This is a genomic window from Streptomyces sp. NPDC047880 (assembly GCF_040706515.1).
Lineage (GTDB): Bacteria > Actinomycetota > Actinomycetes > Streptomycetales > Streptomycetaceae > Streptomyces.
In genome coordinates this window covers 112,001-168,334 of the sequence record NZ_JBEZOK010000015.1, presented here as the reverse complement: position 1 = coordinate 168,334, position 56,334 = coordinate 112,001, and the positions used below count along the sequence as shown (strand labels likewise).

Here is a 56,334-nt window from a genome sequence, read left to right as displayed (position 1 = left end):
CCGGATCCTGTCCGCACGCGGCCTGGACCTGGCAGTGCGGGCGCTGCGGAGCGCCGAGGCCGCGATGGCCGACGGCACGGAGCGGTCGATGAACGCCTACGTGCGGGCCGAGGCCGAGTTCCAGGCCCGCGGGGGTTACGCGGCCGAGGCGGAGGCGGCCCGGGTCGCGGCCGGTCTCGGCCTGCCGGCGGAGCTGATGGAACGGCGGCTCAGCGCACTGTCGGGCGGTCAGCGCCGGCGCGTGGAACTGGCCCGCATCCTGTTCGCGGGACACGGCACACTGCTGCTGGACGAGCCCACGAACCACCTCGACGCGGCCTCGATCGCCTGGCTGCGCACCTTCCTGACGAACCATCAGGGCGGCTTGGTGCTGATCAGCCACGACACCTCCCTGCTGGCCGGCACCGTGAACCGGGTCTTCCACCTGGACCCGGGGCGGGCCGCGCTCGACGTCCACAACACCTCCTGGGACGCCTACCTGGCGCAGCGGGAGGCCGACGAGCGGCGCCGGGCACGGGAGCGGTCGAACGCCGAGCGGAAGGCGGCGGCGCTGCACGCCCAGGCCGACAGGATGCGGGCACGGGTCTCGACGGCGGTGGCCGCGCGGAACATGGCCCGCCGCGCCGACCGGCTGCTCGCCGACCTCGAACCCGCCCGCCGCCCCGCGAAGACTGCCAGGATCCGGCTGCCGGAGCCGGCGCCCTGCGGCCGCATCCCGCTCGGCGCGGTGAGCCTGACCAGGTCGTACGGCGGTCGGCACGTCCTGCGCGGCGTCGACCTGGCCGTCGACCGGGGCAGCCGCCTGGTGGTGCTCGGTCCCAACGGCGCCGGCAAGACCACCCTGTTGCGCCTGCTCGCCGGGCAGGACACGCCGGACGGCGGCCGGGTGGTGCACGGGCACGGTCTGCGCCTCGGCTACTTCGCGCAGGAACACGACACCCTTGACCCGGAGTCGACGGTCCGCGAACACCTGGCCGGTGCCGCACCGCACCTCAGCGACGGTGAAGTCCGCCAGGTGCTGGGTGCGTTCCTGTTCACCGGCGACGACACCGGCAAGCCGGCCGGTGTCCTGTCGGGCGGTGAGAAGACCCGGCTGGCCCTGGCGGGTCTGGTGCACTCCGGCGCCAACGTCCTGCTCCTCGACGAGCCCACCAACAACCTGGACCCGGCCTCGCGCGCCGAGGTCCTGGCAGCGGTCGGCACCTACCCGGGCGCGATCGTCATGGTCACGCACGACGAGGGCGCCGTGGACGCGCTGCGGCCGGACCGGGTGCTGCTGCTGCCGGAGGCGGAGGAGGACCTGTGGGACGACGACTACCGGGAGTTGGTGGTGCCCGCGCACGCGTAACCTGGTTTCCTCACAGGGGAGGGGCGTTGGGCGAGGCCGGGGGCGGTTCGATGCGCTATGTCGTCGCGGCGGGCACACGGCGCTACCGCGAGGGCCCTGAACTGCACCTGGCGCACGAGGACGCCGACCGTGCGGCTGCCCTCTTCGCGTCCATGGGCTACGAGCGGGTCCTGACCGGCGTGTCGTACGACCCTCGGCCGGATGCGTTCGAGGACGCCCTGGCAGAGTGGTGCCGCACCGCGGACCTGACAGCCGACGACATCGTGGTCCTGTACTACGCGGGGCACGGGGACCGCTCCTCCACCGGCCAGTACCGTCTCGCCTGCGCGGACAGCGAGCAGGGCCGGCCACGCTCGTGGCTGTCGCTGGCGAACCTGGCGGAGATCCTGGCCGACTCCCCCGTGCGGAACGTGCTGTTCGTGGTGGACGCCTGCCACGCGGCCGCGGCCGGCGCGGACATCGGCAGGGTCACCGACGCGATCGTGGCGGCCCGCGGACGAGCGGACTCCTTCGGCGCCGGCACGTGGCTGCTGGCGTCCGCACGCCATCGGGACCTGGCGGACGACGGCGCCTTCGTGGCCGAGTTGGCGAAGGCGTGCGAGCGGGGGGACGGGCCGTCGCAGCGCTACCTCGCGCCCGACACCCTGGCCGATCGTGTCAATCAGCGGTTCATCGCCGCCGGTTCGCAGCAGCGGGCGGCATGCTCGTCGGTCGACCACTCCGAGCGGCCGCCGTTCTTCGTGAACCCCTGCTTCGACCCGTATGCCGAGATCACGGGCGAGGGGCTGCGAGGGGACGCCTCGGATCTGTCGTCCCACTTCGAGCCGCGCGGGCGGGGGGTGGAGCATGTGCACGATCCCGGGTCGTACTTCACGGGGCGTGTGCGGGCCTTGGAGGAGGTGCGCGCGCATCTCGCGGGAAAGACAGCGGGCCGTCTCCTCGTCGTGACCGCCGACCCGGGCTCCGGCAAGTCCGCCGTGCTGGGGCGGTTGGTCCTGGAGGGCCACGCCGACGCCTCCGTCAACGCCCACCATCAGACACTGGAGGCGCTCGTCGGGCGTTTCGCCGCGGCGGCCGACGTACGAGCGGCCACATCCGTGGCCCTGTTCACCGCACTGACGGGCCGCGAGCGACCCCTTCGGATCGTGGTCGACTCGCTCGATGAGGCGGGCGTCGGCGGAGGCAAGGCGGAGGCTCGCCGCATCGCCTGGGACCTGCTGCGTCCGCTGGCCGCCCTGCCGTGCATCCGGCTCGTTGTCGGCTCGCGGCGCGAACTGCTGCCGCACCTGGGGGACGGCGTGCCGGTCGTCGACCTGGACGAAGACGCCTATACCGACGACACGGACACGGCCGAGTACGTGGCGAAGGTCCTCAGCGACACCGGCGCTCCGTACGCGGACTGCCCCGGCACGGCACGCCGGGTCGCGCGGGAAGTCGCCCGCCGGGCCGGTCGCTGCTTCCTGGTGGCCCGTATGACGGCGAGCGCGCTGCTGCGGGGGCCGGTGGTGGACACCTCGGTGCCGGGCTGGTCCGGGCAGCTGCCGTCGGACGTGGGCGGGGCCTTCGAGGCATACCTCCAGCGGATGCCGCCCGAGCGGCACACCACGACCATGGCCCTCCTCATGGCCCTCGCGTTCGGGGAAGGCTACGGGCTGCCCCGGAGGATGTGGATCCGCGCGGCCGAACGGCTGGCGGGGATCCCCCTGGCAGAGGCCGATGCCGACCTGCTGCTGGACGAGGACGCCTCGTATCTGGCCCACGCCCGGGTGGACGGGACGACCTACTTCCGCCTGTACCACCAGGAGTTGACGGACCACATCAAGAGCCGGGTGCTGCGCCGTCGGGACCTCGGGGACGTCCAGGAGTGCTTCGTCGAGACCCTGCTCGAGTTCGTCCCCGACCGGGACTGGTCGCGGGCCCACCCGTATGTGTGTGCCCATCTGGCCACGCACGCGGCCGGAGCGGGTGCCCTGGACGACCTCATCGAGGACGCCGGGTTCCTGGTCGCCGCTGACCCTTCGACTTTGCTGCCCGCGGTACGGGAAGCCGTCCGGCGCCCGATGCTGACGATGGCCGTCGAGCGGTTCGCCTACCTCCTCGTGGACGCGGACGCGCCGAGTGCCGACCCGGCGGCGTTGCTGGCGTACGTGGCGGGCGCCTACGGCGAGGACGGGCTGCGGCGGGGGGCGGAGAGGCTGGCGCGGTCGCTGGAACGCGTCGATGCGGAGCGGCGGCGGATCACCCCCCACCGGGTGGTGGGCCGGCACGCGGGAGACGCGTACGCCTCACGGCACCTGGCCTCCGGCTGGCGGCTGAAGGACTGCACCCTGCCCTGGGGCGGCCGCGTCGTTCTCGCCGTGCCACCCGGCGCCGCTCATGTGCACGTGTGGATGCTCGACAATCCGTCCCAGTCCACCGTCCTGCCCCATCCCACCGAGGTGGACGGGCTCGTGCTGCTCCGCGACGAGAGCGGCCGTGCCGAGGCCGCCACGCTGGACGCCAGGGGCACGCTCCGGGTGTGGAACGTCGTCGACCAGACCCTCACCCGGACACTCGCCGGCACCGGCTGGACGTTTCTGTACGACGCCGGGGTCCTGCACGGGGACACTGACGTGGTCGTCTGCGGCACCGAGAGCGCCGTACTGGCGGTCGCTCTGCCAGGGCCCGCCACGCTCGTCGAGGTTCCCTGCCGGACCCGCGCGGAGTACACCGTGTCGGCCACGCCCTCGGACACCGCGTACACACCCGGTGGCTCCGCCTGCCTGTTTCACGACGCCGAAGGGCTCACCCGTCTCCTGGTGTGCGACGGCACGCAAGGGCACGTCACCCTGTACGACCTGGACGGGACAGGACATTCCCGGAGAGCTCTGGAGGGCTTGGTACGGCCCCGGCTCGTGGACCATGTCCACCGGCCCGACACCCTCGCAGCGGTGATCGAGCACCGGACCGGGCTGGTCCTCCTCGATGCCGCTACCGGCCCTGTCGTCAGGGTGACATCTTCGGACGTCACCGAGGACCACGCATGCTTCGCGCGCAGCGGTAAGGCTTCTTCTGCTGTCTTCGTCGCGAAGGCGGGCGCAGGGTTTCTGGTGGTGCCCGCCGACGGATCGCCCGTACAGACGGTGGACCACCTGCCCAGGCCGACCTTCAGGATGGCGGCTGCCCTGGTCGACGGGAGGGTGCAGGTGGTCACCTCCTTCTTCTCCCATCCCCTCGTCGTGGTCGACGGAGTCTCGGGCACCTCGGTCGGCTTCCCTCTGACGGGCCATGAGAGCGCGGTGGGCGCGGTCCATCTGCTGGAAGGTCCGGAATCCGGGGCCGGCCCCGACATCCTCGCGATCGCCAACGACGGAACGGTCCGGCTCTGGGCCTGGAACGCACACCGACAGCCCGTCCCCGGCACGGAGGAGTCCGACGCCCCGGAGGATTCCCGGCAGGAAGTGGACATGGTCTGTGCCTGGTCCGGGGACCCCACGGCCGTTCTGACCTTGCGCGATCGGCAGCTCGTCCGGACGGAACGGCCCTGCTGGGACGAGCAGGACCGCGACGCGCGGCGCACCGCGAGCCCGATCGAGGTACCTGTGGACTTCGGGCAGATCTCCGAGGATCCGGACGGCACGTTCAACCTGCTGCAGCCGGAAAATCAGTCGCTGGTATGGACGCGCCTCGGTTCGGACGGCCAGAGCAGCCGGGCCGTCGTCGGTTCAGTGGCAACTCTGAACGCCTTCGTGCTCGCCATTCCGGCGACGGCCGGTCACGAAGGAGTGCGATGGCTCGCGTTCGACCGGGGCGACAACGCCATCTGTCTGCTCGACTCTCCCGAGGCTCCCTTGCGGTGGGTGCCCCTTCCGGACCTTCCCCACGCCGAGCGGGAGCGGGAGCTGGTGGAGGCCTTCACGACGCCGGAGGGCGCGACCATGCTGTTCGTCTACGGCAACGCGAAGCACCCGGACGCGTCGCGCGCTCACGGGCAGCTCTTCGACATCACGTCCGGGGCACCTGTAGCCGAGGACGCGTTCGAGCTTCCCGGCGGGATCCAGTTCCTCCTGCCGCACCACGGTAGAGCCGGGACGCGCTGGGTCGCCCAGGAGTGCCGGGGCGGTGCGCTCTCGGTGCTCGACGTGACGACTCGGCGGCAGTCCACCGTGCCGCGGGTTGCGGGCGGCTCGCTGCGCTATGCCGCCACCCGCCGTCCCGGAAGAGACCGGCTCCGCTACTTGCGCTGGGCGGACCTGCCGACGGGCGGCCCCCTCCTCCTGTCCCTCTCCCGTCACGCGTCGAGCGACGCCAGCCCCGGACCCGTCACCGTCTGGAACCCGGACACGCCCGACGTGGTCGACCGTCTCGCTGTCCCCGCCTGCCGGCTCCTGTGGACCGGTGCCTCCCCGAACGGCGAAGCGCTCGTGGCCGTCAGTGACGAACACGGCATCGCCCTGTGCCACCTGCCGAGCCTCGAGAAGGTCTGGTCGGCGCCGCTGCCCGCTCTCGTGACCTGTATGGCCGCCCTCCCCTGCAGCCCCCACCTCGACCTCGCCGTCGGCACCCAGCAGGGTGTCGTCTTCATGCGGCCCAGGCTGTCCCGCGTGTGGCGGGACCGCCTCGGGACCGGGTGAAGGGGCCTCACGCGTCCCGGTACGCCTCCAGCAGTCGCAGCCAGACCTCGCTGATCGTCGGGTAGGACGGGACGGCGTGCCACAGGCGGCTGATCGGGACGCGCCCGGCGACGGCGACGGTCGCGGAGTGGATGAGTTCGCCGACGCCGGGGCCGACGAGGGTGACGCCGCGAAGGATCTCTTCCTCGAGGTCGACGACCATGCGGGCACGGCCCTGGTAGCCGTCGGCGTACAGGCCCGCCCCGGCGACGGTGGACAGGTCCACGTCGACGGCCTTCACCCGGTGACCCGCCTGTTCCGCCTCGGCCAGGGACAGGCCCACGGCCGCGGCCTCCGGGTCGGTGAAGACGACCTGGGGGACGGCCGCGTGGTCCGCGGTCGCGGCATGGGCGCCCCAGGGCTCGGCGAGGAGGGTCTTGCCGGTGGCCCGCGCGGCGATGGCGGCGCCCGCGATGCGGGCCTGGTACTTGCCCTGGTGGGTGAGGAGGGCCCGGTGGTTCACGTCCCCGACCGCGTACAGCCAGTCGTGGCCGGTCACGCGGAGACTGTCGTCGACCGGCAGCCAGGAGCCGGGGTCGAGGCCGATCGATTCCAGGCCGATGTCGTCGGTGCGCGGAGCGCGGCCGGTGGCGAAGAGGATCTCGTCGGCCTCGATGCGCTCACCCGCGTCGGTCACGGCGATGACGGTGCCGTTCTCCCGGGTCACCAACTTCACCGAGGTGCCCGTACGGACGTCCGCTCCGGCCTCGGTGAGTGCCTCGGCGATCAGTTCTCCCGCGAAAGGCTCCATCCGCGGGAGCAGGCCCTTGCCGCGGACCAGCAGGGTGACCCGCGAGCCCAGAGCCTGCCAGACGGTGGCCATCTCGGTGGCGACCACTCCGCCGCCGACGACGATCAGCCGGCCGGGCACCGACTTCGAGCTGGTGGCCTCCCGGCTGGTCCAGGGCTTGACGGTGTCCAGTCCCGGCAGGCCGGGCAGGGCGGCGCGGCTGCCGGTGCAGACGGCGACGGCGTGCCGTGCGGTCAGGAGGCGGTCACCGCCGTCCGGGCCGGTGACCGTCACCTCGCGGGGGCCGGTGAGGCGTCCGTGGCCCCGGTACAGGTCGGCGCCGACGGAGTCGAGCCACCCGACCTGGCCGTCGTCCTTCCAGTTCGAGGTGTAGTAGTCCCGGTGGGCGAGGACCGCGGAGGCGTCGAGGGGGCCCTGCACGGACTGGAGCAGGCCCGGTACGCGGCGGGCGTCCGCGCGGGCGATCACCGGCCGCAGCAGGGCCTTGCTGGGCATGCATGCCCAGTAGGAGCACTCGCCGCCGACCAGTTCGCTCTCCACGACCGCGGTGGTCAGTCCCGCCGCGCGGGTGCGGTCGGCGACGTTCTCCCCCACGGGCCCGGCCCCGAGCACCACGACGTCGTACGTGTTGGTTTCCGTTTCCGTCATGGGGGTCAGTCTGGTGGGTGGTGTGCGCCCTGGCCACATGGGTAGGGGCGCGGAATACGTGTCCGGTCGGCCGTGTTGTGCCGACGGCTTGACCCCACACCAGGAAGAGGGATTTACGCCATGAGCAGCACCGTGGAGCTCACCAAGGAGAACTTCGACCAGACGGTCACGGACAACGAGTTCGTCCTGATCGACTTCTGGGCGTCCTGGTGCGGGCCGTGCAAGCAGTTCGCACCGGTCTACGAGAAGGCGGCGGAGGAGAACCCGGACCTCGTGTTCGGCAAGGTGGACACCGAGGCGCAGCCCGAGCTGGCCGCGGCCTTCGGCATCCAGTCCATCCCGACGCTGATGATCGTCCGTGACCAGGTCGCCGTGTTCGCGCAGCCGGGCGCCCTGCCCGAGGCCGCGCTGACGGACGTCATCGGTCAGGCCCGCAACCTGGACATGGACGAGGTCCGCAAGGCGGTCGCCGAGCAGCAGGCCCAGCAGCCGGCCGAGTGACCCGGCCCGGGGCCCGGACGGCCGGGCCCTCGGGCAGGGGGCGAAGCTCCTAGAAGGGGTAGGGAGCGACGTCTCCGCGTACCGTCGTCCAGCGCAGTTCGGTGAAGGCCTCCAGATTGGCCTCACCGCCGAAGCGGGCGCCGGTGCCGGAGGCGGCGACCCCGCCGAAGGGCGCCACGGCCTCGTCGTTCACGGTCTGGTCGTTGATGTGGACGATGCCGGTCGGGATGCGCTCGGCGAGGTCGAGGCCGCGGGCCGGGTCCCTGGTGACGATGCCCAGGGAGAGGCCGTACGGGCTCTGCGCGGCCAGCGCCGCCGCCTCGTCGGCGGTGGTGAACGGGCGGACGGGCGCCACCGGGCCGAAGACCTCCTCCGTGTAGGCGGGGGTGCGGTCGTCGACGTGAGCGAGGACGGTCGGCCGGTAGAAGAGCCTGTCGTGGGTGCCGCCGGCGGCGAGCTTCGCGCCCGCGGCCGTGCTGGCGTCGACCAGGCCGCTGATCTTGGTGAGCTGACCCGAGTCGATGATGGGGCCGAGGTGGACCTGGTCCCGGTACGGGTCGCCGACGGCGAGTGAGTCCGCCTTGGCGGCCAGCCGCTCGACGTACTCGTCGTAGAGGGACGCGTGCACCAGATGGCGTCCGGTGGTCATGCAGATCTGGCCCTGGTGGAAGAACGAGCCCCAGGCGGCCGTGGAGATCACCGCGTCGAGGTCGGCGTCCTCCAGCACGATCATGGCCGAGTTGCCGCCCAGTTCCAGGTGGGCCCGCTTGAGGTGACGGCCGGCGGCCTCGCCCACGGCCCGTCCGGCGGCGGTGGAACCGGTGAAGGAGATGACCGGCACGCGCGGGTCGGCGACCAGGGCCTGCCCGGCGTCCGGGCCGCCGGGCAGCACGTGCAGCAGGTCCTCCGGCAGGCCCGCGGCGGCGAAGACCGCGGCGAGGGTCAGCCCTCCGCAGACGGCCGTGCGCGGGTCCGGCTTCAGCAGGACCGCGTTGCCCAGCGCCAGAGCCGGGGCGACGGAGCGGATGGACAGGATCAGCGGCGCGTTGAACGGCGAGATCACGCCGACCACACCGGCCGGGACGCGGCGCGTGTACGACAGGCGCGGCGCCTCGCTGGGCAGGACCTGCCCGGCCGGGCGGGAGGCGAGAGCGGCGGCCTCGTAGCACTCCTGGGCGGCGACGTGCAGCTCGAAGTCGGCCTTGCCGGGGACGGATCCCGATTCGCGGACCAGCCATTCGCGCAGTTCGGCGGCGTGTGCGGTGAACAGGTCGCCGGCCTTGCGGAGGACGGCGGCGCGGGCGAAGTGCGGGGTGCGTGCCCACGCGGTCTGGGCGGCGGATGCCCGCCCGGCGGCGGCCTCGACGTCCTGGGGGCCGGCGAGGGCGAGGGTGCCGAGGGCTTGGCCGGTGGCTGGCTCGGTGACGGTGTACCCGGGCCCCGAGAGACTGCGGGGCTGCCAGGTCCTCGTGTCGAGCAACGGCATGACGGCTCTCCGATCGATCGGTCACCGGCTGACGGGCGACGCGGAACTCCCGTACGTGCGCGGCCGGTTCGGCGGTCACATGGCGGAACGCACCGAGCGGGCGCAGCGGTGTGCGCCGCCGCCCGCGCGGGAACGCGTCCCCGTTTTGTTGAGCATGCAACATCCTAGCCGTGCCGCGCCCCGCGGACCGGGCCGTCCGCCCCATATCCACCGTGGGCCGCGGCGTCGCGCACCTCCGCGGGTCAACTGGATTCGCGATGCAGCACCGTCGCCCCCAGCAACTTGTGCGCCTCGGGCTCGGTGGCGGGCCTGCGCACCGCGCGGTCGACCAGTTCGGCCAGTTCACGACCGGAGGGCAGCCGCAGCCGGACCGTGCTGAGCCGGGGCCGCAGCAGCCGCCCGAGCATCAGGTCGTCGGCGCCGATCACGGCCGTCTCCTCGGGGATGCGGATGCCCTCGTCCAGCAGGGCCCGCATCAGCAGCATCGCGTACTCGTCGTTGTAGGTGAACACGGCGTCCAGGCCCAAAGTCCGCCAGCGGGCGGCGAGGTGTGCCGCCGCCTGTTCGTCGTAGGCGAGGGGCAGTTCGGTCACCGTGGCGTCCGTGCCGCACACCGACTGGCGCACGCCGTCGAGGCGTGGTGCGGAGAACGCCTCCAGTCCGGGCTCCTGCGGGACGACGACCCCGATCCGGCGCCGGCCGCGGTCGTAGAGGTGGGCGCCCGCGCTGTGGCCGACGACGTCGTGGTCCATGAGCAGCGCGTGCGCGCCCTCGATGGTCTCCGGCCCGAGGGTGACCACGGCCCGCGCCCCGGAACGCTTGAGCACCGCCACCCCGCGCGGGCCGAGCCCGGAGCCGGGTACGAGCACGGCCACCGGCCGCAACTCGGCCCAGGCGCAGGCCGCTTCGTCACCGTGCGGTCCGCCGGTGCCGTGCTGCACGACGGTGTAGTCCAGGGTGGCGAGCGAGGCCTGGAGGTCGGTGAGGAACCGGCTGTAGAGGGGGCCGACGGGGAAGGTCGGCGCGGGGATCAGCACCATGCGGCTGTGCCCGGCGCGCAGACTGCGGGCCGCCGCGTGGGGGACGTAACCGAGTTCCCTCGCGGCCTCGCGCACGCGGCGACGGGTGGGCTCGCTGATCCGTACGGCGCTGGTGTTGTTGAGGACGTAGGAGACGGTCGCGCGCGAGACGCCGGCCAGGCGGGCCACATCGGCGCTCGTGGGCACGGAGCGCGACGGTGCGGGGGACGGGGGCGCGGGCGTTTTCGGTATCTGCACCATGACGTACGGCATCTTGGCAGAAGCCCCAAGGCCCCCTCGCGGCGGGGGAGTTGTGAGAAACCCGTGAGCGCTCACGGAGTACGGTGGCGCTCAGGGGCAGGCGGTACCCGCACCCGTCACCCGGTCGACCAGGTCGATCCACGCGGCCTCCAGACGGGCCAGGGGGGTCCCGCACTGCCTGGTCAGATGGTGGATCAGGGCCGGGTCGAGCTGGCCCATCAGCGCGTGGGAGAGGAGATCGCAGTCCGCCTCGGGGACGGCCTGCCGCAGCAGCATCTCGATGTGGTGCCGCAGGACGCGGCGGGCGGGGGTGACGAAGCGGCGACCGGCACCGGGCTCGGCCGCCAGCTGGAGCTCCAGGTCGTCGGCGGAGCGGCGCAGCATGGCGCAGCCGAACGCCCGCAGTCGCTCCACGGGCGGCGCTCCGGGTCCGAGCGGGGGCGGGCCGGTGAGGAAGGCGGCCTGGAACTTCTTCTCGGAGTGGTCGAGCAGGGCCGTCAGCAGGCCGGTGCGGTCGCCGAACCTGCGGAAGACGGTGCCCTTGCCGACGCAGGCCTCGGCGGCCACGGCCTCCATGGTGACGGCCTCCGCGCCGCGCTCCGCCACCAGGCGCCCGGCGGCCTCCAGCAGCCGGGCACGGTTGCGCGCGGCGTCGGCCCGCAGGCACGGCTCGTCGCCTTCCAGGGAGGCGTCGAGCTGCAGCAGCTCGGGGCGGTCGACGGGCTCCTGGGGCGTCGGGAAGGGGGGCGGGGCGGCGGACATGAAGCCAGCGTAAAGCATCGGGAACAAAACTGGACCACGGTCCGGTTAGGATGCTAGAACCTTAAACGGACCCCGGTCCGGATCGTCAGTGTCCTCAGCAGCCCCTCAGATGTGGGAGTCAGCATGTCCGTTCGTATCCTCGCCCTCGTCGGCAGCCTCCGCGCCGGTTCGCACAACCGCCAGCTGGCCGAGGCGGCCGTGAAGCTCGCCCCCGAGGGTGCCGAGGTGAACCTGTTCGAAGGCCTGGCCGAGATCCCCTTCTACAACGAGGACATCGACGTGGAGGGCAGCGTCCCGGCCGCCGCCGAGCGGCTGCGCGAGGCCGCGAACGCCGCCGACGGCCTGATCCTGTTCACCCCCGAGTACAACGGCACCATCCCGGCCGTGCTGAAGAACGCCATCGACTGGCTGTCCCGCCCGTACGGCGCCGGCGCCCTCAGCGGCAAGCCCGTCGCCGTGGTCGGCACCGCGTTCGGCCAGTACGGCGGTGTCTGGGCGCACGACGAGACCCGCAAGTCCGTGGGTGTGGCCGGCGGCAAGGTCCTGGAGGACGTCAAGCTGTCCATCCCCGGCTCGATGACCCGTTTCGCCGAGACGCACCCGGCCGACGACGCAGAGGTCGCCGAGCAGCTGACCGAGGTCATCGCCCGTCTGCACGGTCACGCCTCGGAGCCCGCCGCGGCCTGACGGCACACCTCGCCCCGGAGGGGGCCGGGACCAGGAAACGGCCCCGGCCCCCTCCGGCGCGTCGGCGGCAGCCGCTCAGACCGGCTGCGGCTCGCGGTCGCGCCGGTGGATCGGCCTGGCCGAGCCGGTGAGGGGGGCGCCCGTGCCGCCGTGCCGTGCCGCGACGATCTCCGCGGCGATCGACACGGCGGTCTCCTCGGGCGTACGGGCGCCCAGGTCGAGGCCGATCGGAGACCTGAGCCGGGCCAGCTCGTGCTCGCTCAGACCCGCCTCCCGCAGCCGCCGTTCGCGGTCCGCGTGGGTGCGTCGGGAGCCCATCGCGCCGATGTAGGCCACGGGCAGCCGCAGCGCCTCCGTGAGCAGCGGGATGTCGAACTTCGCGTCGTGGGTGAGCACGCACAGCACCGTGCGCCCGTCGGTCACCGTGCGCCGGAGGTAGCGGTCGGGCCAGTCGACGACGACCTCGTCGGCCTCCGGGAAGCGGGCCCGGGTCGCGAAGACGGGGCGTGCGTCGCACACGGTGACGTGGTGGCCGAGGAACTTCCCCGCCCGCACCAGGGCCGCCGCGAAGTCGATGGCACCGAAGACGATCATGCGCGGCGGCGAGGCGGCCGACTCGACGAGCAGCGTGATTCCGCCGGGGCAGTGCGCCCCGTCCTCGGTGAGGTCCACGGTGCCGGTGCGTCCGCCGGCGAGCAGGGCACCGGCCCGGTCGAGCGCGGTGCGGTCCAGGCCCGGGGCGCCGCCGAGACCGCCTTCGCAGGAGCCGTCGGGGCGGACCAGCAGGGCCCGGCCGAGGAGGCCGGACGGGCCCCGGACCACCCGGGCCAGGGCCACGGGTTCCTGCCGGGCGGCGGCCGCCAGGGCGGCCGCCTCGGCCGCACGACCGCCCGTGAACGGGGTGACCATGACGTCGATCGTCCCGCCGCAGGTCAGCCCCACCGCGAACGCGTCCTCGTCGCTGTAGCCGAACCGCTCGACCACCGTCTCGCCGTCCTGGAGGGCCTGGAGGCACAGGTCGTACACCGCTCCCTCCACGCACCCCCCGGAGACCGAGCCGACGGCCGTGCCGTCGGCCCGGACGGCGAGTGCGGCGCCGGGAGGGCGCGGGGCGCTGCCGCCCACGGTGACCACCGTGGCGACGGCGAAGTCCCGGCCCTCCTCGATCCACTCGTGCAGGGTGCCCGCGAGATCAAGCACCGGCGCCCGCCAGCAGCACCCGGTCGGGCCGGATCGGCAGGTTCCGGTGGCGGACGCCGGTGGCGTGCCACACCGCGTTGGCGACCGCAGCGGCCGCGCCCACGATGCCGACCTCGCCGATGCCCTTGATGCCCACGGGGTCGTCCGGGTCATGGTCGTCGACCCAGTCGGCCTCGATGTGCGGTACGTCGGCGTGCGCGGCGACGTGGTAGCCGGCGAGGTCGGCGCCGTACAGGCCGCCGCTCGTGCGGTCCCGGACGGCTTCCTCGTGCAGGGCCATGGAGATGCCCCAGGCCATGCCGCCGACGAGCTGGTTGCGGGCGGTGAGCGGGTTCACGATCCGGCCGGCCGCGAAGACGCCCAGCATCCGGCGTACGCGGACCTCCCCGGTGGCGGGGTCGACGGCGACCTCGGCGAACTGCGCGCCGAAGGAGTGCCGCTCCTTCTGGGCGAGGGCGCCGACGGCCCGGGCCGTGTCCGACCGTACGGTGACGCCCTCCGCCGGGATATCGGCGCCGGGCGCGAGGCTGCGGCGCAGTTCCCCGGCCGCCTCCATGACGGCCCAGCCCCAGGAGCGGGTGCCCGCCGAACCGCCGGCGATCATCGCGGGGCCGAGGTCGCTGTCCCCGATGCGCACCCGGACCCGGTCCGCGGGCACCTCCAGGGCGTCCGCGGCGACCAGGGTGAGCGCGGTCCTGGCGCCGGTGCCGATGTCCGCGGCGTTGATCCGCACCGTGAAGGTGCCGTCCGCCTGCGCCGTCACGGAGGCCGTGGACGGCATGGCCATCACGGGGAAGGAGGCCGCCGCCATGCCCGTGCCGAGCAGCCAGCGGCCCTCCCGGCGCAGCCCGGGCCGCGGGTCCCGCCCGGCCCAGCCGAACCGTCGGGCGCCCTCGCGGAAGCAGGCGATCAGGTTGCGGCCGCCGAACGGCAGCCCGGAGACCGGGCCCACCGCGGGTTCGTTGCGGATCCGCAGTTCGATGGGATCGACGCCGCACCGCTCGGCGAGTTCGTCGAGCGCCGACTCCAGGGCGAACGAGCCCGGCGCCTCGCCCGGGGCACGCATCCAGGTCGGGGTGGGGACGTCGAGTTTCACGACCCTGCTGGTGGTGTGGTGGGCGTCGGCGGCGTACATCGAGCGGCTCGCCGCCGCGCTCGGCTCGACGAAGTCGTGCACGGTCGAGGTCTGGTTCAGCGACCGGTGCTCCAGGGCGCGCAGCCGCCCGTTCGCGTCGGCGCCGAGCCTGACCCGCTGGGCGGTGGGGCTGCGGTGGCCGGCGAGGGAGAACATCTGCCGGCGGGTCAGGACGACCCGGACGGGGCGTTGCAGCACGGTCGCGGCCATCACGGCGGCCACCTGGTGCGCCCGGGTGCCCTTGCTGCCGAAGCCGCCGCCGACGTGCTCGGAGCGGACCCGCACGGAGGCCGGGTCGAGGGAGAAGAGCTTCGCGAGCTCGTCGGCGACCCAGCCGGTGCCCTGGTTGGAGTCGACGACCTCCAGCCGGCCGCCCTCCCAGCGGGCCGCCGCCGCGTGCGGCTCCATCGGGTTGTGGTGCTCCTCGGGGGTGGTGTACTCCGCGTCCACCACGACGGCGGACGCCGCGAGCTGCGCCTCCAGGTCGCCCTTCTCCGCCACGGCCGGAGTGTGCCCGTCGAGCGGGTACGCCTCGGACGCGCGCCGCGCGGAGAACGCGACGTCGTGCGGCTCCTGCTCGTAGTGCACCACGAGGGCCTCCGCGGCCTCCCGGGCCTGCTCGGACGTCTCGGCGACGACCAGGGCCACCGGCCAGCCCATGTGGGGCACCCGGTCGTGCTGGAAGAGGCCGGTGCTCGGGTCCGGCGGGACGCCCATCATGCCGGTGAAGCCGGTCTCGACGCGCGGGGCGTTGCCGTGGTGGAGCACGGTGAGGACACCGGGCATGCCGAGCACGGCCCCGGCGTCCAGGGCGCGGACACGGCCGCGGGCCACGGCCGACAGCACCAGCCAGCCGTGGGCGAGGTCCGCGAAGGGGATCTCGCCGGCGTAGCGGGCCGCGCCGGTGACCTTGTCGCGGCCCTCCACGCGGGTGTGCGCGGTGCCGGCGCCGCCCCTGGTGGCGGTGGTCATCGGGCGGCCTCCTCGGCGAGTTCGCTGAGCACGGCCACGACGAGGTTGCGCATCAGGGTCACCTTGTATCCGTTGTGGGGCAGGGGCCGGGCGGCCGCCAGTTCGGCGTCGGCGGCGGCCGCGAAGTTCCCGGCGTCGGCCGGGGCGCCGGTCAGGACGCGTTCGGCCGTGCGGGCGCGCCAGGGGCGGGAGGCGACCGCGCCGAACGCCAGGCGCACGTCGTGGACGCGGCCGTCCCGTACGTCGAGCGCGGCGGCGACGGAGCCGATGGCGAAGGCGTACGAGGCCCGCTCACGCACCTTGCGGTAGCGGGAGTTGGCGGCTGTGGCGGTGGCCGGGAGGGTGACGCCGGTGATGAGGGCACCCGGCGGCAGGGCGGTCTCCAGGTGCGGGGTCTCCCCCACCGGCAGGTACAGGTCGGCGAGCGGCAACTCCCCCGGCCCGGCCGCCGTTTCGTAGCCGACGAGCGCGTCGAACGCGGCCAGGGCCACGCCCATGTCGGACGGATGGGTGGCCACGCAGTGATCCGAGGCGCCCAGGACGGCGTGATGGTGGTGCTCGCCCTCGATCGCGGGGCAGCCGCTGCCGGGGACGCGTTTGTTGCAAGGGGAGTTGATGTCGGTGAAGTAGCCGCAGCGGGTGCGCTGGAGCAGATTGCCGCCGACGGTGGCCATGTTGCGCAGTTGCCCGGAGGCGCCGGCCAGCACCGCTTGTGCCAGGGCCGGGTAGCGGCGTCTGACCTCGGGGTCGGCGGCCAGGTCGCTGTTGGTGACGGTCGCGCCGATGCGCAGCCCGCCGTCCTCGGCCGGTTCGACGCGGTTCAGGGGCAGTTCGGTGACGTCGACGAGCCGGGCGGGCCGTTCGACGCCGGTCTTCATGAGGTCGACGAGGTTGGTGCCGCCGCCGAGGAACCGGGCTTCCCCGTCGCCGTCGAGCAGTGCCACGGCGCCGGAGACGTCGTACGCCCGCTGGTAGCCGAACTCCCTCATGCCGCGGCTCCGTTCGTCTGCTGGGCGGCCCGGGCGACGGCCTGGACGATCGACACGTACGCACCGCAGCGGCACAGGTTGCCGCTCATCCGTTCGCGGATCTCCTCCGGGGTCAGCGGCGGGGGGCCCGCCTCGGGCCGGACGTCGCCGGTGACCGCGCTCGGCCAGCCGGCCGCGTGTTCCTCGATCAGGGCGATGGCCGAGCAGATCTGACCCGGGGTGCAGTAGCCGCACTGGAAGCCGTCCAGGTCGAGGAACGCCTGCTGCACCGGGTGCAGTCGATCGCCCTCGGCCACGCCTTCGATGGTGGTGATCTCGCGTCCTTCGGCCGCGACCGCCAGGTGCAGACAGGCCACCTTGCGGCGGCCGTCGACCAGGACGGTGCAGGCGCCGCACTGCCCCAGGTCGCAGCCCTTCTTGGTGCCGGTCAGGTCCAGGCGCTCACGGAGGGCGTCGAGCAGGGTGGTGCGGTGGTCGACGGTCAGCGTGTACTTCTCGCCGTTGACGGACAGGGTGAGGTCGCTGGACGTCGATGGGGGCATGGAAGCCTTCTCTCTCACATCGCGAGGTCTGGGGCGGGGCCGCTGCCGGCGGTGGTGCCGGTCCGCAGCCGTGCGGATGCGAAGCGCGCCTGCGCGCAGCGCGCCGGACGCGGGGTGTCCGCACGGGTGGCCCGCCGATACGATGGAACAAGCGGACAGTTGTCCGCTACTCGGGAAACGTAACGGACAGCTGTCCGGTTAGCAAGGTCCGGTTTTGGCCGCGGACCGCGAGGAGTACGAGTGCGGCAGAACAAGGACGCCCCCCTGCGCTCGGACGCGCAGCGCAACCGCGAGCGCATCCTGGCGGTGGCGCTGGAGGAACTGACACGTGCGGCGGACGTCCCGCTGAGCGCGATCGCCAAGAAGGCGGGCGTCGGACAGGGCACCTTCTACCGCCACTTCCCCACCCGCGAGGCACTCGTCATGGAGATCTACCGGCACGAGATGCAGCAGGTCGCCGACACCGCGGCGCCGCTGCTGGAGAGCCGGGAGCCCGACCGGGCGCTGCGCGAGTGGATGGACCGGCTGGCACGGTTCGCCATGGCCAAGGCGGGCCTCGCCGACGCGATCCGCCAGGCCACGAGCGCACCGGGGCAGCCGGCGAAGCCCGGGCACGCCCCGGTGACCGAGGCGGCCGAACTGCTGCTCCGGGCCGCGGAGGAGGCCGGCACCATCCGCCCGGGGGTCACCGCGGACGACCTCTTCCTGGTCATCGGCGGGCTGTGGACGATCGACCCCGGTACCGACTGGCAGCCGCGCGCCACCCGCCTGCTGGACTTCGTCATGGACGGGCTGCGCGTGGGGGCACCCCGGGGGTGAGGCGCTCGGGCCCCGGCCCGGCGGCGCCTGCGAGCGGTCCGGCCGTCTCCCGTCAGGCGACCGCCGTGGGCGCCAGGGCCCGGAGTTCCGCCAGCGCGGCCGTCACCGCCGGCCGGGCGTGACCCCCGCTCCTGGTACAGGCCAGGAGCTTGCGGTGGGGGTTGCCGGTGCAGCGGACCCGGGTGATCGGCAGCTGCGGGGACAGCTGGGCCAGGCGCGGGACGAGGGCGACGCCGAGCCCATGGGCCACGAGGTGGGCGCAGACGTTCCAGTCGAGGGCGTGATGGACGACCTCGGGGGTGAATCCGGCCGCGCCGCAGGCGGACAGGACGTGCGGACGGCAGGGGCTGTCCTGCACGGGCGCGATCCACGCCTCCCGCGCGGCCTCGGCGAGATCGACGCGGGCCCGCCCCGCCAGCCGGTGCCCTTCGGGCACGACGAGGTCGAACGGGTCGTCGAGCAGCGGCTGCTGGACGAACCGCGTGTCGCTCAACGGAGGGTTGTACGGGGTCACCTCGACGACGGCCAGGTCGGTCTCGCCCTCGAAGAGCAGGTCGAAACTCTCCGGCACACCCGCCTCGGTGATCCGGACGGACAGGCGCGGATACAGGTCCCGCAGCCGGGCCGTCATGGGCGCCAGCAGCACCGAGACGGCCACCGGGAAACCGGTCACCCGCAGCACCCCGGAGGGCGCCCCGTGATCGGCCCGCAGATCCAGTTCCGCCTGGTCCCACCGGGCCTGGATGGCGTCGGCGTGCGCGAGCAGGCTCTCGGCGGCGGCGGTGAGACGCACCCCGCGCCCCTGCGGCTCCAGCAGGTCGACGCCCAGGTCCCGGGCGAGCTGCCGGACCTGCTGGGAGGCGGCGGAGGGCGTGAAGTGCAGGGCCCGGGCGGCCGCGGTGACCGTGCCGTAGTGGGCGACCGCCCTCAGGACGTGCAGCCTGCGCAGGTCAATCATGAAGCCCAGGCTTCACAATGATGTCCGCAAAGTCAACCTGGACGTACACGGATCCGGAGCCGCACGCTGGCTGTGTCGCGACGATTCGACCAGCCACGACGGACGAGGAGCCCGCCATGACCAGCACCGACATCACCTCCTGCCCGCACTGCGGCCGGCCGGACGGCGCCGGGCCGTTCCGGGTGCTGTCCCGCCACAGCACCGCGGCGGGCCACACGGAGTGGGCACGCTGCCGATGCGGCTCGCTGCAGGTACGGGTCGCCGACGGTCGCGGGACGCGCGTCGTCTCGCGCAGCAGGCCCGCGGCGCCGGCGGGTGCAGCGATCACCTGAACCCGCGGAGAGGTCCCGTTTCGGCGCGGTCTCCGGCCGGGGCAGTCATGCGCGAAGGCGGCGGGCCGTCAGGGGCAGTCGTACACGAAGCCGGGGGCGGGCCGTCAGGGGCAGTCGTACACGAAGCCGGCGGTGGCCGTGCGCGGAGTTCCCGAGAGGATGCGCAGTTCGGCCCGTGCCGTGCGGTGGCCCGGGCCCTGGAAGGTCCAGCGCAGGTGAAGGCGGGTCCGCGTCTGGCCCCGGGCCAGCACCTCCTTCAGGACCTCCGAGGCAGTGCCGTCGCTTCGGACCCAGCGGTAGGACAGCGTGCCCGGGCGGCCGTTGGTGGTGACGACGGCGACGAGGTCCGCGGTCGCGTCACAGCCCAGGGACGTCGGCCGGGCCGTGACCGTCACCGTGCTCACCTTCAGCGGCGGCCCGAGGCGCTGCCAGGCGAGGAACGCGAGGACGCAGACCAGGACCAGCGCGGGCAGGGCGTGTCTGCGCAGCCGCCGGAACCGGGGTGCCGCCGCTGGCGGCGGGACGGCGGAGAGCGTCCGCCGGGTGCGCTGGTGCGCGGCGGTCACGCCCGGCCCGAAGCGCAGCACGGTTCCTTCGACCCGGTCGGGGAGCGTCGGCCCCGCCTCCGCCCGCTCCACGAGGGTCTCGCCGGCTCCGGGCCGCTGGATCCAGTGGCTGGCGAGCACCGTGGCGCTGTACTCCGCGTCGGCGCCGGGTCCGCGCTCGTCGTCGTGTGCGGTCATCGGAGGTCGCACCGCCGGGTCAGGAGCTGCTGCGAGGCGCCGCCGTCGGCGGCGGCCGGATTCGTGGTGGCCTGCACCGTCCAGTAGCAGCCGGGGTTCAGGAAGGTGTGGTCGACGCTGATCGTGTACTGGGTGGCGCCGCTGCGCTCGAAGGTCTGCGACGCGCCGTCCGCGGTGCCGGGCTGCCCCGCCGTGTCGCCCGCGAACCAGGAGACGGTGATGGTGACCGGGCCGGTGCCGTCCGTGGTGACGCCGAGGGTCGCCGTGGCGGTCGTGGGGCCCGTCTGCCGGAAGCCGGACACGGTGACGTCCTTGACCGCGGGACCGGTGGGCGGGGCCGGGGCGGTCGTCGTGGCCGTCGACGGCGTCACCGTGTCCGTCACCGCGGGAGCGGCCGTCCCCGCGCCACCGGAGGTGCCCGAGCCGCCGGAGCTGCCGGGCGGGGTGGCGGAGGCCGGGGGCGCACCGGTGCCGGTGGCCTCGGAGGCGGAGCCCGAAGGCGTGGGGGACGGTGACCCGCCGTCCGAGGCGGTGGGGGTGGCCTGCGGGGAATCGGGGGCCGGTGCGCCGGAGGCCGCGGGCCCCGCACCGGATCCGGCACCGGTGGTGGCCAGGGCCTGCGCCGCCCGCTGAGCCGCAGTGCCCGGGTCGTACGGCAGCCCGTACGTCAGGAGGGCGCCGAGGAGCACGGCCGCGGCGGACATGAGCAGTCCGGCGCGGCCGGGCAGCCACGGGTGCGCCCGGCCGGGGCGCGGCGCCTGGTTCAGCACCGTGCGAGCGGTGTCCGTGGTGCTGCGGGGGGCGGTGCGGGCCGACGGCAGCAGCAGCGGCAGCAGGGCCACCAGCGCGGCGAGCCTGCCCCGGCCGCGTTCCTCCCAGTCGGGACCGCAGGCGATGCCGGCGGCCGTCTCCAGTTCGGCGACGAACACCTCGGCCTGTGCGGGCCGTTCCGCCGGGTCCTTGGCGAGACCGCGCCGCACCAGCTCCCGCACCGCCTCGGGGACCTCCTCGGCGGGGACGGGCGCGTCGAGGTGCCGTAGCGCGAGCTCCGCGACGTTGTCCCCCGCGTACGGCTTGTGACCTGTCAGGCACTCGAAGAAGGTGGCCGTGGCGGCGTACACGTCGGCGGCGGGCGAGGCGGGTGCGCCGGTCCACTGCTCGGGGGCCATGTAGGAGGGCGTTCCCGCCACACCGCCGCTGGTGCCCGCGTCCACCGCGATGCCGAAGTCGACGAGCTTGGAGGACCCGTCGGGTACGACCAGGACGTTCTCCGGCTTGTAGTCGCGGTGGACGACGCCGAGCCGGTGCGCGTCGGCCAGGCCGAGCAGGGACCCCTTGAGGACGACGAGCGCGGCCTCCGGTGCCAGGGGGCCCTCCTGCCTGAGCAGCGTGCGCAGCGGGACGCCGTCGACCAGCTCCATCACGATGGCGGCGCCGTCCGGGCTCTCCACGTACTCGTACAGCCCGGCGACATGGGGGCTCTCCATGCCGCCGAGCAGCCGGGCCTCAGCCCGGAAGTCGTGCACGAACCCCGGCCGGGTGCGCAGCGATTCGCTCAGGTACTTCACGGCGACCGGCACGCCGGTCTCCTCGTGCACGGCGAGGACGACACGGCCGCTGGCCCCTGACCCGAGCTCGAGCGACTCGGTGTATCCGGGTACCGCCCATGCGTTCATTTCCAACCCCCCGAGGCGGCCGCTCCCCAGCGGCAGGCCACACGCTCGGAGACACATCTTTCGGCCACCGCGGTTCCATGGCCAGAAAGACGCGCGAGGCGTGCCCGGACCGTGACAAAGACCCCGTCGTGCCACGGCGGGCCCGGAGCCCGGGACGCGTCCTCGGGCCCGAGCCGGGACGCCCGCTCCGGCCGGGGCCCGTGCGCCTGCTCAGGCCCGAGCCGGTGCGCCTGCTCAGTCCCGGGGCCCGTTCGCTGCCGGGCCCGGCACACCGAGCAGGAGCAGCGTCACGTCGTCGTCGGAGGTGTCCGTGTCCGCGATGAGGACCTTGAGCAGGTGGTCCGCCGCCTCCTCCAGGGTGCCGGGGTCGTCGACGGGGGCGCCCCTCAGCGCGACGTCGACGGTGCGGGTCAGGATGTCGACCTGGGCCTCGATGTCGGTGCCGGGTCTCTCGACCAGCCCGTCGGTGTAGAGCACCACGGCACTCCCGGCCCGGAGCGGCTCGGTCGCTTCCTCGAACGGCACCGCGCCTCCGGCGTCGTTGACGCCCAGCGGCACGCCGACCGGTGCCCTCAGCCTGCGGGCCGGCCCGTCGGGCGGCAGGGCGATGACGGGCAGGTGCCCCGCCGAGCACAGGGTGACCTCGTGCCGGTCCTGGTCCAGGACCAGGTAGACACAGGTGACCAGCTGGTCCCCCAAGTCGCCGACGAATGTGTCGAGGGCCTGCATCAGGCCGCTGGGCGTGGCACCCGTGCGGGCCAGGGCGTGGGATGCTGCGCGCAACTGCCCCATGACGGCCGCGGCCTCCAGGCCCCGGCCCATCACGTCGCCGATGAGGACGCCCGTGCGGCGCCCGCCGAGCGGGATCACGTCGAACCAGTCCCCGCCGACGCCCGGGTCCTGGACGGAGGCCAGGTACCGGTAGGCGCTCGGCAGGTACGACAGACGAGGCGGCTCCCCCATGAGGCTGTGCTGCAGGGTGTAGGCGATGTGGCGCTGCTGCTCGTAACGCTCGGCGCGTTCGGCTTCCAGGCGTCTGCGCTCGGTGATGTCCCGGACGGTCAGCAGCACCAGGGTCTCCTGCTCGGACCGCAGGCTGCTGACGCTCACCTCGACGGGGAACTCGGAGCCGTCGTCGCGCAGCCCGAACAGGTCGGTGTCCAGGACCGTCGGCTTCGGATCGGGCAGGCGGAGATAGGCCTCAAGGAGGGCACCGTGCCGTCGGCGCCGGGCGGCGGGCACCAGGCCGGTCACCCCGGTGCCGACGAGGTCGCCGGGCTCACGCCCGAACAAGCGCTTGACCTGCGGGTTGGCCATGACGACGGTGCCGTCGCCGTCCGTGATCAGGGTGGCGTCGGGAGCGGACTCCAGCAGCGCGACGAACCGCCGGTGCGACCGCTGGACCTCGCGCTGCGCCGCGACCCGCTCGGTGATGTCGGTGACGACGCCGCACAAGGCGTAGGGCGTGCCGGAGGCGTCCTTGAGCGGGAAGAGGGTGGAGAGAACCTCACGCGGGCCGCGCGGCAGGACGAGCTGTTCTTCTCGCTGCACGGGTTTGCCCTCCGCCAGCATCGCCAGGTCGGCGGCTCGCGCCTGCCGTGCCAGGTCGGACGGCATGACGTCGTCGTCCCTGCGGCCGAGGACCCGGTGCCGGGGCAGGTTCAGGTTCTGCTCGAACGTCGTGTTGACGGCCAGGAAACGGCCGTCCAGGTCCTTGATGAACACCACGGCGGGCGTGTGGTCCATGAAGGCCTGCAGCAGTTCGTTCTGGCGCACCTGCCACTCCAGACGGCCGTGCGCCACCTCGACTCGACGGCCCACGGCCAGGGTCGTGAAGATCACCGCGGTGAACACGGCCACGTGACCGCAGACGAGCAGCGCGGTGCCCAGCCGCGCCCCGAACACCCTCTCGTCCTCTCCCTTCAGAACCGCCCAGCCCAGCAGCGGCGGCACGATCACGACGGTGACGAACAGCCATCTGCCCAGCGCCCCCGTCGTGCCCGCGTTCAGCAGCAGCCCCGCGGGGCCCTCGCCCGGACGGGCCAGGAGGAGCGCCGTCCCCATCAGCACCAGCGCCACCGCGGTGTGCAGGGCCATCCCCGAGTACGGGCCGAACTGCTCCAGTTCGGGCACCGCGTAGGCGGCCCCGTACAGCCTCAGCATGCCGAGAGCGCCGACGGTCAGGCCCAGGAGCTGGCTCACCCAGGCGGGAACCCGGCTCATGCCGGCACACAGCGAACCCGCTCCCGCGGCCATCAGCGCCGCGGTCGTGTTCGGCGCCATCCGCCCCGGCGGGCCCGTTCCCTGGTAGGCGGTGTCGTCCTCGAAGAGGAGCTCGTCGATCCCCAGGCCACCTCCGGTGGCGTACTCGGCGAAGGTGAGCGCGCCGAGCACGGCGACCAGGACCGCCGCCGCCCGGGACACGGCGAGCGTCGCCGGGCGGGACCGCCCTCGTACGATCACGAACAGGGAGAGGCCGAGCGCCACCAGAGCCACCGCGGTGTTGGCCTTCATGGCCACCGAGACGCCGGGCAGCACTTCCTTCAGGGCGTCGGCCCCGGAGATCCATCCGACGAGACTCACGAGCCCCAGCAGACCGGCCGCCAGGGCCGCGCCTTCGGCCACCCGCCGGGCGGTGGTGAGAACGTGCGGGTGGAACGGCAGCACGTCGGTCTGCACCACGCCGTGTGCGCCGGGCAGCCCGGGCGTCCGCTGCTCCCTCGTCACCGCATTCTCGTCCCTGCCGGATGACTACCAATCCGCATCAATCAGCCTAAGCAATAGGAAAGGGTATAGCCGGGGCGGTCGGCGGGCCCTGGGCGGCCGGGCCCCTGCGACTGCAGCCGGTGCCCGCCGGGCGGGATCGGGGGCCGCTACCCTGACCGGCGAGCCCGGCGGCGGTCACCGCGTGCCTCGCCGCGGGGCCCTCACATGCTCGCCGTGCGGTCACCGCGTGGTCGTCACCGCGTGCCTCGCCGCGGGGCCCTCACATGCTCGCCGCGTGGTCGCCGCCGCATGGTCGTCACCGCGTGCGCCGCCGCGGGGCCCTCACATGCTCGCCGTGCGGTCACCGCGTGGTCGTCACCGCGTGCCTCGCCGCGGGGCCCTCACATGGTCGCCGCGTGGTCGCCGCCGCATGGTCGTCACCGCGTGCGCCGCTGCGGGGCCCTCACATGCTCGCCGTGCGGTCGCCGCGTGGTCGCCGCCGCGTTCGCACCGGCGCCGTCGCGGGCCTCCGCGGCGCCGCCCGCCGTACGGTGGCGCCGGCGCAGGCCCCGTGGCACCACCCGCCGTACGGCGGGCAGCTTCCGCCGCCCGGCGGCGTCCCCGGGCGGGGGCTGGGCCCGACCATGGCTGCACGAGCCGCCGTGATCTCGTACGAGGAGACGCCATGACACACGTTCCGCCCCCCGTTCGACCCCGAACTCGCCGCAGCCCTGGAGCTGATCAAGGACATGATCAGCCCGGGGCTGACCCCCGACGAGATCGCGGAGGTGCGTCAGGGCCCGGGCATCCGCATGCTGGCCGATCTGGACCTGACCGTGGGCGGGGCGTTCGAGGTGGAGGACCGGCAGGTGCCGGGGCCGGAGGGCGAGCCGGACATCTCGCTGCTGATCTGCCGCCCGGCCTCGGCGGAGTCCGCCGGGCCGCGGCCCGTGATCTACCACGTGCACGGCGGCGGCATGGTCATCGGGAACAACCGGGTCGGGGTGGACGTCCCGCTGACGTGGGCGCGCGAGCTGGACGCGGTCGTGGTGTCCGTGGAGTACCGGCTGGCGCCGGAGCATCCGCATCCCGCGCCCGTCGAGGACGTCTACGCCGGGCTCGTGTGGACGGCGGACCACGCCGCCGAACTGGGCGCGGCCCCCGAGCGGATCGTCGTCGCGGGCGCGAGCGCGGGGGGCGGCCTCTGCGCCGCCCTGGCCCTGCTCACGCGGGACCGCAAGGGACCGCAGCCGATCGGGCAGGTGCTGATGTGCCCGATGCTCGACGACCGCAACGACACACCCTCGGCCCACCAGATGGCGGGCCTCGGAGTGTGGGACCGCACCGCCAACGAGACCGGCTGGAGCGCGCTGCTGGGCTCGCGGCGCGGCGGCCCGGACGTGCCGCAGTACGCGGCGCCGGCCCGCGCCGAGGACCTGACGGGGCTGCCTCCCGCCTTCCTCGACGTCGGCTCGGCGGAGACCTTCCGGGACGAGGTCGTCGCCTACGCCTCGCGCATCTGGCAGGCCGGTGGGGTGGCCGAACTGCACGTGTGGCCGGGCGGCTTCCACGGCTTCGACGGTTTCGCGCCCCAGGCGGCGCTCTCTCAGGCGGCCCGGGCGGCCCAGGTCGCCTGGCTGGAAAGACTGCTGGGGGTCTGAGGGACGGGCGACGGGGTTCTGAGGGGCGACGGGCTGCTGGGGGGGTGAGGAGCGGGGCGTCCGCCCCCGTCGAAGCCCGTGCTCGCCGCCCTCCCGCGAGAAGGGCCGCATGCCGCACCATGGGCCCATGAAAGAGCTGGCCGGGCGGCTGACCGCCCTCGACCCGGACGCCGGTGCGGCGGTCCGGGTCATCGCCTACTTCGACCGCCTGGCCGAGTCGCGGGCCGGGCTGGAGGCGCTGGTGCGCGGCGCCGCGGTGCTGGCCGGCTGCCCTGCGCGCCTGGTGGATCCGGAGCGGCGCGTGCACGTGCGGGTCGAGCCCGACGGCACCCGGCGTGACGGAGCGGCCGCACCGGACCCGGCATGGCCCTGCGCGCGAGTGAGCCCCGGCGGCGCGGCGCTGTTGTGGCTGGAGCGGGGAGCGGACGGCGGCCCAGCAGGAGGTCCGGCGGCGAAGGGGCTCGGTGTGCGGGGCGACCGGGACGTGGCCCAGGAGAACGCCGCCGCGCGCAAGGTGACGGCCGCCCCCGGCGTCGTCGACGCCGTGATCCTGGAACGGGCCGCCGGTGCCGTACGGCTCGTTCTCGACCGCACGCGGGGGCGGGCTCCGGCCGACGATCCGGCGCTGGTCGAGACCCTCCTCGACGCCACGGCCCCCGAACCGGCCCGTCTGCACGCCGCACGCCGTCTCGGGCTGGACCTCGCCGCCCCGGCCCGGGCCCTCGCCCCGCTGAACGGCCTGCCCCGGGTGATACCCGCGGGCGTCCGGCCCGCCACCCCCGGCCCCGGCCTCGGGCGTCTCGGTGTCGGACCCGCCGTGCCCGTGCCGGAGTTGCCCCGGTCCTGGGCCGGGGCCCGCACCGCGCTGCGGTTCACCGCCGAGGGCACGCCGCAGGACCCCGGGCCTTCGGTCGTCCATGCCGACCAGTTGGGCGGCATCGCCCTGCTCGCCGATCTCGTCGCGCCGGGGTCCGAGCCGCCGGCCGACGTCCGTGCACTCGAGGCCGCCGCCGCGACCGCCCCGTGGCTGCCGGCCACGCTGTACGCGGTGGCGTCCACGCCGAGCCTGCGGGCGGCCGCAGCTGCCATCAACGTCCATCACTCGACCCTCCAGGACCGCCTGGCGCAGGCCGAGCACCTCCTCGGCTGGCCGGTACGCACACCCGAGGGACGCCTCCGGCTGCATCTGGCCCTCACGATGCGCCGACTGGCCCGGCCCTGACGGCCGCGGCCGTCACCGGCCCTGACCGCCGCGGCCACCACCGCCTGTCATGCCGCAGCTACCATCGGCCGCCGCCTGCCAAGGAGGGGCTGCACGGCAGCCACACCACGCGTCGGTGAAAGCCGCACGTCAGCGATCTCACCGCCGGTGAAACCGCCTGACGGCGTGATCCGGATCGCGTCGGCGGGCCGCCTTCTCGGCGGTGCGCTGCGGCAGACTGTCCGAGCGCCCTCCGTACGCGATTCGGGAGCTTGAGGCATGAGTGTGCAGCGGTACCCCCTGGCCGGGGTGACGGTGGTCAGTCTGGAGCAGGCCGTGGCCGCGCCCTACGCCACCCGGCAGCTCGCCGACCTCGGAGCGAGGGTGATCAAGGTCGAGCGGCCGGGCGACGGCGACTTCGCCCGCCGGTACGACACGAGCGTGCACGGGCACTCCAGCTACTTCGTCTGGCTCAACCGCTCCAAGGAGTCCCTCACCCTCGACCTGAAGGACCCCCGCGGCCACGAGATCCTGCACGACCTGCTCGACGGCGCCGACGTCTTCGTGCAGAACCTCGCCCCGGGCGCCGCCGCCCGGCTCGGTCTCGACGCCGCCACGGTCACCAGCCGCCGGCCGGGCCTGATCCCGTGCACGATCTCCGGCTACGGCACGACCGGCCCCTGGTCCGACCGCAAGGCCTACGACCTGCTCGTGCAGTGCCAGACCGGGCTGGTTTCGCTGACCGGGACCCCCGAGGGGACCGCGCGGACCGGGATCTCCGTGGCCGACATCGCCGCCGGGATGTACGCCTACAGCGGCATCCTCACCGCCCTGTACACGCGGGCCACCACCGGCGAGGCCCACCCGGTGGAGGTGTCCCTGTTCGAGGCGCTCGCGGAGTGGATGGGCCAGCCCGCCTACTACACCCGGTACGGCGGCACCCAGCCCCCGCGGCTCGGCACCCAGCACGCCACCATCGCGCCGTACGGGACGTACGCCGCCGCCGACGGCAAGGAGGTGCTGTTCTCCATCCAGAACGAGCGGGAATGGGTGGCGCTGTGCGCCGAGTTCCTCGGCCGGCCGGAGCTGGCCGACGATCCGCGTTTCGCCACCGGGTCCGACCGCGTCGCCCACCGCGAGGAGCTCAACGCCCTCGTCGCCGAGCGTTTCGCCCGCTCCGGCTCCGACGAGATCCTGAAGGACCTGGACCGCATCGGCATCGCCTGCGCCGGGGTCAACGACGTGGCCGCCTTCCTGGACCACCCCGTGCTGGCCGCGCGGGGCCGCTGGAGCGAGGTCGACGTGCCGGGCGCCACCGTGGAGGCGCTGCTGCCGCCCGCCGATCTGGCCGGTCTGCCCGCGCGCATGGACCCCGTACCGGCGGTGGGCGAGCACACCGGGGCGATCCTCGCCGAACTGGGCCGCACCGAGGAGGAGGTGGCGGCCCTGCGCGCGGAGGGGGTCGTCTGAACGCAGCCCCGCCCGCGAACGCCTGGCGCGACTCCGCGGCCGGGTCTCCCGTCGCCACCGTGGCCTCAGCCGTCACCGCGGTTGCCCGGTGTGGCTTGTTTCCACCACTCCTGTCAGGTGAACAACAGGTCAAAGCTGGACGTGCAGGGCCTCCAGGACGTCCTGGTCCGTCAGTTGGTCGAAGTTCTCGTACCACAGGCCCACGGCCATGAACGCGGCCGGCCGGTGCAGGCAGATCACCTCGTCGGCCTCGGCGCTCAGCGCATCGGCCCCTTCCGGTGAGCAGACGGGCGCGGCCAGCAGTACCCGCGCGGGTGCCTGACGGCGTACGTGACGCACCGCGGCACGGGCGGTGGAACCGGTCGCCAGGCCGTCGTCGACGACGATCACGGTCCGCCCCCGCAGGTCAGGGGCCGGTCGGCCCTGCCGGTACAGCCGTTCGCGGCGCCGCAGTTCGGTGCGCTCCCGCTCGATGACGGGGGCGAGGGCGGCCTCACCGATCCCGAGGTGGCGCAGGGCGTCCGCGTCGAGGAGCGGCACCTCGTCCCCCGCCATCGCGCCGACGCCGAGTTCCTCGTGGTGGGGCGCCCCGATCTTCCGTACGACGAGCACGTCGAGCGGAGCGTCCAGCGCGGCGGCGACCTCGCGCGCCACGGCGACCCCGCCGCGGGGCAGGGCGAGCACGAGCGGATCGGGCAGGTCTCCCGCACGCTGCCGGGTGCGCAGTGTTTCGGCCAGTTCCTCACCGGCCTGCCGGCGATCACGGAACCGCATGGCGGTCACCTCCGCTTCGTGTCAGCTGCTCGTCGCACCACTGCCGGGCCGTGCCGGTGACCTGGTCCAGTGCGCCGGGTTCCTCGAACAGGTGGGTGGCGCCGGGCACCACATGGAGCCGGTGCGGGCCGGCCAGCCGCCGGGCCGCCTCCTCGTTGAGCCGCAGCACGTGCGTGTCCCGGCCGCCCACGATCAGCAGCACCGGGACCCGGACGGCGTCCAGGGCCTCGCCCGCCAGGTCGGGCCGTCCGCCGCGCGAGACGACCCCACGCACCCGGCCGGGGCGTTGCGCGGCGGCGACCAGGGCCGCACCGGCGCCGGTGCTGGCGCCGAACAGGACGACGGGCAGGCCCATGGTGTCCGGGTCCTGCGCCAGCCAGTCGAGGGCGGCCACCAGCCGGCGGCCCAGCAGGGGGATGTCGAAACGGAGCTCGGCGGTGACGGCGTCCTCGCGTTCCTCCTCCTCGGTCAGCAGGTCGATCAGCAGGGTGCCGAGCCGGGCGGCGCGCAGCCCGGCGGCGACCTCACGGTTGCGGGGGCTGTGCCGGGAGCTGCCGCTGCCGTGCGCGAAGAGCACGACCGCACGGGTGTCCGGCGGCAGCATCAGATCGCCGGTGATTCCGGCACCGCCGACGGGCAGGGTGACAGTCCGGGAGATCATCGTCAGCCTCCTCTCCCCCGCTTCGGCCTCCCTCCCCCCGGGGTACCCACGCCCGGCCGGACGTCCCATGGCGCGATCCGCGAGATGCGTGGCGTTGACGCCGCACCGCGCGCCGGTGGAGCGTGAGGAACAGCCCGCCCGGGGGCGCCGAGTCGCCACGCACTGGAGTCAGGAGGACGCCTTGCAGGCGCGAGGGGACGTGACCGTGGTCCGGGACGCCCGCTGTGCGGTCGACGGCCACCTGGTCCCCAGCCAGGGCGCTCGCCCGGGATCGACAGTGCGTTGTGGCCGGTCGGGCGGCTGCACGGGCGGGAGCACGCGCGGGCGGCGCGGCGCTGCATCCCGTACGGCCCGGCGCCGCCGTACCTCGCGGACGAGCCCGTTCGAGTGACGTGCCGGTGTCGGGGCCGCATGGGTGGGCGAGCCTCGGGCAGGCGATGTTCATGGGTGGTGACACGGGCGACGGAGGGCAAGGGCGGCAGCCGGGCGAGTGGGGGCACCGGGCGGTGCCGCATCCCGACGACATCCGGATCGAGGCATGGGCGGCGTGCAGAGAGCACTGTCTGGCGGAGGCCGTCCTGGCGGTGGTCGAGTGTTTCGCGGACGTCTCCCGCACCCGGCCCACCGCGGTGGACCGGGTGCGGCTGCCGGAGGCCTGCGACGACGACCTGCTCGCCGCGCTGCTGGACGAGGTCTTCTTCCGGCTGGAGGTCTACGGTCAGGTGCCCGTCGACGTGGAGGCGGACGAGGCCGACGGCGGCCTGGACGTACGGCTGGCGGTCGCCGGCCTCGCGGACGTGGAGGTCACGGGCGCGGTCCCGACGGCGGTGGCCTGGGACGATCTGCGGATGGGGCCGGATCCGTACGGCTGGTCGTGTGCGGTGAGGGTCGAGGCCTGACCTGGGCGGGCGGGGCACGCCTACCGTGGAGTGGTGGGCGGCGATGTCGTGACGCTGTTCCTGTGCGGTGACGTGATGCTCGGGCGCGGCGTCGACCAGATCCTCGCGCACCCCGGTGACCCGGCACTGCGGGAGGCGTACGTGACGGACGCGCGCTCGTACGTCCGGCTGGCGGAGTCGGCGCACGGCCCGGTGCCCGCCCCCGCGCCCGCGTCGTGGCCGTGGGGTGCGGCGCTCGGCGCTCTGGACGAGGCCGCCCCGGACGCGCGGATCGTGAATCTCGAGACGTCGGTGACGCGCGCGGGCACTTTCGCGCCCGGCAAGGAGATCCACTACCGCATGCACCCGGCGAACCTGCCCGCCCTCGCCGTGGTCCGGCCGGACGTGACCGTCCTCGCCAACAACCACGTCCTGGACTTCGGCCGCGGGGGCCTGCTGGAGACCTTGGACGCCCTGGCCCGGGCGGGCCTGCGGACGGCGGGCGCGGGACGCGACACTGAGGAGGCGTACGCGCCCGCGTTCGTCCCGCTGCCCGAAGGCCGGCGGCTGCGGGTGTTCGCCCTCGGAGCGCACTCCAGCGGCATCCCGTCCGGCTGGGCGGCGACACCGGACCGGCCGGGCGTCGCCTACCTGCCCGATCTCTCGCCGGCCGCGGCCGAAGCCGTGGTGCGGCGGCTCGGCCTTTCCGGTGACCTGACCGTGGTGTCCGTGCACTGGGGCTCGAACTGGGGGTACCGCGTGCCCCGCGAGCAGGTCCGTTTCGCGCACGCGCTGATCGACGGCGGGGCCGACGTCGTCCACGGGCACTCCTCGCACCACCCCCGTCCGCTGGAGGTGTACCGGGACCGGCTCGTCCTCTACGGCTGTGGCGACTTCGTCGACGACTACGAGGGCATCTCCGGCTACGAGGAGTACCGCGACGACCTGCGTCTGGCCTTCCTCGTGTCGGTCGAGGCGGACAGCGGGCGCCTGGCGGGGCTGCGCATGGTGCCGTTCCGGGTCCGGCGGATGCGGCTGGAGCCCGCGTCGGGGGCGGACCGTGCCTGGCTGCGCGACACGCTGGACCGGATCAGCGGTGGGGTGGCGGTTCGGCAGGCGGCCGACGGCTCGCTGGTCGTCGCGGCGCCGGCCGCGTGCGGTGGGACGTGCTGAAGGTCAGCCGGCCCACGCCACGAGCCGTTCGCGGCTCGCCGGCTCCCGCAGCCGGGCGAGTGACTCCTTCTCGAGCTGGCGCACCCGCTCCCGGGTCAGGCCGACGCGCCCGGCGACCTCGTTCAGCGTGCGGGTGTGACCGTCGTGCAGCCCGTACCGCAGGCTGAGGATCATGGCCTCGCGGGGTGCGAGCGTCCCGACGGCCTCACGGAGTTCCTCGGCGAGCGCCCGGAACTCGGCCACCTCCGGGGCCTGGAGCACCTCGGTGTCGGCGATGAGGTCGCCGACGACCGTCTCGCCCTTCTCGTCGACCGGCGTGTCCAGGCTGACCGCGTCCCGTCCCACATGGCGCAGCCAGGCGATCCGGTCCTCGGCGAAGCCGCTCTCACGGGCCACCTCCTCGACGGTCGGCTCACGCTCCAGTTCGAGCCTGAGCCGCCGCTCGACCTTGGCGATCTTCTGCAGCTGCTCCACGACGTGCATCGGCAGCCGCACGGAACGCGCGTGCGCGGCCAGGCCCCGTTCGATGGCCTGGCGGATCCACCAGGTCGCGTACGTGGAGAACTTGAAGCCCTTGGTGTGGTCGAACTTCTCCACGGCCCGGATCAGCCCCAGGTTGCCCTCCTGGATGACGTCCAGCAGGGGCAGACCGCGGTGGGCGTGCCGTTTGGCCATCGACACCACGAGCCGGAGGTTCGCCCTGACCATGTGGTCCTTGGCGGCCTGCCCGTCGCGGACGGCCTCCTCGAGTTCCCGGCGCCGGCTCGCCGCGGGGCGGTGCTCCCCGGCGTCGGCCCGCTCGAGCTCCTCCATCGCCCCCACGCCGGTCTCCATCCGCCGGGCCAGCCGCACCTCGTCCTCCGCGGTGAGCAGCGGGGTCGCCGAGATCTGGGCGAGGTACTGGCCGAGGAGGTCGGGCTCCTCGTCGGGCTCGGGGATACGGCTGCGCAGCCGGGCGGTGCGGGCGGGGGCGCGCCGGTCCTCCCGGGCGTCCGTCTCGAAATGGTCTGCCAGAGGAGACATCGTCGGGTTCCTCTCTCCCCCGCCTTGATCCGGCCCGACCTGGCGGGTACCCGGGGGATCGGTGCCGAACCGTGTGCCCCGCAGCCCCCGGGGGTACCCCGGGGCACATGACCGGCATCGAACTCAGCAGCAACGCGTTCAACGACCACTCGTTCATCGCGCGCCGGTACGCGTACGAGGGACCCAACGTCTCTCCGCCGCTGTCCTGGAGCGGTGTACCGGACGAGGCGACCGAACTGGTCCTGCTGTGCGAGGACCCCGACGCCCCGTCGGGCACCTTCGCGCACTGGGTCGTGGTCGGCATCGACCCGCACAGCGACGGCGTCGAGGCCGGGCAGAGCCCACCGGGTGGCACGGAACTCGTCAACGGCTACGGCCAGCACGGCTGGGGCGGCCCGCATCCGCCGCCGGGTGACGACGCCCACCACTACGTCTTCCGGCTCTACGCCCTGTCCGAACCGTGTGTCCTGCCCGACGCGCCGCGTGCCGAGCAGGTGCACGAGGAGGTCGACAAGCGCCGCATCGCGGACGGCACTCTGGTGGGGCTGTACCAGCGCTGAGCCGCCACCCGTGCCACCGTCGCGTCACAACGTTCGGTTGTGACGCAGGGGCCGGACGGTTGTTTGCCCGGTGCGGCCGCTCCTGGTTTGGATGACTCCCGGACAACGCCGGGTTGTCCACGGGAGCGGGGAGGGCGCCGGGTATGGCGGGCAGACGGTCGCTGGGGCGGCGGTTTCGGTGGCTGTGGGGCGCCTACGCGGTCAGCACCGCCGGCACATGGCTCGCGTTCGACGCGTTCGCCCTGATCGCGGTTCTGGCGCTGGATGCCGGGCCGGCGCAGGTGTCGTTGCTGGCCGCGGTGGGGCCGGCGGTGGGCGCGGCGGTGTCCGTGCCTCTCGGGCCGTGGGTGGAGATCCGCCGCAAACGACCGGTGATGATGGCGACGGACCTGGTCCGGTGCGTCGTCCTGCTGAGCGTTCCCGTGGCGTTCGCGCTCGGCCGGCTCACCTTCGCCCAGTTGCTGCTGGTGTCGGTGGCCGTCGCAGCGGCCGACATCACCTTCAACGCGGCGGCCGGGGCGTTCCTGAAGCATCTGTTGCCGCGCCAGGACCTGCTCGTGGCGAACGGCCGGTTCGAGGCGACGACCTGGACCGCCGGCGTGGTCGGCCCGCCGCTGGGCGGAGCCGCGATCGGCCTGTTCGGCCCGGTGGCGACGGTGGTGGCCGACGCGGTGAGCCATCTGCTGTCGGCGCTCGGACTGCGCGCGATCGGCGACGCGGAGAAGCAGCCCGTACGGCCCCGGGCGACCGCCGTCCGGCCCGGCGACCTGCTGGAGGGGTGGCGGCACATCCTGGCCGATCCGGCGCTGCGTCCGCTCTTCCTCAACACGCTCCTGGTGAACTCCCTGATCATGGCGTCATCCCCGCCGCTGCTGGTCCTGATGGTGGACGACCTGCGCTTCGCCGCTTGGCAGTACGCGCTCGCCTTCGCGGTGCCCTGCACCGGCGGTCTGCTCGGTTCCCGCCTGGCCCCGCGCCTCGTCGCGCGCCAGGGCCGGCACCGGGTCCTGGTCACGGCGGGGGTGTTGCGGGCCTGCTGGCCGATCGGCCTGGCCTGCACCGGCCCCGGCGTGCCCGGCCTGGTCCTGGTCATGCTGCTCGAGTTCGGCCTGATCACCTGCTGCGGCGTGTTCAACCCGGTCCTCGCCACCCACCGTCTCGACCGCACCCCGGCCGGCCGGGTCACCCGCACCCTGTCCGCCTGGTCGGCCACCGGCAAGGCGACCACCGCGGCGGCCACCGCGCTGTGGGGTGTCCTGGCCGCCCGGACCGGCCCCCGCTCGGCCATCGCACTGGCCGGTGCCCTGCTCCTGCTCTCGCCGCTGCTCCTGCCCCGCCGGGATGCCGCCACGGGGGCCGGTGCCGAACCGGCCCCCGTGGCGGTGGAGTCGGACGGCGGCTGACCGTCGTCGCCGGGACAGCGGGGTCGGCCCGGGGCGCGAGCGGCGGCGCCCCGCCCCGGGCCGGCCGGGTGCGGCTCACACCGCCCCGGGCACGTCCTCCGTGACGCCGTTCAACGCGGAGGCCGGATCGGCCCCGTAGGGGCGGGTGAGGATCTCCAGTCCGTGGCCCGCCGGGTCGAGGAAGTAGACGCCCCGGCCGCCGTCGTTGCGGTTGATCCGGCGGGGGTGGTTGCCGTGCGGGTCGGCCTGGATGGGGATCCGGGCCTTCACCAGGCGGGCCAGTGCCTGGTCGAACTCGTCCTCGGAGACGAGGAACGCGTAGTGCTGCATGGGGATGTCGGCGTCGAGGGTGAGGAAGTCCAGCGTGACGCCGTTGGCGGTCGTCACCGGCAGGAACACCCCCGTCGGTGCCCCGACCTCCAGTCCCAGGATCTCGGCGAGGAACCGGGCCGACTTCTCCCGGTCCCGGGACAGAATGATGGTGTGATTGAACTCCACTGACACGGTTGAATGCCTCCACGGGCATCTCCGCGGCGCCTCCATGCCTCACCCGGCCGGTGACCGGCACGCGATGCCGCGCGGTGGATCGTAGACAGGGGCGGTCGGGGCCGTCGAGTTGTTTTCGGCCGTGTTCGAATCGGCCGACCCCTTTCGCCCGTCCCAGACGGCCCGGCCGCTCCTGACAGTTGTCAGGACCGCGCGGCCCACGCTCTCCCTACAGTTCTGCACGTCGGCAGGCAGCCGGTCCCGGCGCACCGCCGAAGCGGAACGAGACCAGTTCCGACCACACCATCCTCGCCTTTCGTCCTTCGGGGGACAGACACATGAAGCGACTGATCAGCCGTACCGCCTTGGGCCTCGCCGTGGCCGCGCTCGCCGTCGGCGGCCTCGCCACCACGGCCCAGGCGGCCCCGGCCACCGCCAACGGCGGCGACCCGGCGCTCACCGACGTCTACATCTGGGCCACCGACGTCAACCTGCGCCAGCAGCCGACCACCGACTCCCCGCGACTCGCGGTCCGTTCGCAGTGGTGGGCGGACGCGCTGTGCCAGAAGCAGGGCCAGACCGTGCACGACCCGGCCGTCGGCACCAACAACTGGTGGACCGCCGTGATGGAGTTCTCGGGCAGCGACATCGCCTGGGTGAACAACCTGTACATCCGGGGCGGCGAGAAGATCGCCGGGGTTCCGGACTGCTGACGTCCCTCTCCCCCCACATGCCTGCGGCGGGCCACCGGTGTCACGGTGGCCCGCCGCGGGTGTGTACGGGGTCAGCAGGAACACATCGAGCCCCATGTGGCTGCGGATGTTGACGCCGTCACCGAGGAAGTCCCGCCCCGGGACTTCCTCTCGTCGTGCTGCGAGGCGCGGTGCGGCTCAGTACCAGCCGGTGTTCACCAGGTCATGGCCGTCGCAGGCGAGCAGGGCGCGCGAGACCCGGCCGTTGAGGTTGTTGCCGATCTGCGTGTAGGCGTAGTCGATGCCGGAGTCGACGGTCTCGGAGACCCAGCCGTCGTTGCGGCCCGCGCCGTTGTCGGAACGCTGCAGGACGGCCGCGCAGCCGGGCCGGGAGTTCTCGATCCGGGCGAACGAACCGCACTTGTCGGAGTAGAAGTACTTCAGGGCCATGCCCTCGGCGTACTTGGTGGCCCCGATCTGACGGAACGTGCCCGAGCAGAACGAGGTGGTGGGGTACTGCCCCTCCATGCCGTAGAGGCCGTAGTTGCCGCCCAAGAACGGCTGGGCCTGGGCGGAGGGCGCGGCGCCGCGCGCGTAGGTCTGCGCCGCGAGCGAGCGCGCCCGGGCCGTCGCGCCGGGGAACGGGTGGAGCCCGCCGGTGAGGACCTGGTGGGCGAGCACGCCGAAGGCCCAGATGTCGGCGGTGGGCCGGACGACGGCGCCCTGGGTGCCGGTGCGCTGGGACCACCACTCGGGCGGCAGGTGGTCGAGGGTGCCGAGCGGCGGCAAGTGGGCGTGGGTGCCGTCGAGTTCGGCGGCCAGGCCGAAGTCCGCCAGCCGCACCCGGCCGCCCGGCCCCAGCAGGACGTTGGCGGGTTTGAGGTCGCCGTGCACCCAACCCGCGTCGTGCATGTGGGCGAGTCCGGCGGCCACCCCGCGCAGGACGCGGTCGGCGTCCGCGATCGGCCCGCCCGTCCCGGCGGCGTCCAGCACGTCCTTCAGGCTGGCCTCGGCCCGGTCCATGACCAGCGCGACGGCGCCGTCCAGGGCGGGCAGTTCCGGTGCCTCGACGGTGCACACGGCGTGGGTGCGGACGAGGTGGGGGTGGTCGGCCCCGGAGCTGAACCGCACCTCGCGGGGGACGAGTTCGCCGAGGGCCGCGCGCTGGCCGGGCCCGAGGGCGCCGGTCGGGAGCACCTTCACGGCGACGGGCGTGCCGTCGGCGACCGTGCGGGCCTCGTACACGGTTCCCCAGCCGCCGGAGCCGATGACCGCGCCCACCTCCCAGTCCTCGATGCGGAAGCCCTCGGGAAGGCCGGGCGGGCGGGGTGCCCGCAGCTCGTCGTCCTGTTCCTCCGGTGTGGTCATGCGCCGGCCTCCTGCGGAGCACCGAGGCGGCCGGCGCCGCGCGGCGGCAGCAACCCCAGGTGCTCCTCGCGGACCAGGCCGAAGCGCAGGGCGACGGAGGCGAGCCGGGTGCGCTTGGCGCCGGTGCGGCCGCCTTCGGCCGCGGCCGTGGCCTCTTCGCCGAGGTCCAGGCGGAGTTTGGCGAAGGCGAGGTAGTCGATGTGGTAGTTGACCGCGGAACGGGTCAGGTCCCGGCAGGACTCCAGCGGTCGCAGCCGCTCCACGATCTGCCCGACGCCGGGCAGCGCCGAGTCGGAGGGGTCGCGCAGCCGCGGTTCGCACAGGGCTACCAGGACGAGGAAGTATTTCGACGTCGGGTCCAGGGCGAAGGGGTGGACGGTCTGTTCGCCACCGCCGGGCACGGACTGCTCGCCGAGGTAGGCGTGCTGGGGTGCGAACACCTTGAACATGGCGGTGCCGGACAGGGCGGGCAGCACCACACGGGAGAACTCGAACGGCACGGGCGCCCCGAGCCGCCCGGGCGCGACGGTGAGGTACTCGCCGGCGCCCTCCAGGTTCTCCACCACGTACGACACGCTGCGGCTGAAGTTGGACAGCCGCCAGTAGTCCCCGGCGGCTTCCAGTTGCCCGGCGCGGCGGGAGATCCCGGGGTCGGCCAGGACGATGCGGACCCCCGCCCCGCCACGTCCGAAGTCCGCGATGTCCCCCGGCCCCAGATGGATCAGTTCGGGACTGCCCGTCTCCTCCCCGCCCCACTGGGCGGTGCCGGGCAACTGCACGATGATCGTTTCCACGCGGACTCCCCCGCTGATGTCGCCCCCGATTTGGTCGCGAGGATTGTACGGTCGGCTTCCGCTTGCCGCGGAGGCGGCGGGGCCGCCTCGGGGGAGCGGTTTCCGGGGATCACGCGACGTGCTCGGAGACGGTCGTGGGGGGCCTCGCGGTTCCGGCCCGGCAAGGCGGGCGCGCGGCCGCCGGTTCTCGGCGGCCGCATGCCGTCAGCTGAGGCAGATGACGAGCAGACAGAGTTCCTTCGGCTTCGAGTCGGAGGGAGACGTCTCGGGTGGTGTGGTCGCCGCGGGCGGGGGTGTGGAGGTGGACTCCGGCTGCTGTGCGTCCGAGCCGGAGGCGGCGGCCGGGGGTGCCGTCGGTTCAGTGGTCCTCGACGCCGACGAACCGGCGTTGTCCGGGGCCGATTCGACGCTGTCCGTGACGCTCTTGCGCCGGGACGGGGTGGTCAGCGGCAGTTCGCGGGGCGTGACGGCGGCGTCCGTCCGGGGGTCCGTGGGCGCGGTGCGGGGGTCCGCGGGCCGGGACTGCCGGCGGCCCGGGGCGCGGTCGGTGTGCGAGGGCGTGGTCGGGGTGGAGGCCGGGGTGCCGGCCTCGCTCGGCGTCGGTTCGGTGAGCGTCGGCGCCTCCTCCAGGGCACCGCCCATGGGGGTGTCACCCGGCGTCGCGGCCGCCTGGACGCCGGGTTTGGCGTTCCCGTTCATCGCGGCGACGGTCAGGCCGCCGCCGACGAGCGCGACCGCCGTCGCCACCACGGCGCGGCGCTGGTTCTTCTTCCAGCGGGCCATCTGACGTCGCCGGGCCGCGCGCCCCTGCGGCCGGGCTTCGAAGCCCTCGACCGGGTCGGTGTCCGGGGCGTCGTGCTCGCCGGACGAACCGGAGCCGGGGTTCTCCTGCGGGGGCGCGGGGGCCTCGTCCCGCACGGTGCCGTCGTGCCAGGTGCCGGGGGCGGCCGGGTACTCCCACGAGGCCGGTCCGCCCGGGGTGGTGCCGGGCGCGACGGCCGGGCCGCCACGGCCTGCGATGACGGCGGGGTCGATGTCCGGGGCGTAGGCGCCGCAGCCCGGACAGACCAGGGCGCCGTTGAGGTGCCGACGGCACGACGAGCAGTAGTCCATGTGTAGTGTTCCCGATCTGGCTGTTCCGGCGGCTCGCCGGCCGCGGCCTGGTCACGTTCGCACGTGGGATCGAGCCGTAACGCTAACGAGACTTTGGAAGGGGGGTGTGCAGCCTGTGTGACACCCCTGCACAGATCCTCTGGATCTCGCGTGTGCCATGACTGACTGACGAGTAGAACGGCCGGCGGAGGGGAACGCTCGGGCGCCCACGATCCCCGAACGCGGCCGACGCCGGCTCCACCCTCAACTCCCCCGATTTGCCTCGCAACTGACGCACAACCCTTTGGACGCCCGGCGGGTCACACCATGCAGGAGCAACCACCTCGAAGAGTTGCATGGGGGAAATATGCGATTCACCCGTTCCGTTCTGGCCGCGTCCGCCGTGGCGGCGCTGTCCGTGGGAACCATGACCGCCCTGGCGTCGCCGGCCTCGGCCGCGCCCAACACCACACCGCAGAAGGTCTGCGGCAGCGGCTACAAGACGGTCAACTCCGCGACCGTCGGCTCGTTGGGGACCGTCTATCTGACCTACAACGCCTCCAACGGCCAGAACTGCGTCACGACCATCCGCAACAACCCGGGCAAGGCCGTGAGCATGTCGGCCTGGGTCTCCGTCCCGGACACCGAGGAAAGCCACTACGACGAGGGCCTGTTCACGTCGTACGCCGGACCGACGTACGTCCACGGCAAGGGCCACTGCGTGGACTGGGGCGGCGGCATCGCCAACACGTACGTGCAGGTGTACGGCTCCAACTGCGGCTCCCTGAAGGAGCACCGGGTCACCTTCACCCGCTGACCCCCCTCCGGCCGGGCTCCACGGGCGACCGTGGGGCCCGGCTTCTCCGTGCCAGCCACGCGCGACGGAGCCGAAAGGCCCGCGAGATCCCGGAAGGCCGCCGTGACCGGCACCATGACGCGAACTGCGATGCGGCATCAAGCCAAAGTTGCGCGGGCCGTCTTCCGGGATGCTTGTGCCACCCATATCCTCGTGCGCCGGTGTTACCGACGGTAAGGGGTGGCGATGAGCGGCACGACGCGCAGAACTTTCCTGGGCACCGCCGCGGCCGCCGGCGGTGGCGGGGTCGCCCTCGGCATGCCCCGGCGGGCTTCGGCCCGGAACGGCCCGGCGGCGCAGACCGTGGCCGTACTGGGCGGGGGCGTCGCCGGGCTCACGGCCGCGCACGAACTCGCCGAGCGCGGCTTCCGGGTCACGGTCTACGAACGCAAGGCGCTGGGCGGCAAGGCCCGCAGCATGGACGTACCGGACAGCGGCACGGGCGGCCGCCGCCCCCTGCCGGGGGAGCACGGCTTCCGCTTCATCCCCGGCATCTACCACAACCTGCCCGACACCATGCGGCGCATCCCGTTCCCCGGCAACCCCCATGGCGTCCACGACAACCTCGTCGCCCCCAAGGAGATGCTGTTCGCCCGGTCGGGCGGCCGCGAGGACATCCGGATCCCGCTGCCCTGGCCCGGCGGCACCCCGGCCGAACTCACCCCCGACGAGATCCGCCGCGCCTTCACCTCGGTCCTGGACACGGCCTTCCACCTGCCCCTGCACGAGGCCCTCTACTTCGCCAACCGCTTCCTGGTCTTCCTCACCAGCTGCGACGAGCGCCGCGACGACACATGGGAGCGGACGCCGTGGTGGGAGTTCGTACGGGCCGGGCGGATGTCCTACGACTACCAGCGGATCCTCGCCATCGGCATCACCCGCAACATCGTGGCCACCAAGGCGGAGGAGGCCAGCACCCGTACGGTCGCCACCCTGCTGGAGGCCTTCGCCTTCAACCTCCTCGGGCGGGGCGCGGACGGACCCCTGGACCGGATCCTCAACGCGCCCACCAACGAGGCCTGGATCGACCCCTGGGTGACGCACCTGAGGTCACTCGGCGTCGAGTTCCGCGTCGGCTGGACCGTACGGGACCTGACCCTGGGCTCGGGTGTGATCACCGGGGCCGTCGTGGAGGACCCCGAAGGCGCGCGCCGGACCGTCACTGCCGACCACTACATCTCGGCGATGCCGGTCGAGCACGCCCGCCGCACATGGAACTCCGCCGTGCGCGCGGCCGACCCTCAACTGGCGGAGTGTGACCGGCTGCAGACGGACTGGATGACCGGCATTCAGTTCTATCTGACCGAGCGCACGCCGATCCTGCACGGCCACCTCGACCTCATCGACTCCCCGTGGTCGCTGACCGCGATCGCCCAGGCCCAGCACTGGCCGGGCCACGACTTCCCCGCCGACTTCGGCGACGGCACGGTCGCGGACTGTCTGTCCGTGGACGTCTCCGAGTGGGACCGGCCGGGCATCCTGTACGGCAAGACGGCCAAGCAGTGCACCCGTACCGAAGTCGCCCGCGAGGTGTGGGCGCAGTTGAAGGCGTCGCTCAACGACAGCGGCCGTACGGTCCTGAAGGACTCCGTGCTGCACTCCTGGTTCCTCGATCCGGCCGTGGACGGACTCGGCACTCCGCATCCCGTCAACGAGGAACAGCTGCTCATTCATCCGGTGGGGACCTTCCACCACCGCCCGCGGTCGGCGACGAAGATCCCCAACCTCTTCCTGGCCGGCGACTACGTGGCCGTGCCCATCGATCTCGCCACCATGGAGGGCGCCAACTCCTCGGCCCGGCAGGCCGTCAACGCCCTGCTGGAACGGACCGGCTCGACCGCCGAACGGTGCACCGTGACCCCCTTGTACCGCGCCCCCGAGCTGGAGGCGCTCAAGCGGCACGACCGCACCCGATACCTCCTCCGGCTGCCGAACGTCTTCGACGTCGGCTGAACGCCGTCCGGACAGGTGCGGGTCAGGCCCACGGTGTCACGGGCGTGAACGAACTGTCCTGGCGGAACTGATCCGTTCCGTCGGAGCGCTCCACACGGAGCTGGTAGGCGTAGTGGCGCAGGTAGTACCCCGGATAGTTGTACGACTCGAAGCGGACGGAGCCCGAGGACGTCCCGGCGCGAAGGAAGAACGTGGCGTCCTCGGCGAAGGTGCTCGTGCCGTTGTCGGCGTCGAAGCGGGCGCGGAAGTCCCAGTGGCGCAGGTACTCGCCGGCCGCGTCCCGGAAGGAACAGCCGTTGCCGTCGGCGAGGCCGGCGACGACCGTGAAGGTGGCGGCCTGCTTCTCGGCGGTGGTGCTGGAGGTGGTGACCACGGGCAGGTCGAGGAGCGAGGACCGCTGCTCCCAGTAGCGGGTCGGGTAGTTGACCGAGCGGAAGGAGCTGGTGATGTTCCGGGCCAGGCTCGGGCCGCCCGTGACCGCCTCCTTGACCACCGTGAAGTGCCGGGCCGTACCCGAGATCGCGGGCAGTGCGGCCGGGGCCGACCAGGTGGCGAAGGTGTCGTGGCTGTCGCTGTAGTAGTAGTTCCCGTCGCCGTACCCGTCGAAGAACATCCGCCAGCCGCCGTTGTCGAGCTGAACCAGGGCCGGTCCCTCGCGGTAACTGCCCCAGCCCGCCCAGTCACCCGTCCGGCGGATCGTGTAGGGGCCGGTGAGGTTCGAGGCGGTGGCGTACTCGATGTACTTCGTCGTCTCGTTCTTCGGGAAGGCGTGGTACGTCGCGCCGGTCTTCACGATGAACGTGTCGATGTGGTTGGCGCCGATACCGGAGAGGGCGACCGGTGAACTCCACGCCGTGAGTGCCGAGTTCGTCGCCCTCAGCCGGTACGGCGTGAAGATCCACTCGTCGTTCGCGGTGGAGCAGGACACGATGATGTTCACGCTGCCGTCGCTGTCGACGAACCACTCCGGCGCCCAGGCGCGGGAGAGGTTCGCAATCGGCACGGTGTAGTCGTACAGGAACGTCCAGCCGGCCCGGTCGGAGCTGCGGGCGAAGCCGATGGTGGTGCTGGGGTCCTGCCAGGTGTGCGTGGTGTAGGTCAGGTAGTAGAAGCCGTCGGTGTGCCGGATGACGCTGGCGTCGCGGATCCGGTTCGCGGGCGGTGTGTACGCGGAGGAGCGCAGCAGCCTGAAGTCGGTGGCGTCGTCCGACTGGTAGACGTCGACCGTGCCGTCGTCGCTGTTGAGGAACGGCACGATGGTGTAGCGGGTGGCCGAGCCGTTCGGGGGTGCGGCGGCCAGGGCACTGCCGAGCAGCCCGGGGATTTCGCCGAGCAGGACCGCCGATGCGGGCACGGCGGTCAGGGCGCGCAGCAGGGTGCGGCGGGACGGGGCGGCGGGGTGTGGGGTCACGGGCGGCTCTCCCTGCGAAAGCAGTGTTCGGGATATCGAACAGAGTTCGGCAACTCGACCAGACGGTGGGGCTCGAAAGGTAAGGGCGAGGCGGAGGTGCGTCAATGGTTTGAGCAGGTGCTGGTGCGCCCAGTGAGGAGGATGTGGCCGATGGAGAACTTCCACGCCTGTCGTCGGCATTCCGCCACCGGCCACCGGACGTTACCGTTCGGTAGAGAAGCTGCTTCCGGAGGTGTCCGTATGACGCTCGACCGCTGCGAAGGCCTGACCGAGACCGCCCGTGCGCTGGCCTCCGGGGAGGTGACCTCACGGGCGCTGGTCGAGCGGACGCTGGCCCGGATCGAGGCGACGCAGGGGAGTCTGAACGCCTTCCGGATCGTCCGGGCCGAGGCCGCGCTCGCGGAAGCCGACGCCGCGGACCGCGAACTGGCCTCGCGTGGCGTGCGCAAGCCGCTGCTCGGCGTGCCGGTCGCGGTGAAGGACGACATGGACGTGGCCGGTGAGCCGACCGCGTTCGGCTGCTGCGGGGAGTTCCCGCCGGTCACCGAGGACGGCGAGGCGGTGCGGCGGCTGCGCGCGGCCGGAGCCGTGATCGTCGGCAAGACCAACACCTGCGAGTTCGGGCAGTGGCCCTTCACCGAGGGGCCCGCCTTCGGCGCGACCCGCAACCCCTGGAGCACCGGCCACACGCCCGGCGGGTCCTCGGGCGGCTCGGCCGCCGCGGTCGCCGCCGGTCTGGTGCCCGCCGCGCTCGGCTCGGACGGCGCCGGGTCGGTGCGGATCCCGGCCGCCTGGACCCATCTGGTCGGCATCAAGCCGCAGCGCGGCCGTGTCTCGACCTGGCCGCGCGGCGAGTCCTTCCAGGGCATCACCGTCAACGGCACCCTGGCCCGCACGGTGGCCGACGCGGCCCTGCTGCTGGACGCGGCCAGCGGCAACCACGCGCAGGACCCTCACCAGCCTCCGGCCCTCGACGTGTCCGGGGCCGTCGGCCGCGACCCCGGGCGGCTGCGCATCGCGCTCTCCCTCAAGCCGCCCTTCACGGCGGTGCCCGCCCGGCTCCTGCCCGAGGTGCGCACCCGGGTGGTCGAACTGGCCGAGCGGCTCAGCGCGTTGGGGCACTTCGTCGAGGAGGCGGACCCGCCGTACGGGCAGATCGGGCTGACCTTCGTGCCGCGCGCCACGGCCGGGATCGCCGAGCGCGTCGGCGAGGCGCCTTTCCCGGCGCTGCTGGACCGGCGCACCCGGGGCGCGGCCCGGCTGGGACGGCTGCTCGGCGGGGCCCCGCTGCGGGCGGCCCGGCGTGCGGAGAGCGTGCTGCACCGGCGTATCGGCGGCTTCTTCACCTCGTACGACGTCGTCCTCGCGCCGACGACCGCCGCTCCCCCGCCGCGGGTCGGGGCCCTGCTGGAACTCAGCGGGTTCGCCACCGACCGGGCGATGATCGCCGCGTGTCCGTACGCCTGGCCGTGGAACGTGCTGGGGTGGCCCGGCGTCAACGTGCCCGCCGGGTTCACGCCGGACGGGCTGCCGGTCGGCGCGCAGCTGCTGGGCCCGGCGAACAGCGAGCCGCTCCTCGTGCAGGTGGCCGCGCAGTTGGAGGCGGAGCTGCGCTGGGCCGAGAAGTGGCCGGCGCCGCCGGTCACGGCACGTTCCGCCGCCGTGTGAGCGACCGTACGCTGATGTCATGGCGGACGCGTCGATGGTCGGGCTCATGGGGCGGGTCACCGGAACGATCGGGCCCGGGCTGGTCGGCGAGGTGATCGTCCGGGTGCGCGGCGGTGCCGAGCACTTCCTCGCCCACCCGGCCTCCGCGGGCGACCGGATCGAGACGGGCACGGTCGTCATGGTGGTCGAGTACCTGCCGCCCAGGACCGTCTACGTCACGGCGGCGTACGACAGTTGAGCCCGCTGCGACGCAGGTGAAAGCCGTACGCGTCAAGCTTGTGCCAAGGATGCGCGGTGGCTGTACCCGCGCTCCGCCGAGGAGCACACTCCCCTTCGTTCGGTGCCGGGAGGGCACCATCCAAAGGGGGCGAATGCCGATGGTCGTCGGCGTCGTTGCGGGGGTGGCGGTCGCCGCCGTCCTCGTGCTGATCGGTCTGTTCAAGCTCATGTGGCGCGTCGCGGAACCCAACGAGGCACTGATCATCTCCGGGTCCAAGCACCGCACGGAGGGCCTCGAGGAGGGCATGGGGTTCCGCATCGTCACCGGACGCGGCACGCTCGTGATGCCCGGGGTGCAGGCGGTGCGCAAGCTCTCGCTCGATCTCAACGAGACGGAACTCCAGGTGGACTGCGTGACCCACCAGGGCATTCCGCTGAAGGTGCGGGGCGTGGTCATCTTCAAGGTGGGCGACGACTTCGTGTCGATCGCGAACGCGGCCCGCCGGTTCCTGGACCAGCAGAAGCTGATGTCGGAGCGGGTGCACAACGTCTTCGCGGGTCATCTGCGGTCCATCGTGGGCGGGTTGACGGTGGAGGACATGATCCGGGACAGGGAGAAGCTCACCGGGCAGACCCGGGCCGCGTGCGGCACCGAGATGGAGAAGCTGGGTCTGATCGTGGACTCGCTGCAGATCCACGAGATCGAGGATCCGACCGGTTACATCCAGAACCTCGCCATGCCGCACGCGGCGGCCGTGCAGCGCGACGCGCGCATCGCGCAGGCCGAGGCGAACCGGCTGGCCACCGAGGCCGAGCAGCAGGCGTTCGCCCGGATGGCGGAGGCCACCCGGGACAGCGAGATCCTCCAGGCCGGCTACCAGGCCGAGCGCGACAAGGCGGCCGCCAAGGCCCGGCAGGCCGGTCCCCTCGCGGAGGCCGGCGCCCGGCAGGAGGTCGTCGTCCAGGAGACTCGGGTGGCGGAGCTCGAGGCGCACCGGCGCGAGCAGCAACTCCAGGCGGACGTCCGCAAACCCGCCGACGCGGCGGCCTACGAGACGCGCACCCTGGCAGAGGCCGACCGCGACGCGCGCATCTCGTCGGCCCAGGCGCAGGCGCAGGAGACGGAGCTCGCAGCGGCGGCCGAGGCCACCCGGGTCAAGACGGCCGCGGGCGCCGACGCAGAGGCGACCAAGGCACGGGGCGAGGCGGCCGCGCAGGCGACCTGGGCCACCGGTGAGGCGGAGGCGGCGACCGCGCGGGCCAGGGGCCTGGCCGAGGCCGAGGCCGCCCGGGCGAAGGGTCTCGCCCAGGCGGAGGCCATCAAGGCCCGAGCCGCCGCCCTGGCGGAGAACCAGGAGGCCGTCGTCGCCCAGCAACTCGCCGAGAACTGGCCGGAGATCGTGCAGGCCGGCGCGTCCGCGTTCGGCAACGTCGACAACATGGTGCTGCTCAACGGCGCCGACGGCATGGCTGACCTGTTCGCCAAGGCGCTCACCATGGGCGGCACCGGTCTGGGCCTGGCCCGTCAGCTGCTCGCGTCGATGGACCGCAACGGGCAGGCGCCACAGGACGCCTCCGCCCTCAACGGGCATGCCCAGAAGGTGCCGATGGACGACAGGTGAACCCGGGCGGCGTGCTCACGGGGGCAGCCTCTAAGGTGCCCCCGTGAGCACGTTTGCCGACGAGAACGTCCCCGGCCGTCACGGCCCCTCCGCCACCGTCCAGGCCGATCCGCGCGAGGTGGGCCGGGTGCGGACGGAGTACTCCCCCGCGCACGACGGCGACCCGGATCCCGGGGAGATCGTCTGGACGTGGGTGCCCTACGAGGAGAACGACGGCCGGGGCAAGGACCGCCCGGTGCTGGTGGTCGCCCGCGAGCCGGGCGGCACGTTCCTCGCCGTGCGGTTGTCCAGCAAGCGGCACGACGGCGACCGGGAGTGGGTGCCGATCGGCAGCGGGCCGTGGGACCGCACGGGCCGGGACTCGTGGGTCGACGTGGACCGGGTGCTGCGGCTGCACGAGGACGGCATGCGCCGGGAGGCCTGCGCCCTGGACCGCATGCGCTTCAACCTGGTCAGACGCCGGTTGCAGGAGCGCTACGGCTGGAGCTGAACGCCTCCTCGAAGGCGCGCAGCACCGCACGGTCCCGTGTGCGGTCCAGGATTGCGAACACCACGTGCTCGAAGGTCTCCGCGAACCGGCCGCCGGGCCCGAGCAGCGTCCGGAACGCCCGCGCCACCTGGGCGGGGTCGTTGCGGAACACCCCGCAGCCCCAGGCGCCGAGGACGAGACGGGGGTAGCCGTGGGCAGCGGCCGTCTCCAGGACGCGTTCGGCCCGGCCCGCGAGCACCCGGGGCAGCTCGTGGGCCCGTTCGGGCGCCGTGCGGAGCACCACCCCCGCGTTGGGCGCGGGCGAGGTCAGGAAACCCGCGGTGTACGGCTCGGCCAGCAGGCCGCCCCGGTCGTCGCGGAAGACGGGCACGGCCGGTGAGTGGATGACACGGTCCGTGTAGAACGGGTCGCGGTGGGCCCGGTGGTGGTCGTAGAAGGCCCGGACGCCGGCCAGGCATGCGTACAGCGCGGAGGCCCGGCACAGGGCCTCCTCCTGGGCCTGGGCGCCGTTCAGGTAGCCGCCGCCGGGGTTCCGGGCGGAGGCGAAGTTCAGCACGGCCACGTGGCCGCCCAGCCGGCGGGCCGCCTCCAGGCTGCTCTCCCCCGTGACCTCGATCCGGGTCGTCCGCCCGCGCGTCACCCGATCGGCGGGTACGGGCACCGGTTCCGGCCCGTACAGGCGCGTTCCCTCGCGTGCCGCCCGCAGCTCCGCCTCGATCGAGACCTCGCGTCCGTCCGGCGTGCGATAGGCCCCGGCCGCGACGATCTGCTCGGTCTCCCGCGCGACACCGCGCAGACGCGCGCTCACGACGCGACCCCCGTCCACGTCGTGACCGCGCCCCGCGCGGTCCGTCTTGCCATGTTCACGCGAGCATCGTGAGTGATGTCCGCTCCCCGGGGCAACAGGATTTTCGCCGTGGGAGAACGTCCGGGAAAGTGCCTGGAAACGCCGGGCCGCACAGCATGACCGCCCGGGAACGCCCCGCTTCGCCCCCTTGTGCGGAGCGCCATGAACGTCTTGGGTGGGACGGTGATCCCGGACCGGGCCGCCGAAGAGCCCGGACCGGTGGCATGGTGGAATCTCAGGAGGATCCCGACATGTCCGATTCGGTAGGTGGCTGTACCCGGCCACACACCTCACTGTCCGAAGCCGAGGTCGAGGCGCTCGTCCGCGGCATCTGTTTCAAGACCGGCCCGCCACGCCGCCTCGGTGTCGAGGTGGAATGGCTCGTCCACGAGCTGCGTGCACCGCAGCTCCCCGTCACACCCGACCGGCTCGAAGCGGCTTACGCCGCCCTGCGCACCGTTCCCCTGAGTTCGGCGCTCACCGTGGAACCCGGCGGCCAGCTGGAGCTGAGCTCGCCACCCGCCGACTCCCTGACGGAGGTCGTCACCACCGTCTCCGCCGACCTGGACGCCGTCCGCGCGGTACTGCGCGACGACGGCCTCTCCCTCGTCGGCCTCGGCCACGATCCCTGGCACGAACCCCGCCGGTACCTGCGCCAACCGCGCTACGACGCCATGGAGGCGTGCCTGGACCGCACCGGCCCCGCCGGCCGCGCCATGATGTGCGCCTCCGCCTCCGTGCAGGTGTGCCTGGACGCCGGCCACGAGGAGCCCGGGCCGCTCGGCCTGGTGCGGCGCTGGTGGCTGGCCCACCACCTGGGCGCTGTCCTGGTGGCCGCGTTCGCCAACTCCCCGCTCGCCGGCAACCGGCCGACCGGCTGGCTGTCCACCCGGCAGCTGATGTGGACCCGGATCGGCGCCAGCCGGGCGGGCGGACCGCGGCTGGACACCGACCCGCGCGGCGCCTGGGCCCGGCACGTGCTGGACTCCCCCGTGATGTGCGTACGGCGGGACGGCGGCCCCTGGGACGTCCCCGAGGGGCTCACCTTCCGGGACTGGCTCCGCACGGGCCGGCCCCGGCCGGTCACCCGGGAGGATCTCGACTACCACGTCACGACGCTGTTCCCGCCGGTCAGGCCGCGTGGCCATCTCGAACTGCGCATGATCGACGCGCAGCCCGGCGACGACGGCTGGATCGTGCCGCTGGCCGTGACGGCGGCGCTGTTCGACGACCCGGAGGCCGCCGAGACCGTCTACCGGGCCGTGAAGCCGCTGGCCGAGCGGACGCTGGGGCTGCCCGCGCCGCACAACCCGCTGTGGCTCGACGCGGCCCGCGGCGGCCTTGCCGACGCGGAACTGCGCGAGGTGGCCGTCACCTGCTTCACGACCGCGCTGGACGCCCTGCCCCGGCTGGGCGCCGGCCCCGAGGTCATCGAGGCCGTCACGGCCTACCTGGACCGCTACGTCGTCCTGGGCCGCTGCCCCGCCGACGACCTGCTCGACCGACAGCGCGGCGCGGACGGTCGCGCCCACGGGAAGGACTTCCGCCCATGACCGACACCGAATCCGCTGTCGACGCCGGGACCGTCGACCCCGAGGTGCTCCGTGAGCGGGCGGTCGCCTCACTCGTCGTCGCCCGCGAGCGCACCACCCTGCTGACGAGCTGTGTGGAGGACCCCGACCTGACCGCACAGCACTCGCCGCTCATGTCGCCGCTGGTGTGGGACCTCGCGCACATCGGCAACCAGGAGGAGCAGTGGCTGCTGCGGGCCGTCGCCGGGCACGAGGCGATACGGCCCGAGATAGACGGCCTCTACGACGCCTTCGAGCACCCGCGCGCCGAGCGGCCGAAGCTGCCGCTGCTGTCGCCCGCCGAGGCCCGCGCCTACGCGGCCGACGTGCGCGGAAGGGCGCTGGACGTGCTGGAGCGGCACGCCTTCCACGGGACGCGGCTGACGGAGGCCGGGTTCGCCTTCGGGATGATCGCGCAGCACGAACAGCAGCACGACGAGACCATGCTGATCACCCATCAGCTCCGCACCGGCCCGCAGGCCCTGACGGCACCCGACCCGGAGCCGGCGCCGCTGTTCACCGGTCCGTCCGAAGTGCTCGTCCCGGGCGGCCCGTTCACGATGGGCACCTCCGGCGAGCCGTGGGCCCTGGACAACGAACGTCCCGCGCACCGGCGCGAGGTGGCGCCCTTCCACATCGACACCACACCGGTCACCAACGGCGCCTATCAGGCGTTCATCGAGGACGGTGGCTACGACGACCCGCGGTGGTGGACGGCCGAAGGCTGGGCGCACATCCGCGGCCACGGCATCGACGCCCCGCTGTTCTGGCGGCGCGACGGGAAGCAGTTCCTCAGGCGCCGGTTCGGCGTCACCGAGGTCGTCCCGCCCGACGAGCCGGTGCTGCACGTGTGCTGGTACGAGGCCGACGCCTACGCCCGCTGGGCGGGACGCCGGCTGCCCACGGAGGCCGAATGGGAGAAGGCCGCCCGGTACGACCCGGCCGGTGACCGTTCGACGCGCTACCCGTGGGGCGACGCCGAGCCGGGGCCGGAGCACGCCAATCTCGGCCAGCGGCATCTGCGTCCGGCGCCCGCCGGGAGCTACCCGGCCGGCGAGTCGCCGCTCGGCGTGCGGCAGTTGATCGGCGACGTGTGGGAGTGGACGGCCAGCGACTTCCTGCCCTACCCGGGGTTCAGGGCGTTCCCGTACAAGGAGTACTCGGAGGTCTTCTTCGGGCCCGGGTACAAGGTGCTGCGCGGCGGATCGTTCGCCGTGGACGCGGTGGCCTGCCGGGGCACGTTCCGCAACTGGGACTACCCGATCCGCCGGCAGATCTTCTCCGGGTTCCGTACGGCCCGCTCGGAGGACGTCTGATGTGCCGTCACGTGGCGTACGTGGGGCCGCCGCAGGCCCTGGGCAGGCTCCTGGTGGAGCCCCGGCACGGGCTGTACCGGCAGTCGTGGGCACCCCGGCACCAGAAGTACGGGACGGTCAACGCCGACGGTTTCGGCGTGGGCTGGTACGCCGAGGGCGACCCGGTGCCGGCGCGTTACCGCCGGGCGGGTCCGGTCTGGGCGGACCTTTCCTTCGCCGATCTCGCCCGGGTCGTACGGTCCACGGCGCTGCTCGCCGCGGTACGGGACGCGACCCTGTCGGGCGCCGACGCGGAGGCCGCGGCGGCCCCGTTCGCCGCGGGGACCTGGCTGTTCAGCCACAACGGGGCGGTCAAGGGCTGGCCCGGCTCGCTGGCCGCCGTCTCCCGGACGCTGCCGCACGAGGACCTGCTGTCCCTGGAGGCCCGCAACGACTCGGCGCTCGTGTGGGCGCTGGTGCTGGCCAGGCTGCGCGGCGGCGACGAGGAGGGCCAGGCGATGGCGGACACGGTCCTGGAGGTCGCCGCCGCGGCCCCCGGTTCCCGGCTCAACCTCCTCCTCACCAACGGCGACACGATCACCGCGACCGCCTGGGGCGACACCCTCTGGTACCTCACCCGGCCCGGCGGCGGCACCGTCGTGGCCTCCGAGCCCTACGACGACGATCCGCACTGGCGGGAGGTCCCCGACCGCACCCTCCTCACGGCGAGCCGCACCGATGTGCTGCTGACGCCGCTGAAGGAGCCGGCCGACGCCATCGTGCCCGCATCACCGAAGGAGCCCCGTACGTGAGCACGTTCCGCCTCACCCGCACCCTGCCCGAGGACGCCACCGACGCCGCGCTGCGCGCCGACGTCCACCGGGGTCTGACCGGCCGCCCCAAGACATTGCCGCCGAAGTGGTTCTACGACGCGCACGGCAGCGACCTGTTCGAGAAGATCACCGAACTGGAGGAGTACTACCCGACGCGCGCCGAGCGGGAGATCCTCCTCGCGCGGTCGGGGGACATCGCCGCGGCCACCCGGGCGCGCACCCTCGTCGAGCTCGGCTCCGGCTCCTCGGAGAAGACCCGGCATCTGCTCGACGCCCTCACAGACCTGCACACCTACATCCCGGTGGACGTCAGCGAGAGCGCCCTCACCCAGGCCGGGCAGGCGCTCGCCGCCGAACGTCCGGGACTGGACGTGCACGCGCTGATCGCCGACTTCACCGCGGAACTGACCCTGCCGGACACACCGGGGCCACGGCTGGTGGCGTTCCTCGGCGGCACGATCGGCAATCTGCTGCCCGCCGAACGCTCCGCGTTCCTGACGTCCGTACGAGCCCTGCTCGCCCCGGGTGACGCCCTGCTGCTGGGCACGGACCTGGTCAAGGACGAGGAGGTGCTGGTCCGGGCGTACGACGACAGGGCGGGCGTGACGGCCGCGTTCAACAAGAACGTGCTGTCCGTGATCAACCGCGAACTGGGCGGCGATTTCGATCCCGGCGCGTTCGACCACGTGGCGTTGTGGGACCCCGGGCACGAGTGGATCGAGATGCGGCTGCGCTCGCGCAGGGCACAGACGGTGAAGGTGCCGGCGCTCGGCCTCGCCGTCGACTTCGGCGCGGGCGAGGAGATGCGGACCGAGGTGTCGGCGAAGTTCCGGCAGGAGGGCGTACGCGCCGAACTGTCGGCCGCGGGCCTCGACCTGACCCACTGGTGGACGGACGGTCCGGGCCGGTTCGCGCTGTCGCTGAGCGTGGCGCGCTGACGAGGTGAGGGCCGGGCGGCGGCGAGGCCGGGAGACGACGTCTCGCGCATCGCCGCCGCCTGGGGCACGGTGGAATGACGCGTGACACTCCCGTCACTGGTACGTCACTGGAAGAGGAGCAGCGGCATGTCGAACCACACCTACCGGGTCACGGAGATCGTCGGCACCTCACCGGACGGCGTCGACCAGGCCATCCGCAACGGCATCGACCGGGCCTCACAGACGCTGCGCAACCTGGACTGGTTCGAGGTGACGCAGGTGCGCGGCCAGCTCGAGGACGGGCGGATCGCGCACTGGCAGGTGGGACTGAAGGTGGGCTTCCGGCTGGACGAGTCGGAGTAGACGGGTCGCGGACTCTCCCCCGGGCGGGCGCTGTCAGGTCCGCCCTTCGCGCTCCTGTGCCGCCTTCATCTCCGCGGACCGGGTCACCCAGTCGGCCCGTACGACGGTGAAGCCCGCGCGGCGGGCGTCGGCGCAGACCAGTTCGTCGTCGTCGACGAGGACGCGGACCTCGCGGGTGCGGGCGAGCCGCCGCAGGATCTCCAGCTTGGTGAACCGGGCGGGGCGCCGGTCGGCGTCCCGCCGCATGTACACGCGTCCCTCGGGCAGGCCCTGGGCGGCGAGCCAGTCGAGGGTCTCGCGACGGCAGCGCTCGGGCCGCCCGGTCAGGTAGAGGATCTCGCACCGCTGCGCGTGCTCCCGGACCAGCGCGACGCCCTCCGGGACGGTCGGGTCCTGCGGTGCCGCCGAGAAGAAGCCGTCCCAGTCCTTCGGCCTGCGCTCCAGGAAGCCCTGCCGGTGTGTGGTGTCGGCGAGGGTGTTGTCCAGGTCGAACACGGCCAGCGGGGCCTTGCTGCGGTCGTCACTCACACCGCCCAGCCTAAACGCATGCGGCGCAGCTTGGACCGGGAAATGGTCCATACTATTCCAGCGGAGTGTGAACAAGCCATGAGCACAGGTGAATTCACCCCTCACAGTTGATGTCTCAAGCACAGCACTGACATACTCCGCTCTCAGTTTTACGGATTCACACCCCCCACAGAGCCCGCACCCCCATCCCGCGTCCGGCGCCCCTTCACCCTGCCCGGAAACCGGACGCGTCCACTGACCCCAAGGGGTCGAGTGCGGGGCACGATGCAGCGAAGAAGGTGCGCCTGTGCCCGAGTTTTCTCCGCAACGGGACGACATTCCCGCATTCCCGCTTCCGCACATCGAACATACTGCGCCGTCTCGTATATCCGACCATCCCGAATTTCACTCCCTGCGCCGCGCACAGCGCCGGTTCGGCATCCGGGCGACCGTCGTGTCCGTGGGCGGATTCCTGCTGTACGTGCTGCTGTCGAGTTTTGTGCCGGCGGTGATGAACCAGCCACTGGCCGGCCGCCTCACGGTCGGACTGGCCCTCGGGCTCGGGCAGTTCGCCCTCATGGGCGTGACCGTCCGGTGCCACCTGCGGCACATGCGCACCCGGGTGGATCCACTCGCCCGCGGCCTGCGGTCCCGGCTGCGGGCGACCGAGAGCCGCCGCGCCCGTTCGGCGCCGCCCCCGCAGGCGGCAGGACAGCGGCCGCTCCGGCACGGGTCGAGGGGGTTCCACACGTGGTGAGCGCCGCCGCCATCGACGACAGCAGTCTGCAGCTGACGTTCGTCCTGTTCCTGACCGTGGTCGTGATAACCCTGTTCACGGCACTGCTGACGGCGCCTCAGCGCGACGAGATCGGCGAGTTCTACCTCGGCGACCGCGCCATGTCGCCGCTGCGCAACGGTCTGGCCATGTGCGGTGACTACCTGTCCGCCGCCACCCTGCTGGGCAGTACCGGGCTGGTCGCCCTGACCGGGTACGACGGGCTGATGTACCTCGGCGGCACCACGGTCGCCTGGATGATGGTGCTGCTGCTGATCGCCGAACCCCTGCACCGCACAGGCCGGTTCACCCTCGGAGACACCGTGGCCCTGCGCCTTCCGCGGCAGCAGCGGCCGGTCCGGGTGGCGCTGGCGGTGTGCATCCTGGTCATCGCCACGCTCTACCTGGTGGCCCAACTCGTGGGCAGTGTAGCCCTGCTGACCCAGTTCACCGGTGTGCCGAGCGGCACCACCCGCACCCTGTGCGTGGTCGTGATCGGCGTGTTCGTGATCCTGTACGCGTCCCTGGGCGGCATGCCGGGCGCGACGGTCATCCAGATCATCAAGGCCGTGATGCTGGTGGCGGGCGTGCTGTTCACCGCGGGCTGGGTGCTGCACCGCTTCGACTGGAACCCTGGCGCGCTGCTGGAGCGGGCGGCGGAACGCAGCGGTTCGGGCCTGAGCTTCCTCGAGCCCGGGCTGCGTTACGGCGGCACGGTCAGCAACAAGCTGGACTTCCTCAGCCTCGAACTGGCCATCGTGCTGGGCCTCGCCGCTCTGCCCCACGTGTTGATGCGCCTGCTCACCCCGCGCAACGCCGGGGTGTTGCGTTCCTCGGTGGTGTGGGCCGTCGGGCTGGTCGGGACGGTCTGCCTCGGCGCCGGCGTCCTTGGGCTCGGCGCCACCGCACTGCTCGGCCGGGACGCCATCGAGAGCACGGACCGCACCGGCAACGCCTCCGTCCTGCTGCTCGCGCACGAGCTGGGCGGCAGTGTCCTGACCGCGCTGCTGACCTGCCTGGCGTACCTGACGCTGCTGGCCGTGGCGGTCGGCCTCACTCTGGCCGCGGCCTCCTCCCTCGCCCACGATCTGTACGGCGAGGTGATCCGCAGGGGCCGGGCCGGCGAGACGGAGGAGCTGACCGTCGCCCGGTTGTCCGGGGCGGTCATCGGCGTCCTCGGCATCCTGCTGGCCCTCGTCGCCTGGGGGGCGAACACCGCGACGCTCGCCTTCCTGGCCTTCGCCATCGCGGCGTCCGCGATCCTGCCGACGATCGTCTACACCCTCTTCTGGCGGCGCTTCAGCGCCAAGGGGGCCCTACTCAGTCTGTACGGCGGGCTGCTCTGCTCCGTCCTGCTGGCCGTCTTCTCCCCCGTCATCTCCTCGGCTCCGGGCTCGTTCTACCCCGAGGCGGACTTCGCCTGGTTCCCGCTCCAGAATCCCGGCATCGTCTCCATCCCCGCGGGTTTCCTGCTCGGCTGGCTCGGCACGGTGCTGGACCGGGGCCCGGCCGAGGATCCCGCCGCGCACGAGGAGTTCGAGGTGCGGATGCTCGTGGGCGCGGACGACTGAGACACCCCGCGGG

The 56,334-nt window shown here is 73.3% G+C and carries 49 protein-coding genes and 1 pseudogene (1 of these 50 running past the window's edge); 28 read left to right on the top strand and 22 right to left on the bottom strand.

Features of this window, described 5'->3' with window-relative positions:
- A protein-coding gene (locus AB0937_RS23015) for an ABC-F family ATP-binding cassette domain-containing protein (RefSeq protein WP_366714069.1) crosses the window boundary here: on the top strand, positions 1–1,348 show its 3' portion. It extends 245 nt beyond the left edge of the window; the window shows 1,348 of its 1,593 coding nt (coding positions 246–1,593); the start codon falls outside the window, past its left edge; its stop codon occupies positions 1,346–1,348.
- 26 nt (positions 1,349–1,374) lie between these two features.
- A complete protein-coding gene (locus tag AB0937_RS23010) occupies positions 1,375–5,961 on the top strand; it encodes a caspase family protein (protein WP_366714068.1) in 4,587 nt (1,528 codons plus the stop codon).
- A 7-nt stretch (positions 5,962–5,968) separates the two neighbouring features.
- Here AB0937_RS23010 and AB0937_RS23005 read toward each other — a convergent pair whose 3' ends face one another.
- Positions 5,969–7,399: an NAD(P)/FAD-dependent oxidoreductase gene (locus AB0937_RS23005; protein ID WP_366714067.1), complete on the bottom strand. Its 1,431-nt coding sequence runs from the start codon at positions 7,397–7,399 to the stop codon at positions 5,969–5,971.
- A gap of 120 nt (positions 7,400–7,519) precedes the next feature.
- Between AB0937_RS23005 and trxA the strand changes: the two genes are divergently transcribed.
- Positions 7,520–7,900, top strand: coding sequence for a thioredoxin (gene trxA / locus AB0937_RS23000; protein WP_248502103.1), 381 nt, complete (start codon positions 7,520–7,522; stop codon positions 7,898–7,900).
- 49 nt (positions 7,901–7,949) lie between these two features.
- Here the strand turns inward: trxA and AB0937_RS22995 are convergent, their stop codons facing one another.
- From AB0937_RS22995 to AB0937_RS22985, 3 genes are all read right to left on the bottom strand, one after another.
- A complete protein-coding gene (locus tag AB0937_RS22995; RefSeq protein WP_366714066.1) occupies positions 7,950–9,386 on the bottom strand; it encodes a benzaldehyde dehydrogenase in 1,437 nt (478 codons plus the stop codon).
- Between the two features lie 242 nt (positions 9,387–9,628).
- Complete coding sequence (locus AB0937_RS22990; RefSeq protein ID WP_366714065.1) at positions 9,629–10,666, bottom strand: LacI family DNA-binding transcriptional regulator; 1,038 nt, start codon at positions 10,664–10,666, stop codon at positions 9,629–9,631.
- Between the two features lie 90 nt (positions 10,667–10,756).
- Positions 10,757–11,428 (bottom strand): helix-turn-helix domain-containing protein, encoded by a 672-nt coding sequence (locus AB0937_RS22985; protein WP_366714064.1) that lies wholly within the window; start codon positions 11,426–11,428, stop codon positions 10,757–10,759.
- Positions 11,429–11,551: 123 nt separating this feature from the next.
- On the opposite strand from AB0937_RS22985, the gene AB0937_RS22980 reads away from it, so the two are divergent.
- Positions 11,552–12,115, top strand: coding sequence for an NAD(P)H-dependent oxidoreductase (locus AB0937_RS22980; protein WP_366714063.1), 564 nt, complete (start codon positions 11,552–11,554; stop codon positions 12,113–12,115).
- Positions 12,116–12,190: 75 nt separating this feature from the next.
- On the opposite strand, the gene AB0937_RS22975 is transcribed toward AB0937_RS22980, so the two are convergent.
- From AB0937_RS22975 to AB0937_RS22960, 4 genes are read right to left on the bottom strand one after another with little or no spacing between them, the layout of a single operon-like run.
- On the bottom strand, positions 12,191–13,315 hold the full coding sequence (locus AB0937_RS22975; protein WP_366714062.1) for an XdhC/CoxI family protein: 1,125 nt from the start codon (positions 13,313–13,315) through the stop codon (positions 12,191–12,193).
- Entirely contained in the window at positions 13,308–15,422 is a 2,115-nt protein-coding gene (locus AB0937_RS22970; protein WP_366714061.1) for a xanthine dehydrogenase family protein molybdopterin-binding subunit, read from the bottom strand. Before AB0937_RS22970 ends, AB0937_RS22975 begins: the two co-directional genes overlap by 8 nt.
- A complete protein-coding gene (locus AB0937_RS22965; RefSeq protein WP_366714060.1) occupies positions 15,419–16,411 on the bottom strand; it encodes a xanthine dehydrogenase family protein subunit M in 993 nt (330 codons plus the stop codon). The genes AB0937_RS22970 and AB0937_RS22965 overlap by 4 nt, the downstream gene beginning before the upstream one ends.
- Positions 16,408–16,953 carry a 2Fe-2S iron-sulfur cluster-binding protein gene (locus AB0937_RS22960; RefSeq protein WP_366714059.1) on the bottom strand — a complete coding sequence of 182 codons (546 nt, stop codon included), beginning with the start codon at positions 16,951–16,953 and terminating at the stop codon, positions 16,408–16,410. The genes AB0937_RS22965 and AB0937_RS22960 overlap by 4 nt, the downstream gene beginning before the upstream one ends.
- A 240-nt stretch (positions 16,954–17,193) precedes the next feature.
- On the opposite strand from AB0937_RS22960, the gene AB0937_RS22955 reads away from it, so the two are divergent.
- Entirely contained in the window at positions 17,194–17,772 is a 579-nt protein-coding gene (locus AB0937_RS22955; protein ID WP_366714058.1) for a TetR/AcrR family transcriptional regulator, read from the top strand.
- Between the two features lie 52 nt (positions 17,773–17,824).
- On the opposite strand, the gene AB0937_RS22950 is transcribed toward AB0937_RS22955, so the two are convergent.
- Complete coding sequence (locus tag AB0937_RS22950; protein WP_366714057.1) at positions 17,825–18,730, bottom strand: LysR family transcriptional regulator; 906 nt, start codon at positions 18,728–18,730, stop codon at positions 17,825–17,827.
- Between the two features lie 116 nt (positions 18,731–18,846).
- Here AB0937_RS22950 and AB0937_RS22945 point away from each other — a divergent pair, with 116 nt between their 5' ends.
- Positions 18,847–19,062 carry a hypothetical protein gene (locus AB0937_RS22945; RefSeq protein ID WP_366714056.1) on the top strand — a complete coding sequence of 72 codons (216 nt, stop codon included), beginning with the start codon at positions 18,847–18,849 and terminating at the stop codon, positions 19,060–19,062.
- A gap of 104 nt (positions 19,063–19,166) precedes the next feature.
- Here AB0937_RS22945 and AB0937_RS22940 read toward each other — a convergent pair whose 3' ends face one another.
- From AB0937_RS22940 to AB0937_RS22930, 3 genes are all read right to left on the bottom strand, one after another.
- The gene (locus AB0937_RS22940; RefSeq protein ID WP_366714055.1) at positions 19,167–19,805 is read right to left on the bottom strand and encodes a hypothetical protein; all 639 of its coding nucleotides are present in this window, start codon (positions 19,803–19,805) and stop codon (positions 19,167–19,169) included.
- Positions 19,802–21,481: a serine/threonine-protein kinase gene (locus AB0937_RS22935; protein WP_366714054.1), complete on the bottom strand. Its 1,680-nt coding sequence runs from the start codon at positions 21,479–21,481 to the stop codon at positions 19,802–19,804. Before AB0937_RS22935 ends, AB0937_RS22940 begins: the two co-directional genes overlap by 4 nt.
- Positions 21,482–21,715: 234 nt before the next feature.
- Positions 21,716–24,208 (bottom strand): SpoIIE family protein phosphatase, encoded by a 2,493-nt coding sequence (locus tag AB0937_RS22930; protein ID WP_366714053.1) that lies wholly within the window; start codon positions 24,206–24,208, stop codon positions 21,716–21,718.
- Between the two features lie 728 nt (positions 24,209–24,936).
- Here AB0937_RS22930 and AB0937_RS22925 point away from each other — a divergent pair.
- From AB0937_RS22925 to AB0937_RS22915, 3 genes are all read left to right on the top strand, one after another.
- Positions 24,937–25,848, top strand: coding sequence for an alpha/beta hydrolase (locus AB0937_RS22925; protein WP_366714052.1), 912 nt, complete (start codon positions 24,937–24,939; stop codon positions 25,846–25,848).
- A gap of 127 nt (positions 25,849–25,975) precedes the next feature.
- Positions 25,976–27,070, top strand: a complete 1,095-nt coding sequence (locus AB0937_RS22920) for a helix-turn-helix domain-containing protein (RefSeq protein WP_366714051.1) — start codon at positions 25,976–25,978, stop codon at positions 27,068–27,070.
- Between the two features lie 258 nt (positions 27,071–27,328).
- Complete coding sequence (locus tag AB0937_RS22915) at positions 27,329–28,519, top strand: CaiB/BaiF CoA-transferase family protein (RefSeq protein ID WP_366714050.1); 1,191 nt, start codon at positions 27,329–27,331, stop codon at positions 28,517–28,519.
- A gap of 129 nt (positions 28,520–28,648) precedes the next feature.
- Here the strand turns inward: AB0937_RS22915 and AB0937_RS22910 are convergent, their stop codons facing one another.
- Positions 28,649–29,293, bottom strand: a complete 645-nt coding sequence (locus AB0937_RS22910; RefSeq protein ID WP_366714049.1) for a phosphoribosyltransferase family protein — start codon at positions 29,291–29,293, stop codon at positions 28,649–28,651.
- Positions 29,280–29,954, bottom strand: coding sequence for an alpha/beta family hydrolase (locus AB0937_RS22905; RefSeq protein ID WP_366714048.1), 675 nt, complete (start codon positions 29,952–29,954; stop codon positions 29,280–29,282). The genes AB0937_RS22910 and AB0937_RS22905 overlap by 14 nt, the downstream gene beginning before the upstream one ends.
- Positions 29,955–30,087: 133 nt before the next feature.
- On the opposite strand from AB0937_RS22905, the pseudogene AB0937_RS22900 reads away from it, so the two are divergent.
- The 3 genes and pseudogenes from AB0937_RS22900 to AB0937_RS22890 all read left to right on the top strand — a co-directional run.
- A pseudogene (locus tag AB0937_RS22900) lies at positions 30,088–30,338 on the top strand (DJ-1/PfpI family protein); the annotation flags it as partial.
- A 59-nt stretch (positions 30,339–30,397) separates the two neighbouring features.
- A complete protein-coding gene (locus AB0937_RS22895; RefSeq protein ID WP_366714047.1) occupies positions 30,398–30,853 on the top strand; it encodes an archease in 456 nt (151 codons plus the stop codon).
- A 33-nt stretch (positions 30,854–30,886) separates the two neighbouring features.
- The gene (locus AB0937_RS22890; protein ID WP_366714046.1) at positions 30,887–32,005 is read left to right on the top strand and encodes a CapA family protein; all 1,119 of its coding nucleotides are present in this window, start codon (positions 30,887–30,889) and stop codon (positions 32,003–32,005) included.
- A 3-nt stretch (positions 32,006–32,008) separates the two neighbouring features.
- Here the strand turns inward: AB0937_RS22890 and AB0937_RS22885 are convergent, their stop codons facing one another.
- Positions 32,009–33,028 carry a sigma-70 family RNA polymerase sigma factor gene (locus AB0937_RS22885; protein WP_366714045.1) on the bottom strand — a complete coding sequence of 340 codons (1,020 nt, stop codon included), beginning with the start codon at positions 33,026–33,028 and terminating at the stop codon, positions 32,009–32,011.
- Between the two features lie 107 nt (positions 33,029–33,135).
- On the opposite strand from AB0937_RS22885, the gene AB0937_RS22880 reads away from it, so the two are divergent.
- Both AB0937_RS22880 and AB0937_RS22875 read left to right on the top strand, forming a co-directional pair.
- Positions 33,136–33,588: a YbhB/YbcL family Raf kinase inhibitor-like protein gene (locus tag AB0937_RS22880; RefSeq protein ID WP_366714044.1), complete on the top strand. Its 453-nt coding sequence runs from the start codon at positions 33,136–33,138 to the stop codon at positions 33,586–33,588.
- 143 nt (positions 33,589–33,731) lie between these two features.
- Positions 33,732–34,991: an MFS transporter gene (locus AB0937_RS22875; RefSeq protein WP_366714043.1), complete on the top strand. Its 1,260-nt coding sequence runs from the start codon at positions 33,732–33,734 to the stop codon at positions 34,989–34,991.
- Positions 34,992–35,066: 75 nt separating this feature from the next.
- Here AB0937_RS22875 and AB0937_RS22870 read toward each other — a convergent pair whose 3' ends face one another.
- Positions 35,067–35,495 carry a VOC family protein gene (locus AB0937_RS22870; RefSeq protein WP_366714042.1) on the bottom strand — a complete coding sequence of 143 codons (429 nt, stop codon included), beginning with the start codon at positions 35,493–35,495 and terminating at the stop codon, positions 35,067–35,069.
- A gap of 320 nt (positions 35,496–35,815) precedes the next feature.
- Here AB0937_RS22870 and AB0937_RS22865 point away from each other — a divergent pair, with 320 nt between their 5' ends.
- Complete coding sequence (locus AB0937_RS22865) at positions 35,816–36,190, top strand: peptidase M23 (protein WP_366714041.1); 375 nt, start codon at positions 35,816–35,818, stop codon at positions 36,188–36,190.
- A 177-nt stretch (positions 36,191–36,367) separates the two neighbouring features.
- On the opposite strand, the gene AB0937_RS22860 is transcribed toward AB0937_RS22865, so the two are convergent.
- From AB0937_RS22860 to AB0937_RS22850, 3 genes are all read right to left on the bottom strand, one after another.
- A complete protein-coding gene (locus AB0937_RS22860) occupies positions 36,368–37,537 on the bottom strand; it encodes a serine/threonine-protein kinase (RefSeq protein WP_366714040.1) in 1,170 nt (389 codons plus the stop codon).
- Positions 37,534–38,331: a serine/threonine protein kinase gene (locus AB0937_RS22855; RefSeq protein ID WP_366714039.1), complete on the bottom strand. Its 798-nt coding sequence runs from the start codon at positions 38,329–38,331 to the stop codon at positions 37,534–37,536. Before AB0937_RS22855 ends, AB0937_RS22860 begins: the two co-directional genes overlap by 4 nt.
- Before the next feature lie 204 nt (positions 38,332–38,535).
- The gene (locus AB0937_RS22850; protein WP_366714038.1) at positions 38,536–39,444 is read right to left on the bottom strand and encodes a hypothetical protein; all 909 of its coding nucleotides are present in this window, start codon (positions 39,442–39,444) and stop codon (positions 38,536–38,538) included.
- Positions 39,445–39,790: 346 nt separating this feature from the next.
- Between AB0937_RS22850 and AB0937_RS22845 the strand changes: the two genes are divergently transcribed.
- Both AB0937_RS22845 and AB0937_RS22840 read left to right on the top strand, forming a co-directional pair.
- On the top strand, positions 39,791–40,240 hold the full coding sequence (locus tag AB0937_RS22845) for a spore-associated protein (protein WP_366714037.1): 450 nt from the start codon (positions 39,791–39,793) through the stop codon (positions 40,238–40,240).
- Positions 40,241–40,465: 225 nt separating this feature from the next.
- Complete coding sequence (locus tag AB0937_RS22840; protein ID WP_366714036.1) at positions 40,466–42,232, top strand: FAD-dependent oxidoreductase; 1,767 nt, start codon at positions 40,466–40,468, stop codon at positions 42,230–42,232.
- A gap of 22 nt (positions 42,233–42,254) precedes the next feature.
- Here the strand turns inward: AB0937_RS22840 and AB0937_RS22835 are convergent, their stop codons facing one another.
- Complete coding sequence (locus tag AB0937_RS22835; RefSeq protein WP_366714035.1) at positions 42,255–43,643, bottom strand: glycoside hydrolase family 43 protein; 1,389 nt, start codon at positions 43,641–43,643, stop codon at positions 42,255–42,257.
- Positions 43,644–43,883: 240 nt separating this feature from the next.
- Here AB0937_RS22835 and AB0937_RS22830 point away from each other — a divergent pair, with 240 nt between their 5' ends.
- The 4 genes from AB0937_RS22830 to AB0937_RS22815 all read left to right on the top strand — a co-directional run bounded on the left by AB0937_RS22830 (position 43,884) and on the right by AB0937_RS22815 (position 47,642).
- Positions 43,884–45,311, top strand: coding sequence for an amidase (locus AB0937_RS22830; protein WP_366714034.1), 1,428 nt, complete (start codon positions 43,884–43,886; stop codon positions 45,309–45,311).
- A gap of 19 nt (positions 45,312–45,330) precedes the next feature.
- Positions 45,331–45,549: a hypothetical protein gene (locus AB0937_RS22825; protein ID WP_366714033.1), complete on the top strand. Its 219-nt coding sequence runs from the start codon at positions 45,331–45,333 to the stop codon at positions 45,547–45,549.
- 133 nt (positions 45,550–45,682) lie between these two features.
- The gene (locus AB0937_RS22820) at positions 45,683–47,152 is read left to right on the top strand and encodes an SPFH domain-containing protein (RefSeq protein WP_366714032.1); all 1,470 of its coding nucleotides are present in this window, start codon (positions 45,683–45,685) and stop codon (positions 47,150–47,152) included.
- Between the two features lie 43 nt (positions 47,153–47,195).
- Complete coding sequence (locus tag AB0937_RS22815; RefSeq protein ID WP_053673727.1) at positions 47,196–47,642, top strand: type II toxin-antitoxin system PemK/MazF family toxin; 447 nt, start codon at positions 47,196–47,198, stop codon at positions 47,640–47,642.
- On the opposite strand, the gene AB0937_RS22810 is transcribed toward AB0937_RS22815, so the two are convergent.
- Positions 47,605–48,450, bottom strand: coding sequence for a TIGR02452 family protein (locus AB0937_RS22810; protein WP_366714031.1), 846 nt, complete (start codon positions 48,448–48,450; stop codon positions 47,605–47,607). The genes AB0937_RS22815 and AB0937_RS22810 overlap by 38 nt on opposite strands.
- A 290-nt stretch (positions 48,451–48,740) precedes the next feature.
- On the opposite strand from AB0937_RS22810, the gene egtA reads away from it, so the two are divergent.
- The 5 genes from egtA (at position 48,741) to AB0937_RS22785 (ending at position 53,468) form a co-directional block, all read left to right on the top strand.
- Positions 48,741–50,042: an ergothioneine biosynthesis glutamate--cysteine ligase EgtA gene (egtA, locus tag AB0937_RS22805; protein ID WP_366714030.1), complete on the top strand. Its 1,302-nt coding sequence runs from the start codon at positions 48,741–48,743 to the stop codon at positions 50,040–50,042.
- Complete coding sequence (egtB, locus tag AB0937_RS22800; protein WP_366714029.1) at positions 50,039–51,376, top strand: ergothioneine biosynthesis protein EgtB; 1,338 nt, start codon at positions 50,039–50,041, stop codon at positions 51,374–51,376. Before egtA ends, egtB begins: the two co-directional genes overlap by 4 nt.
- A complete protein-coding gene (gene egtC, locus AB0937_RS22795; protein ID WP_366714028.1) occupies positions 51,376–52,167 on the top strand; it encodes an ergothioneine biosynthesis protein EgtC in 792 nt (263 codons plus the stop codon). The genes egtB and egtC overlap by 1 nt, the downstream gene beginning before the upstream one ends.
- The gene (gene egtD, locus AB0937_RS22790) at positions 52,164–53,126 is read left to right on the top strand and encodes an L-histidine N(alpha)-methyltransferase (RefSeq protein ID WP_366714027.1); all 963 of its coding nucleotides are present in this window, start codon (positions 52,164–52,166) and stop codon (positions 53,124–53,126) included. Before egtC ends, egtD begins: the two co-directional genes overlap by 4 nt.
- Positions 53,127–53,252: 126 nt before the next feature.
- Positions 53,253–53,468 carry a dodecin gene (locus AB0937_RS22785; protein ID WP_053673732.1) on the top strand — a complete coding sequence of 72 codons (216 nt, stop codon included), beginning with the start codon at positions 53,253–53,255 and terminating at the stop codon, positions 53,466–53,468.
- A gap of 33 nt (positions 53,469–53,501) precedes the next feature.
- Here the strand turns inward: AB0937_RS22785 and AB0937_RS22780 are convergent, their stop codons facing one another.
- On the bottom strand, positions 53,502–54,047 hold the full coding sequence (locus AB0937_RS22780; RefSeq protein ID WP_366714026.1) for an HAD family acid phosphatase: 546 nt from the start codon (positions 54,045–54,047) through the stop codon (positions 53,502–53,504).
- 235 nt (positions 54,048–54,282) lie between these two features.
- Between AB0937_RS22780 and AB0937_RS22775 the strand changes: the two genes are divergently transcribed.
- Entirely contained in the window at positions 54,283–54,732 is a 450-nt protein-coding gene (locus AB0937_RS22775) for a DUF485 domain-containing protein (protein WP_366714025.1), read from the top strand.
- Positions 54,726–56,321 carry a cation acetate symporter gene (locus tag AB0937_RS22770; RefSeq protein WP_366714024.1) on the top strand — a complete coding sequence of 532 codons (1,596 nt, stop codon included), beginning with the start codon at positions 54,726–54,728 and terminating at the stop codon, positions 56,319–56,321. The genes AB0937_RS22775 and AB0937_RS22770 overlap by 7 nt, the downstream gene beginning before the upstream one ends.
- Positions 56,322–56,334: the final 13 nt, after the last annotated feature.

Coding starts and splice junctions, on each gene's coding strand:
- AB0937_RS23005 (WP_366714067.1), bottom strand. CDS start 7,399: ATGACGGAAACGGAAACCAACACGTACGACGTCGTGGTGCTCGGGGCC.
- trxA (WP_248502103.1), top strand. CDS start 7,520: ATGAGCAGCACCGTGGAGCTCACCAAGGAGAACTTCGACCAGACGGTC.
- AB0937_RS22995 (WP_366714066.1), bottom strand. CDS start 9,386: ATGCCGTTGCTCGACACGAGGACCTGGCAGCCCCGCAGTCTCTCGGGG.
- AB0937_RS22990 (WP_366714065.1), bottom strand. CDS start 10,666: ATGGTGCAGATACCGAAAACGCCCGCGCCCCCGTCCCCCGCACCGTCG.
- AB0937_RS22985 (WP_366714064.1), bottom strand. CDS start 11,428: ATGTCCGCCGCCCCGCCCCCCTTCCCGACGCCCCAGGAGCCCGTCGAC.
- AB0937_RS22980 (WP_366714063.1), top strand. CDS start 11,552: ATGTCCGTTCGTATCCTCGCCCTCGTCGGCAGCCTCCGCGCCGGTTCG.
- AB0937_RS22970 (WP_366714061.1), bottom strand. CDS start 15,422: ATGACCACCGCCACCAGGGGCGGCGCCGGCACCGCGCACACCCGCGTG.
- AB0937_RS22965 (WP_366714060.1), bottom strand. CDS start 16,411: ATGAGGGAGTTCGGCTACCAGCGGGCGTACGACGTCTCCGGCGCCGTG.
- AB0937_RS22960 (WP_366714059.1), bottom strand. CDS start 16,953: ATGCCCCCATCGACGTCCAGCGACCTCACCCTGTCCGTCAACGGCGAG.
- AB0937_RS22950 (WP_366714057.1), bottom strand. CDS start 18,730: ATGATTGACCTGCGCAGGCTGCACGTCCTGAGGGCGGTCGCCCACTAC.
- AB0937_RS22945 (WP_366714056.1), top strand. CDS start 18,847: ATGACCAGCACCGACATCACCTCCTGCCCGCACTGCGGCCGGCCGGAC.
- AB0937_RS22940 (WP_366714055.1), bottom strand. CDS start 19,805: ATGACCGCACACGACGACGAGCGCGGACCCGGCGCCGACGCGGAGTAC.
- AB0937_RS22935 (WP_366714054.1), bottom strand. CDS start 21,481: ATGAACGCATGGGCGGTACCCGGATACACCGAGTCGCTCGAGCTCGGG.
- AB0937_RS22925 (WP_366714052.1), top strand. CDS start 24,937: ATGATCAGCCCGGGGCTGACCCCCGACGAGATCGCGGAGGTGCGTCAG.
- AB0937_RS22920 (WP_366714051.1), top strand. CDS start 25,976: ATGAAAGAGCTGGCCGGGCGGCTGACCGCCCTCGACCCGGACGCCGGT.
- AB0937_RS22915 (WP_366714050.1), top strand. CDS start 27,329: ATGAGTGTGCAGCGGTACCCCCTGGCCGGGGTGACGGTGGTCAGTCTG.
- AB0937_RS22910 (WP_366714049.1), bottom strand. CDS start 29,293: ATGCGGTTCCGTGATCGCCGGCAGGCCGGTGAGGAACTGGCCGAAACA.
- AB0937_RS22905 (WP_366714048.1), bottom strand. CDS start 29,954: ATGATCTCCCGGACTGTCACCCTGCCCGTCGGCGGTGCCGGAATCACC.
- AB0937_RS22895 (WP_366714047.1), top strand. CDS start 30,398: ATGGGTGGTGACACGGGCGACGGAGGGCAAGGGCGGCAGCCGGGCGAG.
- AB0937_RS22885 (WP_366714045.1), bottom strand. CDS start 33,028: ATGTCTCCTCTGGCAGACCATTTCGAGACGGACGCCCGGGAGGACCGG.
- AB0937_RS22880 (WP_366714044.1), top strand. CDS start 33,136: ATGACCGGCATCGAACTCAGCAGCAACGCGTTCAACGACCACTCGTTC.
- AB0937_RS22875 (WP_366714043.1), top strand. CDS start 33,732: ATGGCGGGCAGACGGTCGCTGGGGCGGCGGTTTCGGTGGCTGTGGGGC.
- AB0937_RS22865 (WP_366714041.1), top strand. CDS start 35,816: ATGAAGCGACTGATCAGCCGTACCGCCTTGGGCCTCGCCGTGGCCGCG.
- AB0937_RS22860 (WP_366714040.1), bottom strand. CDS start 37,537: ATGACCACACCGGAGGAACAGGACGACGAGCTGCGGGCACCCCGCCCG.
- AB0937_RS22850 (WP_366714038.1), bottom strand. CDS start 39,444: ATGGACTACTGCTCGTCGTGCCGTCGGCACCTCAACGGCGCCCTGGTC.
- AB0937_RS22845 (WP_366714037.1), top strand. CDS start 39,791: ATGCGATTCACCCGTTCCGTTCTGGCCGCGTCCGCCGTGGCGGCGCTG.
- AB0937_RS22840 (WP_366714036.1), top strand. CDS start 40,466: ATGAGCGGCACGACGCGCAGAACTTTCCTGGGCACCGCCGCGGCCGCC.
- AB0937_RS22830 (WP_366714034.1), top strand. CDS start 43,884: ATGACGCTCGACCGCTGCGAAGGCCTGACCGAGACCGCCCGTGCGCTG.
- AB0937_RS22825 (WP_366714033.1), top strand. CDS start 45,331: ATGGCGGACGCGTCGATGGTCGGGCTCATGGGGCGGGTCACCGGAACG.
- AB0937_RS22820 (WP_366714032.1), top strand. CDS start 45,683: ATGCCGATGGTCGTCGGCGTCGTTGCGGGGGTGGCGGTCGCCGCCGTC.
- egtA (WP_366714030.1), top strand. CDS start 48,741: ATGTCCGATTCGGTAGGTGGCTGTACCCGGCCACACACCTCACTGTCC.
- egtB (WP_366714029.1), top strand. CDS start 50,039: ATGACCGACACCGAATCCGCTGTCGACGCCGGGACCGTCGACCCCGAG.
- egtC (WP_366714028.1), top strand. CDS start 51,376: ATGTGCCGTCACGTGGCGTACGTGGGGCCGCCGCAGGCCCTGGGCAGG.
- AB0937_RS22785 (WP_053673732.1), top strand. CDS start 53,253: ATGTCGAACCACACCTACCGGGTCACGGAGATCGTCGGCACCTCACCG.
- AB0937_RS22780 (WP_366714026.1), bottom strand. CDS start 54,047: ATGGACCATTTCCCGGTCCAAGCTGCGCCGCATGCGTTTAGGCTGGGC.